We start from the raw sequence: 40,638 nt of genomic DNA, 5'->3' as shown, positions 1-40,638 counted from the left end.
CGATCGCATGCATGCGATCGATCCATTCACGGTCTTCGGCCAGTTGCGGGTCGAAGTTGAAGCCGATGCGGCGTTCGACGAACGGCATGATGGCGGCGCCGAAACTGTAGAACAGCTCGAAATCGAACTCGGCCAGCAGGCAGCTCACGATGTCCTGCGCGCGCACGCCCTCGTTGGAATACGCGGAGTGGTCGATCGGGCGGTAACGTGGCAGTGCCGCATTGAAATGGCGATCGTGGCGCTTGTTCGCCGGCAGGGTTGCCCATGCTTCCTGCACCACGGTTTCCACGTCGGGCCACAACTGGTGGCCGTTGCGGCCGATGATGTCGGAGCTGAGCAGCACGCCGTGCGGGGACAGCGAACGGCGCAGCGACCTGCAGAAGGTCTCCAGATCGGTGACGTGGTGGAAGAACTGGTTGACGATGACGACGTCCTGTCCGGGCAGTTCGAACGGCAGGTTGCAGTCGCGTGCCTCGAACGTCAGCAGTGCCTCGACACCACGTTCCTGTGCCGCGGCCGCAGCATGGCGCATCAGCGCGGGATTGAAGTCCATGCAGGTGATGCGTACCGCGTTGCCTTCCGCCTGCAGTCGTGCGGCAAGTTCGATCTCCATGCCGCATGATCCGGTGCCGACGCTGAGCACGCGTGCCGGTGTGTTGGCGCCGGTCGCGCTGCGCCGGATGTGGTCGAGGAAGAAGCTTTCCGGCGAGTCGATGCCCAGCCGCTGCGCGTTCGGTGCCAGGAAGCGCCCCGACCAGTACTCGAAGATCGGCGGCAAGGTTTCGCCCTGGTATTGCGGAGTGACGCTGAACGCGATGCGCTCGGCCACGGCCAGCAGTCGACGGCGGGCCGGTGCGGGCAACGAACGCGCCAGCAACGCAATGGCGCGTTTGGCCGGCAGCCGGTGACGGTAGGCGAAACTCTTCAACGACATGGGGGCGATATCGGGGCTGCAAGTAGTGGGGACGGGACGCTGAAGCCGGGGAGCCGTCGCCGCCAGCCCCCGGTTTCCCGTTTCGTGGCGTTACAGCGTCTCCGCCGCAAAATCCGCCAGCCGCGACCGCTCGCCCCGGCGCAGGGTGACGTGGGCCGAGTGCTCCCATTGCTTGAAGCGGTCGACCGCATAGGTGAGGCCGGAGGTGGTCTCGGTGAGGTAGGGCGTGTCGATCTGTTCGACGTTGCCGAGGCAGACGATCTTGGTGCCGGGGCCGGCGCGGGTGATCAGGGTCTTCATCTGCTTCGGGGTGAGGTTCTGTGCTTCGTCGATGATCAGGTAACGCGACAGGAAGGTCCGCCCGCGCATGAAGTTCAGCGAGCGGATCTTGATGCGCGAGGCGAGCAGATCGTTGGTGGCCTGGCGGCCCCAGCTGCCGCCGTCTTCCGGATTGGCCAGCACTTCGAGGTTGTCGGTGAGCGCGCCCATCCACGGCGTCATCTTTTCCTCTTCGGTACCGGGCAGGAAGCCGATGTCCTCGCCGACCGAGACGGTGGCGCGGGTCATGATGATCTCGCGGTAGCGCTGCTGGTCCATCACCTGGGCCAGGCCGGCGGCCAGCGCCAGCAGGGTCTTGCCGGTACCGGCGTTGCCGAGCAGGGTGACGAAGTCGATGTCCGGATCCATCAGCGCGTTGAGCGCGAAGTTCTGCTCGCGGTTGCGCGCGCCGATGCCCCACACATGGTGGTTGGCGTGCGAGTGGTCGTCCAGCAGCATGAGCGTCGCGTGCTCGTCGTCCAGTTTCTGCACGCGCAGTTCGATCTCGTTGTCGCCGGGCAGGTAGAGGCACTCGTTGGGGTGCCAGACCTCGTCCTCGCGGCGATCGAGCTGGTAATAGGTGCGGCCGTGATCGGTCCACGAGTGCACTTCCGGATGCAGCTCCCAGAAATTCGCCGGCAGCTCGGTCGAGCCGGTATAGAGCAGGGAGAAATCGTCCAGCGCGCGGTCGTTCTCGTAATCCTCCGCGACCAGGCCGTTGATGCTGGCCTTGATGCGCAGGTTGATGTCCTTGGTGACCAGGATCACCTCGCGGTCCTGATTCTGGTTGCGCAGTTCGATCACTGCCGCAAGGATCTGGTTGTCGGCCTTGGCGTGACCGTTGCTGCTGGTGCGGTTCTGGAAATAGAGCCGGCCGGCGGAACCGCCGCGCTTGAGCTTGACGCCCTGCGGATTGGCCAGTTCCAGCCCTTCCGCCAGGTCGTGCTGCTTGCCGGCCTCGATCAGTTCGTTGAGGAAGCGGCTGGCCTGGCGACCGTTGCGCGAGACTTCCGAGGCACCTTTCTTCTTCTCGTCCAGCTCCTCCAGGACGGTCATCGGGATGAAGACGTCGTGTTCCTCGAAGCGGAACAGCGAGGTCGGGTCATGCAGCAGGACGTTGGTGTCGAGAGCGTAGATGCGCTTGCTTCCGGTCATGCGGAAGTGTCCTCGCTGGTGGGTGGGCAAAGCGGATGGCGACAAGTCATCGGGGCGAACGGCTCAGGCGGCGGGGATCGCGTCGAGCACGGCCTGGGCGTGGCCGGGGACTTTCACCCCGCGCCATTCGGCGGCGAGCTTGCCGTCGGGGTCGATCAGGAAGGTGCTGCGCACGATGCCGAGGTGGCGCTTGCCGTAGAGCACTTTCTCGTGGATCACGTCGAAGGCCTGGCACCAGGTTTCGTCGGCGTCGGATACCAGCGGAAAAGGCAGTTCCTGCTTCGCGGCGAAGTTGGCGTGCGATTTCGGCGAATCGCGCGACACGCCGATGACCTGCGCGAGACGCTGGCGGAACTTCGCGTTCAGGTCGCGGAAGTCCCTGGCCTCGTTGGTGCAGCCGGGGGTCGAATCCTTCGGATAGAAGTACACCACCAGCCATTGGCCGCGGTAGTCGGAGAGCTTCAGTTCGTTGCCGTCGCCGGTGATGCCTTTCAGTGCGGGAAGTTTCTTGCCGATCACGGGCATGGGGAGTCCTGCACGGCATGCGCGGCCGTGCTTGCGGTGGGTTGGAAGGGAGGCGTGGCGTGGACGACGACAGTGCGGCGGCGAGGCGTCCGGGCAGGCCGGAACCGGCTGGCGTGAATCGACTCGCGGTTCTGCAATGCTGACATCCTCCGGCAGGGCCACGGCCACAGACTAGCGCGCCCGGGGTGGCGGATGACAGGTCTTGTCAGGGCAACGCGTTCGCGCGATGCTCGGCGGACGGCAACACTTCAGAACTTCACCGGATCCATGATCGCGTCGAGGTTCATGCCGTCGCACAGTTCCAGGAAATCGTCGCGCAAGGCGGCGATGTGGATGTCCGCCGGGATGCCGATGGTGAACTGGGCCTGGAACATTTCCGCACCGGTCTGCATGGCGCGATAGCGGGTGGAGTTGAGCTGCTCCACGCTGATCTCGTGCTGGGCGAAGAACTCCACGATGCGGGCCACGATGCCGGGGCGATCGGCCGCCACCACTTCCACAAGGTAAGGCAACTGCGCGCTGTTGCCGCGCTGGCCGGTGCGGTAGTGCACCAGGCGCAGGCTTTCGTCACGAGCCAGCTTGGTCAGCGCGGTTTCCAGCTTGGCCAGCGCGTCCCACGCGCCACTGGCCAGCAGCATCAGCGAAACCTCGGTGCCGATGGTGGAGACGCGCGACTCGGAAAGATTGCATCCGGCGTCGGCAATGCGGCGGGCCAGCGCCAGCAGCGGCGACTTGTCGGCCGGGGTGAGCGCCTGGATCAGCAACTGGCTGTCGCCAGTCGTGCGTCCGGCCGCATGCGAGGCAGTGGAGGAAGATTTCAAGGAGATCCACCTGTGGGCAGCATTCCGCCCGATGCGGAAGCATCAGGTTACTCCCACCGAGCTTACTTGCCCGTCTTGCGAAGCGGCAAGTAACATGCAGGGCTTGCCGTTGCAGCGGAATCGATACGTGGACATTCGTGGAAGCATCTGTGCGCTGGTCACGCCGTTCGCGGCCGATGACAGCCTCGACCTGGCGGCATTCGGCCGTCTGATCGAGCAGCAGATCGCCGGTGGCACCCAGGCGCTGGTGGTGGCCGGTTCGACCGGCGAGGCGCACATGCTGGAAGCGGATGAATTCGATCGCCTGCTGACGTTCGCGCTCGAGCGCGTCGCCGGTCGTGTGCCGGTGATTGCCGGTACCGGCGAAGCCGGCACCGCGAAGACCATCGCCACCACGCGTCGCGCGCAGGCGCTGGGCGTGGATGCGGCGCTGGTGGTGGTGCCGTACTACGTGCGTCCGACGCAGGAAGGCCTGCGGCAGCATTTCACGGCCGTCGCCGACGCCGGCGGCTTGCCCGTGCTGCTCTACAACGTGCCCGGGCGCACCGGTTGCGACCTGCTGCCGGAGACCGTGGCACGCCTGCGTGAACACCCGGCGATCATCGGCATCAAGGAAGCTCGGGGCGATGCGCAACGGATCGCGGCGCTGGCGGAACTTGCGCGCGCGGATTTCGTCTATCTGTCCGGCGATGACGCCAGCGCCGGTTCGGCGATGCTTGCCGGGGCTGTCGGCACCGTCTCGGTGGTGGCCAACCTGGCACCACGACCGTTCCGGGCATTGTGCGATGCCGCCACGGCGGGCGACGAGGCAGCCACGGCACGGTGCCGGGACGTGCTGGAGCCCCTGTTGCGCGCGCTGGACTGCGCACCCAACCCGATCGCGGTCAAGGCCGGACTGCCGCCGCTGGGGCTGGGCTCGGCCCGGCCGCGGTTGCCGCTGGTGGAACTGCCCGATGGTCCGGATCGCGCCCGCTTGCACCAGGCGCTGTCCAGTCTGTCATCCTAGACACCTGTGCCCGCTGATCCGGGCCTGGCTCACTCACGGAATCCGATTCGATGAAGAAAACCTCGCTCCTCGTGGCCTTGCCGGCCATTGCGCTCAGCGGCCTGCTGCTCTCCGGTTGCGGCATGTTCCGTTCGCACAGCGCCTGGCAGAAAGCCCGGCAGGAGGCGCCGCTGGAGATTCCGCCCAGCATGGATCGTCCCTCCACCAGCGACGCCCTGGTGATCCCGCCGCCGGGCGCGAACCTGCCGACCGCGGACGGCGCGACTGCCTCCGTGGCGGGTGTGCCGGGCCAGGCCGGGCAGATCTCCGACGGCTTCGTGCACGAAGGCACGGTCGACAGCGTGTACCAGCAGGTGGGCAAGGTGCTGGCCGACGGCAAGGCAGGCGAGCTGGTCAGCCACGACGACGCCACGCACTCCTACGTGGTCAGCGTGACCGCGGCGGCCGCCAGCAAGCGCGGTTTCTTCTCGCGGTTGTTCGGTCGGCACCGCGACGACTCCGCCAGCACTGCTGATGGCGGCACGCACCAGGTGCAGGTCAACGTGGAGAGCCGTGGCGACGCCGGCAGCGAGATCCGTGCGCAGAGCGATTCGCTGGGCGCAGTGGCCAAGGTGATCGACCGGCTGAAGTCGAAGCTGGATTGATCGCCCGCGACACGCATGCGAAAACGCCGCCCCGGGGCGGCGTTTTCGTTTCAGCGGAAGACCGGTTCAGCGCTCGAGCAGCGCCAGCTTGTCCGGCTTGCCTTCCCAGTCGCCGGCGTCGGCGGGGGCGTCCTTGCGTTCGGTGATCACAGGCCAGCTCTTGGCCAGCTCGGCGTTGAGCGCCACCAGCGCCTCCTGTCCCGCCGGCACGTCGTCCTCGGGGTAGATCGCGTTGATCGGGCACTCGGGCTCGCACAGGGTGCAGTCGATGCATTCGTCCGGATCGATCACCAGGAAGTTCGGGCCTTCGTGGAAGGCGTCCACCGGGCACACCTCGACGCAATCGGTGTACTTGCACTTGATGCAGTTGTCGATGACGACGAAAGTCATGAAGTCAACTCGGCTGTAGGAAGGGGCAGATGGAACGCTCTTCTGAAAAACGACGCAGATCCACGGCAAAGTACACCGAAGGGCTCTCGCGGGGTTCGGCGGAGGGCTCTTTTGAAAAGTGCGGCCATGGATGGCCGCGTTTGATCCGGCCGAAGGCTCGGAACTCCCTGCTGTCCGGATGTTCCCGGACAACCGCGATCGGGGATGATCGCACAGGTGACAGACAGTGCGGCCATGGATGGCCGCTTTTGATCTGGCCAATGCCCAGCAACCACAGGCTGCCGGGGCCTTTCCAGACAATGGCGATCATGGATGATCGCACAGGTAACTGGCGCTCCCTACGAGACTCGAACTCGTGTTCCCGCCTTGAGAGGGCGGTGTCCTGGGCCACTAGACGAAGGGAGCGTTGTGCGGCGAAGCGCGCTAGTATAGCGGAATTGCTTCAGACGGCAACGCCCGATCGACGCGCGTCGAAGCTCGCCGCGCAGGTGCGCAGATCGCCGTCCTGCCGCGACTATTGTTGATGCTCGGCATCGTGAACTTGGCAAGCACGGGGCGCCTGCGTCCCGCAAGGATTCCAACCGCTTGAACCCCACACCAGGCACCGATTCCACCCCCGCGCTGCGGATCATCCCGCGCGACCAGCACATCATTTCGCGGGCGAACATCAGCAAGGCCGCGTTGCGCGTGCTGTACCGGCTGCACGATGCCGGCTACGCCGCCTACCTCGTCGGCGGTGCGGTGCGCGACCTGCTGCTGGGTCTGCGACCGAAGGACTTCGACGTGGCCACCGACGCCACGCCCGATGAGGTCAAGAAACTGTTCCGCAACTGCCGCCTGATCGGCCGCCGCTTCCGGCTCGCCCATGTGGTGTTCGGTCCGGAGATCATCGAGGTGGCCACCTTCCGCGGCACCGGCGAGGAAGGCGGCGAGGGCGACCGCCACATCATCGACGGCCGCATCGTGCGCGACAATATCTGGGGCACCATCGAGGAGGACGCGCTGCGCCGCGATTTCCGCGTCAATGCCCTGTATTACGACATCAGCGATTTCTCCGTGCGCGACTACGTCGGCGGCATGCAGGACCTGCACGATCGCGTGCTGCGCCTGATCGGCGACCCCGAGGTGCGTTACCACGAAGACCCGGTGCGCATGCTGCGTGCCGCGCGGCTGGCGGGCAAGCTCGACATGCGCATCGACGCTGCCGCGGCGGCGCCTTTCGAATCGCTGGGGCCGCTGCTGGCCGACGCTGCGCCGGCGCGGCTGTTCGACGAATCGCTGAAGATGTTCCTGGCCGGCAACGGCTTGAAGAGCTTCCGCATGCTGGAGCAGTGCGGCCTGCTGAAGTTCCTGTTCCCGGCCACGGCGCGCGCGCTCAAGCGCGGCGATGCGGCGTTGCGCTCGCTGGTGGAGCAGGGCCTGGCCAACACCGACGCGCGCATCAGGGAGGGCAAGTCCGTCACTCCCGCGTTCCTGTTCGCCGTGCTGTTGTGGGGCGAAGTGCGCGACGAGGCGCGTCTCGGCATCGAGCGCGGCCTGGACGGCCCGGAAGCCTGGTCGCGCGCGGCCGCCAAGGTGGTCGGTGAACAATGCCAGCGGGTGGCGATCCCGCGGCGTTTCACCTTCACCATGGAAGAGATCTGGTCGCTGCAGCCGCGCTTCGAGCAGGTGCAGCGCAAGCGGGTGTTCCGCCTGATGGCGCATCCGCGCTTTCGCGCGGCATTCGACTTCCTGCTGCTGCGCGCCGACGAATCGCCGGCGATGCGCGAGCTGGGCCAGTGGTGGGCGCATGCACAGCGCCTGCCGCAGGACGTGCTGGCTGCGGCCTTGCCGGTGCTCAGCGGCGCGGCGGCGGCAGAGGCAGCTCCCGCGCCGGCGGTACGCAAGCCGCCGCGTCCGCGCCGGCGTCGGCGCAAGCGCAGCGACAGTCCGGCCCCCGAATGACCCTGGCCTACGTGGCGCTGGGCAGCAATCTGGGCGAACCGAGCCAGCAGGTGCTCGATGCGTTCGCCGCGCTGGCCGAGCTGCCCGGCACCCGCGTGCTGCAGCGTTCGCCGCTTTATCGCACGCCGCCCTGGGGCGTGCTCGACCAGCCGCCCTTCATCAATGCCGTGGCCGAGCTGGAGACGACGCTGTCGCCCGAGGCGCTGCTGCAGCACCTGCTGGCGATCGAGCAGCGCGCCGGTCGCGTCCGCGCCGAACGCAACGGGCCGCGCACGCTCGACCTGGATCTGCTGCATGTCGAAGGCATGCGTCGCGCCGATCCGTCATTGACCCTGCCGCACCCGCGGCTGGCTGAGCGCGCTTTCGTGCTGTTGCCGCTGAACGACGTCGCGCCGGATCTGCATCTGTCCGGCCAGGGGCGCGTGGCCGAGCTGCTGGCGCGGGTCGATCCGGCCGGTTGCGAACGGCTGCTTGCGCCATAATCGGCAGTCACCCTCGCCGACCAGGAAAGCCCGTGTACGTGCAGAACGCCAATCTCCCCGACCGCAAGCCGGTGACCGTGCCGGGCCTGCGCGCGATGAAGGCGCAAGGCCAGCGCATCACCATGCTGACGGCCTACGACGCCAGCTTCGCCTGGCAGCTGGAAGCGGCTGGCATCGACGTGGCGCTGGTCGGCGATTCGCTCGGCATGGTGGTGCAGGGACATGCCAGCACCTTGCCGGTGACGCTCGACCAGATGGTCTATCACACCGCCGCAGTGGCGCGCGGCCTGTCGGCCACCCTGCTGGTGGCCGACCTGCCGTTCATGGCCGATCGCGACGTTGCCCACGTGCTGGCCGCCGGTGCCCGGCTGGTCGGCGAGGCGGGTGCGGCGATGGTGAAGATCGAAGGCGCCGCCGCGCACGTGCTGGAGGGCATCGCGGCATTGACGGCGCGGGCCATGCCGGTATGTGCGCACCTGGGGCTGACCCCGCAGTCCGTGCACCGTTTCGGCGGTTTCCGCATCCAGGGGCGCGAGCAGGCCGCAGCGGATCAGCTGGTGACGGACGCGCTGGCGGTGCAGGCGGCGGGCGCGCAACTGCTGGTGATGGAAGGTGTGCCGGTCGAACTGGGTCGGCGCGTGACGGCGGCGGTGGAGATCCCGGTGATCGGTATCGGTGCCGGCCCGCATTGCGATGGCCAGGTGCTGGTGCTCCACGACATGCTCGGCGTCACGCCCGGCAAACGCCCCAAATTCAGCAAGGATTTCCTCGCCGGCCGCGATTCTGTGGCAGCGGCGATCCGCGCCTATGCGGACGACGTGCGCAGCGGCGCCTTTCCGGCACCGGAACATTGTTTCAACTGAGCTGACGAGTCTTCGCCATGCAAACGGTCCAGGATGCCCCGGCGCTGCGCGCCGCGATTCGCGGCTGGCGCAGCAAGGGCCAGACGGTCGGCTTCGTGCCGACCATGGGCAACCTCCACGCCGGCCATCAGTCGCTGGTGCGGCTGGCGCGCGCGCGCGCCGATCGCGTGGTCGCCAGCGTGTTCGTCAATCCCACCCAGTTTGGCCCCAACGAGGATTTCGAGCGCTACCCGCGCACGCTGGTGCACGACCAGGCGGCGCTGGCCGACGAGGGCTGCGACCTGCTGTTCGCGCCGGAGGTCGCCACGATCTATCCGTACGGCGCCGAGCTCAGCGTGAGCCTGCGGGTGCCGCAGATCACCGCCACGCTGGAAGGGGCGCACCGGCCCGGTCATTTTGATGGCGTGGCCACCGTGGTGTGCAAGCTGTTCAACCTGGTCAATCCGGACCTGGCCGTGTTCGGGCAGAAGGATTTCCAGCAGCTCAAGGTAATCGAGCGAATGGTGCGCGACCTGTCGTTGCCGGTGAAGGTGATCGCCGCGCCCATCCTGCGTGCCGACGACGGGCTGGCCCTGAGTTCGCGCAACCAGTACCTCTCGCCGCAGGAGCGCGCGCGGGCGCCGCTGATCCACGATACCTTGCTGAAAATGCGCGAATTGCTCGGCCAGGGTCACCCCTGGCGCGCCGTGGAGCAGGTGGCCGAGGCCCAGCTGACCCGCGCCGGATTCGCGCCCGATTACGCGGCGATCCGCCGGGCCGAGGATCTCGCCGAGCCGGAGGAGGGCCAGCGCGAAGGGCTGGTGGCGCTGATCGCGGCGCGTCTGGGCGATACCCGCCTGATCGACAACTTGTTGCTGGACTGACCCGCCTACATGTATCGCCCACGGACCGTTGATGTTGCAGCGCAGCGCCATCGGTTCGATAATCGATGACTTTGCGGATCGCTGCAGGAACTTCGTCATGCACCTGAACATGCTCAAGGCCAAGATCCACCGGGCCACGGTGACCCACGCCGAGCTGCACTATGAGGGTTCCATCGCGATCGACGGCTTGTTGCTGGATGCCTCCGGCATCCGCGAGTACGAGCAGATCCACGCGTGGAACGTCAACAACGGCAAGCGCTTCGTCACCTACGCGCTGCGCGCCGAGGAAGGCTCGGGCATCATCTCGGTGAACGGCAGCGCCGCGCATCGGGCCAAGCCCGGCGACATCGTGATCATCGCCGCCTTCGCCCAGTTGAACGAGGCGGAGCTGGAGAAGTTCCAACCCACCTGCGTGTACATCGCCGCCGGTGAAGGCAACCACATCAGCCACACCAATCGTTCGATCCCCAAGCAGATGGCTGCTGCCTGACGATTCCCCCGGGACCTCGCGGCACCTGTCGCCGCTTGCGCTGAGTTGACACCGCGCCGCCTCGTGGCGGCGCGGTCGCGCCCACGTCTCCTTTTCCAGGCCGAACTGCCCAGTCGGGCCGTTTTTCCGCGTTGACATACTGTGTGATGCTATGTAGAGTGCGCAAAACACTACGGTGCCATGCATGGCTGATCCCCTCGACAACCCGTTGCCCAAGCTGGAGCTGGAGCTGCGCCGTGGCGTGCTGGTCATTGCCGTGCTGTCGCAGTTGCGCGAGGTGCAATACGGCTATTCGTTGCGCCAGGCACTGGCCCGGCGCGGCATGCCGATCGAGGAGGGCACGCTTTATCCCCTGCTGCGGCGACTGGAGAAACAGGGCGTGCTGGCCTCGGAGTGGCGAATCGAGGATGGCCCGCCGCGGCGCTATTACCGTTTGAACGACGCGGGCGAGGCGTTGCTCGCCGAACTGACGGCCTCCTGGCGCGCCCTCGTCGGGACCATGGCCGGCCTGCTGGAAGGAAGCGCTCCATGAATCCGAACGACGTGATCCAGACCTATGTGGCTGAAGTGATGCGCCGCTTGCCCGGCCGGGAGCGCCGGGAGATCGGCCTGGAGCTGCATGGCCTGCTGGGCGAGATGCTGGCTGACCGGGCGGAATCGGCCGGCACGCCGGCCGACGACGCCATGGTGCTGGCGATGCTGCGGGAGTTCGGCACGCCTGCCCAAGTGGCCGAGCGCTACCACCCCGCGGGCACGGTCATCATCCCGGCGGTGCAGACGCGCTCGTTCGCCCTGTTCGCCTTCGGCGGAGTGGCCCTGCAGTGGGCGCTGACCCTGCCGCGGGTGTTCGGCGGCGGGCAGCCCCTGGTGGCGTGGTGGTTCAGTGCGGGCCTGGGAGCGTTGTGGTGGCCCGGCCTGATGGTGATGTCGGCGCTGGTCGCGGCGCTGGTGCGGACCCGCGGCTGGCAGCCGGCGTGGCGGCCGCGCATGGTCGATCCGGATCGGGTCAATCGGCCGGTCATGCTGTTCGGGCTGGTGTGGTTCGCGCTCGGCGTGGCCCTGATGGTCAGCCTGCCGTGGATCGCGCCGATGCTGCCCGGCCCGCTGCCGCAGGTGTTCGCCTTCGACGACGGCTTCCTGTCCCGGCGCGCCTGGCCAGTGCTGCTGCTGTGGAGCGGCACGTTTGCGCTGCAGTTGGCGGCGTATGTGCAAGGGCGCTGGTCAACCTTGACGCTGCGGCTGAGCATGCTCTTCAGCCTCGCCTGGGTGGCGTTGCTGGTCTGGTGGATTGCCGTCGGCGGGATGTTCCAGGCCCGGGCCACCGACGATGGCGCGCGCGGGGCATTGGGCCTGGTCGTGCTGATCATCGTGATCGACCTGGCGTATCGGATCTATCGTGCGCGACCGTCGATGCGCCGGTTTCCGGCCACCGGTTGAGCCGAGGGGCTCAACCGCCGCGCCGCTTCCTGGCGGCTTGCTGCGCCTGCGCCCAGGCGACGTGTTCGCGCACCAGCGGTGAGGCATCATCGGCGCGGCCGGCAAGGGCGGCGTCGATGGCGTCGCCGGGCGGCGCATTGCCCAGTGCCACGGCGATGTTGCGCAGCCAGCCTTCGTAGCCGGTGCGGCGGATCGCCATGCCTTCGGTGCGCTTGAGAAACTCCTCCTCGCTCCAGCCGAACAGCTCGACCAGCTTTGCGCCGTCCAGACTGTGCCGCGGCGCGAAGTCCGCTTCGGTGGCGACTTGCGCGAACTTGTTCCACGGGCAGACCAGCTGGCAGTCGTCGCAGCCGAAGATGCGGTTGCCCATCGGCGCACGCAGCTCTTCGGGAATGCTGCCCTTGAGCTCGATCGTGAGATACGAAATGCAGCGTTTGGCGTCGAGCTGGTACGGCCCGGTGATCGCCTGGGTCGGGCACACCTCGATGCAGCGCGTGCAGGTGCCGCAGTGCGCGCTGGCCGGCGGGTCTACCGGCAGCGGCAGATCGGTGTACAGCTCGCCGAGGAAAAAGTACGAGCCGGCGTGGCGGTTGATCAGCACGGTGTGCTTGCCGATCCAGCCCAGTCCGGAGTTGCGCGCCAGCGCCTTCTCCATCACCGGTGCGGAATCGACATAGGCGCGATGGCCGAACTCGCCCACCACGGCGCGGATGCGCTCGGCCAGTTTCTGCAGGCGGTTGCGCATCAGCTTGTGGTAGTCGCGGCCCAGCGCGTAACGCGAGACGTAGCCGGCTTCGCCGTCGCCGAGCACGTCCCAGGCGTTGGCGGTGCCGGGCGGGGTGTAATCCATGCGCACCGAGATGACGCGTTGCGTGCCCGGTTCCAGTTCGGCCGGGCGGGTGCGCTTGGTCCCGTGTCGCGCCATGTACTCCATCTCGCCGTGCCGGCCGGCATCGAGCCAGTGCTGCAGATGCTGCTCGTCCTCGGCGAGGTCGACGCCGCTGATGCCGGTGTCGGCAAAGCCCAGTTCGCGCGCCCAGCGCTTGATGTCGCGGGCGAGTGCAGCGTAGTCGGGAGGAGCGGAAAGGGATGGCACGGACATCCGCATAGTCTAGTCGCACCCCTATAATTCGCCGCATGTCCGCACCTTCGCCCCGCGACCTGTACACCGTCGACGACATGCGTCGGATCGATCGCGCTGCGCTGGATGCGCTGGGCATCTCCGGCAGCGAGTTGATGCGCCGCGCCGCCAGCGACGCGTTGCGCAGCCTGCACCGGCGCTGGCCGCAGGCGCGCAGGCTTCGCGTGCATTGCGGACCGGGCAACAACGGCGGCGACGGATTCCTGCTTGGCGTGCTGGCGCGCGAAGCCGGCTTGCAGGTCGACGTGGTGGCGTTGGCCGACACATCGAGTGGCGACGCCGCGTCGGCGCGCGCGGCATGGGTGGATGCCGGCGGCGCGGTGCATGCCGTCGATGCCCTGCACGAACTGCCGGAGCCTGACGTGCAGGTGGATGCGCTGTACGGCATCGGCTTGAACCGTGCGCCCGAGCCGACTGCCGCCGCGCTGATCGAACGCATCAACGGTGCCGGCGTCCCCGTGCTGGCGCTCGACGTGCCGTCCGGGCTGGATGCCGACAGCGGGCATTGCCCCGGTGCCGTGATCCGCGCGGATCTCACGGTTACCTTCATCGCCGACAAGCGCGGCCTGCACACCGGTCGCGCGGCCGACTGCACAGGCGTGCTGGAGCTGGCGACGCTGGGCGTGCCGGCCGATGCGTTCGCGCAGGTGGCACCGGACGCGCATCTGCTCGTTGCCGACAGCCTGCCGCCGCGCCGTCGTCATGCCAACAAGGGCAACTATGGCCATGTGCTGGTGATCGGTGGGGGCAAGGGCATGGCCGGCGCCGTGCACCTGGCCGGCGAGGCAGCACTGCGCGCCGGTGCCGGTCTGGTCAGCGTCGCCACGCGCGTCGAACACGTGGGCGCGCTCAACGCGGCGCGACCGGAGTTGATGGCGCACGGGGTGGATGGCCCGCAGACGCTGCAGCCCCTGCTGGAGCGTGCCGACACGCTGGCGCTCGGGCCCGGGCTCGGTCAGTCCGCGTGGTCGCATGCGCTGTGGCTGACCGCGCTGGACTCCCGCAAGCCGCTGGTGCTCGACGCCGACGGCCTCAACCTGCTGGCGAAGGAACCGCGGCGCTTCACCGCCCCGGCCGTGCTGACGCCGCATCCGGGCGAGGCGGCGCGATTGCTCGGCCGTTCCGTGGGGGCGGTCGAGCGCGACCGTTTTGCGGCCGCGCGCGAGCTGGCCGTGCGGTTCGATGCCGTCGTGGTGCTGAAGGGCGCCGGCAGCCTGGTGGCCGATCCGAATGGACGTCTGGACGTCTGTCCGTGGGGCAACCCCGGCATGGCATCCGGCGGCATGGGCGACCTGCTCACCGGCATCGTCGCGGCGCTGCTCGCGCAGGGTTGCGATGCCTGGCGGGCGGCGCGCCTCGGCGTCGGCCTGCACGCTCGGGCCGGCGACCTTGCCGCATGCGAGGGGGAGCGCGGCTTGCTGGCCAGTGACCTGCTGCTGCCGCTGCGGCGGCTCGGCAACGCCGTTCCCTGCGAAACCGACGAATGAACGAGACCATGCCCATCGAGTTTTCCCGCGACTTGCCCGACGAGGCCGCGACCGCGGCGCTGGCGCAGCGCGTGGCCGATGTGCTGGATCACGGCCTGGTGGTCTACCTGCATGGCCCGCTCGGTGCCGGCAAGACCAGTTTTGCGCGGGCCCTGCTGCTGGCGCTGGGTGTGGGCGAGCGGGTCAAGAGCCCGACCTACAGCCTGGTCGAGGGCTATGCGACCGCACAGCGGCCGGCCTGGCATCTCGACCTGTACCGCATCGCCGACCCCGCCGAGCTGGAGTGGCTGGGCCTGGACGCGCTGGCCGACCCGGCCGCGCTGGTGCTGGTGGAGTGGCCCGAACGCGGTGTCGGCGCCTTGCCGGCGGCGGATCTCCACGTCCACCTCGATTACGCCGGGCCCGGTCGTCGGGCCGTGCTGCGCGCCGGCACCGTGCGTGGCGACGAATTGCTCTCGCGCCTGTCCTGATGGCCTAAGTATTGATTCCCGCTTGTATTTTCCTCCTTGCTTGATGGGGCGAGGATCTGTTCGAAATGTGGCGCTTGCGGCCGATAACTTGATATCTCTTGATGAATACACCGCAGGTCACGGATATTAAAAGGAAAACACGCTTGCATTCGCCTGGCGACTGCGTTTCAATGCGGCCCATGCGGGGTTATCTGAACAAGCTGGCCGGTTGGGGCGTCGCGGCGATGCTGGCGGCGCTGCTGCCGTGCGCCGCCCAAGCGGCCCAGATCAAGGACGCCCGCGTCTGGGCGGGGCCGCAATACACCCGCGTGGTGCTCGATGCCGACGGTCCGCTGCACTACACGATCGCGCAGAAGGATGGCCGGATCGTGGTAGATCTGCGCGACAGCCAGGCCGTGGGCGGCTTCTCCGCCCCGACGGCGCAAGGCTTGTTTCGCGGCATCAGCCATGCGCGCCGCGGCGACGACCTGCAACTGATCGCCGCGGTCGATCCCGCCAGCACGCTCAAGAGTTTCGTGCTCAAGCCCACCGCGAACGACAATTACCGGCTGGTGCTGGATCTGTATCCGGCCAGCGCGCCGAGCGCCAAGGCGCCCACTGCCAGCGCGCCGATCCCGACCGTCACCTACAGCAACCCCACGCACAGCCGCCGGGTCGCCGCCGAGCAGGCTGCGGCGATGCTCAACGGACAGCGTGCCGTGGTGGTGGCGATCGACGCCGGCCATGGCGGCAAGGATCCAGGCTCGCACGGCCCGGCCGGTACCCAGGAGAAGAACGTCACCCTGGCGGTGGCGCGCGACCTGGCGAAGGAGATCAATCGCCAGCCCGGCATGAAGGCGGTGCTCACCCGCGACAGCGACATCTTCATTCCGCTCAAGCGCCGTTACGAAATCGCGCGCGAGCACAACGCCGACCTGTTCGTGTCGATCCACGCCGACGCCTTCACCAGCGACGACGCCCGCGGCTCGTCGGTGTGGGTGCTGTCGCCACGCGGCAAGACCAGCATGGCCGCGCGCTGGCTTGCCGACAAGGAAAACCGTGCCGACCTGATTGGCGGCATCAGCCTGGACGACAAGGACGATGGCCTGGCCAAGGTGCTGCTGGACCTGCAGCAGGGCTGGGCGATCCAGGCCAGCGACGAGGTGGCGGGCAACGTGCTGCGCGCGCTGGCCAAGCTCGGTCCGACCCATCGCGGCCATGTCGAACGCGCCAACTTCGTGGTGCTGCGTTCGCCCGATGTGCCCTCGATCCTGGTGGAGACGGCCTTCATCAGCAACCCGGCGGAAGAGCGCAAGCTGCGCGACCCGTCGCACCAGAAACTGCTGGCCAACGCGGTGATGTCCGGCGTCAGGAATTATTTTGAATCGACGCCGCCGCCGGGCACCTGGTTTGCCGCGCAGGCGGCCAAGCGCCGCGACGTGCGCGTGGCGGCCGTCGACACCCCCGCCGGCAGCGCCATCAAGTCGGCCGGTGACGCCGCGGACAAGCACAGGGTCACCCGCGGCGAGAGCCTCAGCGGCATCGCGCAGCAATACGGCATCAGCGTAGGCGCGCTCAAGACCGCCAACCAGATCCGCAGCAACATCGTGCAGGCCGGCGCGGTGCTGACGATTCCGTCCGGCTGATCCGTCTTCCGACGGCGGGCTGCTAAAGTCCGCGGATGGCCAACATCCGCGCGCTTCCTCCCGAACTCATCAACCAGATCGCCGCCGGCGAGGTCATCGAGCGGCCTTCCTCGGTGGTCAAGGAGCTGGTCGAGAACAGCCTCGACGCCGGCGCCACGCGCATCGAGGTGGACATCGAGGCCGGCGGCGCGCGGTTGATCCGCGTGCGTGACGACGGCGGCGGCATCGCGCTGGACGACCTGCCGCTGGCAGTGGCCTCGCATGCCACCAGCAAGATCGGCAGTTTCGACGACCTCGAACACGTCGCCAGCATGGGTTTTCGCGGCGAGGCGCTGGCCTCGGTGTCGTCCGTGTCGCGCTTCGCGCTGGTCTCGCGCACCGCCGGCCAGGAGGCTGCCTTCCGCATCGAGGTCGATGGCGGCCGGTTGCAGGCGGCACGCCCGGCGCAGCACCCGCCGGGCACCAGCGTGGAAGTGCGCGACCTGTTCTACAACGTGCCGGCGCGCAAGAAATTCATGCGCGCCGAACGCACCGAATTCGCGCACATCGACGACCTGCTGAAATCGCTGTCGCTGGCGCGCAGTTCGGTGGAGTTCCGGCTCAGCCACAACGGCAAGCCGGTGCGCGTGTGGAAGGCGGCGCGCGACGAACAGGCCGTGCTGCAGCGCGTGGCCGAAGTGCTCGGCGCGGAGTTCCCGCAACGCAGCCTGCGCGTCGAGCACGCCGCCGCTGGCTTGCAGTTGTCCGGCTGGGTCGGCTTGCCCACCGCGTCGCGGGCGCAGGCCGACGCGCAGTATTTCTACGTCAACGGGCGCCTGGTGCGCGATCGCATCGTCGCCCACGCCGTGCGCCAGGCGTATGCCGACGTGCTGTTCCACGGTCGTCACGCCGCCTTCGTGCTGTACCTCGAACTCGACCCGGCAGGCGTCGACGTGAACGTGCACCCGGCCAAGCACGAGGTGCGTTTCCGCGAGCAGCGGCTGGTGCACGATTTCCTGTTCCGCACCCTGCACGAGGCACTGGCGCAGACGCGTGCAGGGCAGGTCGCGTCGCCCGCGCACGAGGCCGAGGGCGGCCTGCGCATGGCCGCGGCCGCACCGATGCCGATGCCGGCGGCATGGCCGGCCAGCGCGAGCCAGAGCCGGCTGTCGCTGGGCGTGCGCGACGAGCCGCTGGCCGATTACGCCGCGTTGCTCGGCAGCGCCGCGAACGCGGCGCCGATGCGAGAACCCGAGCCCGGCGAGGCGCCGCCGCTGGGTTTCGCGATCGCCCAGCTGAAGAACATCTACATCCTCGCCGAGAACGCCGCCGGACTGGTGCTGGTGGACATGCATGCGGCGCACGAGCGGATCACCTACGAGAAGCTCAAGGCCGGGCGCGTGTGCAGCAACCTGCGTTCGCAGTTGCTGCTGGTGCCGCTCAACCTCGCGGTGAGCGCGAAGGAGGCCGCCGCCGCCGAGGAACATGCCGACGCGCTGGCCGAGTGGGGCCTGGAGCTTTCCCGCAGCGGCCCGTCGGGCGTGGTGGTGCGGCGCATCCCCGCGTTGCTCGATGGCGCCGATGTGGCCCAGCTGGCCCGCGACGTGCTGGGCGAGCTGGCCCAGCACGGCAGCTCGCGACGCCTGCAGGAACTGGAAAACGAACTGCTTTCCACCATGGCCTGCCACGGCTCGGTGCGCGCAGGGCGCCGCCTGACCCTGCCGGAAATGAACGCGCTGCTGCGCGAGATGGAAGAGACCGAGCGCTCCGGCCAGTGCAATCACGGGCGGCCGACGTGGGCGCAGCTGTCGCTGGGCGAGCTGGACAAGTTGTTCCTGCGGGGGCGGTGAGAGCCGGGATTCGGGATTCGCAAGAGCAAGGGCGCTGCGCGTCACGTGGAGGCTCGGGATCGTTTCGGGTGGCGGCTTGCCGGCGGCGCGCGCTGCTGCGCATACTCGACGCTTTCATCGAAGCGTGATCGTCCCCATGTTGCGTACCGCCGCCTTCGTTCTTGCCATGCTTTCCGGAGTTGCCACCGTGTCTGCCGCCGATGTTCCGTCACCCAGCGCCACCTATACGCAGCAGATCGAGCAATGGCGCGCCGCCCGCGTGGCACGGCTCACCGCGCCGACGGGATGGCTGAGCCTGATCGGGCTGGAATGGTTGAACGAAGGTGCCAACCGCGTGGGCAGCGCCGCCGACAACGACATCGTGCTGAAGGCCGGCCCCGCGCACCTGGGCACGGTGACGCTGGCGCACGATGGCAGCTTGCACCTGGCGCTCGACCCGGCCAGCGGCGCCACCATCGACGGCAAGGCCGTGACCGAAGCCGCGCTGGTGGACGACATGCACTCCGCCGATGCCGAGCCCACCACCGTGCGTTTCGGCAAGGCCAGCTTCTACGTGATCGAGCGCGATGGCCGCAAGGCGTTGCGGGTGAAGGACGAGGACGCCGAGGCGCGCCGGCATTTCCTCGGCATCGATTATTTTCCCATCGACGACTCCTGGCGTATCGAGGCCGACTGGGTGCCGTTCGTGCCCGCGCACGACCTCGCGATGGGCTCGGTGATCGGCACCATCGACACGGTGAAGGTGCCCGGCAAGGCGGTGTTCCAGCGCGATGGCCACACCTTCGAGCTGTTGCCCTATCAGGAGGAGCCGGGCGGCGAGCTGTTCTTCGTGCTGGCCGATCGCACTTCGGGCAAGCAGACCTACGGCGCCGCGCGATTCCTGTACGCCGCGCTGCCCGCCGGTGGTCTCGAGCATCCGGGCAAGGTCGTGCTGGATTTCAACAAGGCCTACAACCCGCCATGCGCGTTCACCTCATTCGCCACCTGCCCGCTGGCGCCGCCGGAGAACCGGCTGGACGTGGCGATCACCGCCGGAGAAAAGAAGTACCGCGGCGACCACTAGCCGCCTGAACCGGTTCCACGCGTTCCATTACCTGCCAGGTAATCGCCTCGCCGCGGCGGCGGCTGCAAGCTGTGCTCACACCCACCACGGAGCACCGCCATGAACGCCACCCGCGACCTCATCGCCAACTACATCCGCAGCTGGAACGAAACCGATCCGCTGCGCCGCCGCGCGCTGATCGAGGATGTCTACGCCGAGCACGCCAGCTACACCGATCCGCTGGCGCAGGCGCGCGGCTGGGAGGCGATCGACGCCACCATCGGCGCCGTGCAGGACATGTTCCCTGGCCATCGCTTCACCCTCGCCGGCGAGGTCGACGCGCACCACGACGTGGCGCGCTTCCACTGGCACCTCGTCGCGCCGGGCGCCGACGAGCCGCTGGTGATCGGCTTCGACGTGGCCGAGCTGGACGGGGGCCGCATCCGTCGCGTGCACGGTTTCCTCGACAAGGTGCCGATGGCTGCCTGAGTCCCTGGCCGCCGGGACGGCAGCCGCCCCATCCTGTCGTGGAGACGCGCCATGAGCCACCTCACCACCACCGATGGCACCACCTTGTTCTATCGCGACTGGGGCCACGGCCGGCCGCTCGTCTTCCTTGCCTCGTGGGCACTCGATTCGCGCGTGTGGGAGCGGCACATGCTGCACTTCAACGCGCTCGGGTTCCGCTGCATCGCGCTGGATCGTCGTGGCCACGGCCGCTCGGACGACACGGGCCGGGGCTACCGGCTCGACCGGCTGGCCGACGACGTGGCCGAACTGGTCGAGCAACTGGACCTGCGCGAGGCGACCCTGATCGCGCATTCCATGGCCAGCGGCGAAGCCACCCGCTACCTCGCCCGCCACGGCAGCGGCCGCGTGACGCGCGCGATCTTCCTGGCGCCGGTGGCGCCCAGCTATGCCGAAGGCAGCCGCGAAGCGTGGAGCATGGACGAGCCCGCCACCGAGGCCATGCTTGCCGCCATCCGCGGCGACCTGCCACGTTGGCTGGCCGACAACGCCGACGCCTTCTTCCTGCCCGCCGAAACCGGCACCACGCCGCAGTTCGTGCTGCACACCATCGACATCATCCTCGACGTCTCGCTGCAGGCACTGGTCGAAAGCTTCCGCGCCAAGCGCGTGGATCAGCGCGCGGAACTGGCCGCCATCGACGTGCCGCTGCTGGTGATCCACGGCGACCGCGACGCCAGCGAGCCGGTGCAGCAGGGCCGTGCCGTCGCCACGCTGGTGCCGCACAGCCAGTACCTCGAGTATGCCGGCGCGCCGCACGGGCTCTATCACACGCACTTCGACCGGCTGGTCGGGGACATGGGCGCCTTCCTGCGCGAGGCCCGGATTGCCTGATGCCGGCAGGGGCGCGCACGCGGCGCGCGCCTGCCGCATCATTCACACGATGAACGCCCACGTCCTCGACCCCCAGCGCCCCATCGGCGACCTGCTGCGCGAATGGCGCCGGCACCGGCGCCTGTCGCAGCTCGACCTCGCCACCGGTGCGGAGATCTCCACGCGCCATCTGAGTTTCGTCGAGTCCGGTCGCGCCAACCCGAGCCGCGAGATGATCCTGCATCTGGCCGAGTACCTCGACGTGCCGCTGCGCGAGCGCAATGCGCTGCTGGTCGCCGCGGGCTTCGCCCCGGCCTTCCGCGAACGCGCGCTGGACGACCCCGCGCTCGCCACCGCGCGTGCCACCATCGACTTGCTGCTGAAGGGCCTGGAACCTTGTCCGGCGCTGGCGGTGGATCGCTACTGGCAGCTGGTTGCGAGCAACCAGGCCACGCTGCGCCTGCTCGGCGGCGTCGCGCCGGAATTGCTCGAACCGCCGGTCAATGTGTTGCGCCTGAGCCTGCATCCGGGCGGCCTCGCCCCGCGCATCCGCAACCTCGGCCAGTGGCGCGCGCACCTGCTGCACCCCCTGCGCCAGCAGATCGACGCCAGCCACGACCCGCAGTTGATCGCTCTGCTGCGCGAACTGCAGGCCCTGCCCGCGCCAGCGGACATGGCGCCGGCCGACACCGGCTCGGTCATCGCCGTGCCGCTGCAACTGGAGGTGGACGGCCAGTTGCTCTCCATGCTCAGCACCACCACCGTGTTCGGCACGCCGGTGGATATCACTCTGGCGGAGCTGGCGCTGGAGGCCTTCGTGCCGGCCGATGCGGCCACGGCGCAGCGGCTGCGGGAGCTGGCGCAGTAGCTCCCGCCGCTCCCGCTGGACGATTCAAACGCCCTTGAACGCCGCCTTGCGCTTCTCCAGGAACGCGCGCGTTCCCTCGCGCATGTCCTCGGTGGAGAACATCAGCGCGAAGCCCTGCGTCTCGAATTCCAGTCCCTGGTCGAGCGAGGTCTCGCCGCCTTGCAGCACGGCGTCGAGGATGCCGGCGGCGGCCAATGGCGCGGCGGCGGCGAGCTGGTCGGCCAGCGCGTCGACGGTTTCGTCCAGTGCTTCGGGCGCCACCACGCGGTTGACGATGCCGAGCTCATGCGCGCGCTGTGCATTGATCGGCGCGCCGGTGAGGCACAGCTCCAGCGCGGCGCTGCGCCCGGCCAGGCGCAGCAGGCGCTGGGTGCCGCCGAAGCCGGGGATCAGGCCCAGGTTGATTTCCGGCTGGCCGAACTTCGCCTTCTCGCTGGCCACGCGCAGGTGGCAGGCCATCGCCAGCTCCATGCCGCCGCCCAGGGCGAAACCCTGGATACGTGCAATAACCGGCTTGCCCAGCCGCTCGATACTTGTCATCAGGCGCTGACCGGCGCGCGAGAATGCCTGCGCCTGCACGCTGGTGTAGCCGCTCATCTCGCTGATGTCGGCGCCGGCCACGAAGGCTTTCTCGCCTGCGCCGGCGAGCACCACCGCGCGCACGGCGTCGTCCTGCGCGGCCTGGGCAAAGGCCAGGGTCAGCTCGTTGAGGGTCTGGCGATCCAGCGCATTGAGCTTGTCCGGGCGGTTCACTACGATCGAGCGCACCGCACCGCGGTTGCCGAGTTCCAGATTGCGATAGGCCATGGCCGGTTCCTGTGAATGCAGGCCGACGATGGTAGCAGCGGGAACCTTTGCCGATGGCGGGGTTCTCAACTCGCGTATGCATCGCGGCAGGTGTGCGTGGCCGCGACACTTCACCACGGCGAGCATGGATTCGATGGCGAAAGGCGTGACACATCTGGCGGCGTGGCTGCTGATCGGCGTGTTGTCGGGCGGCGTGCTGCCGGCATATGCGGCGCAGGCAGGCGGGCCCGCGCAAGCCGCCAGCACGGCGAAACCGGACAAGGTCAAGCTGTCCTACGCGATCGGCTACCAGATCGGCAGCCGCTTCGCCGGGGGGGCGCCCGAGGTGGATCTGCCCACCCTGCAGCGTGCGATCGCCGATGCCTACGCCCGTCACCAACCGAGCGTGTCGATCGGCGAGATGCAGGCGCAGTTGCAACGCCTGCAGCTGCAGATGCACAGCGAGGCGATGGCCGAGTTCAAGCGCATCGCCGCGGCAAACGCGAGCAAGAGCGCGGCGTTCATGGCGGAAAACCGCAGGAAGCCGGGCGTGGTGCAGTTGCCGTCGGGCATCCAGTACGCGGTACTGCACAAGGGCAGCGGCACGGTGCACCCGACTGTGACCAGCACGGTGGTGGTGAACTTCCGCGGCATGCTGGTCGACGGCACCGAGTTCGACAGCACCTGGGCGCACGGCGCGCCGGCCACCATCACGGTGGACAATGTCATCCCCGGCTGGCGCGACGTGATCCCGCGCATGCGCGTGGGCGATCGCTGGAAGGTGGTGATCCCCTCGCGGCTGGCGTACGGCGAGGAGGGCGCACTGCCGCGCATCGGCCCGAACGAGGCGCTGCAGTTCGTGATCGAACTGATCGAGATCAAGCCGCCGCGGTCCTGAAACCGCCGGTGGTAACATGCTTCGACATGCCGAACGATCCCGCGCCGCAGCCAGTTCCGCCCCTGACTCCCTGTACCGGCGTGTGCCGACTGGACGGCCACGGTTACTGCATCGGCTGCCGCCGCAGCGGCGAGGAGATCGGTCGCTGGCGCGCGATGAGCGATCCCGAACGCCGCCACGTGATGGACGTGCTGCTGCCCGGTCGCCGACCATGATGGATACCCTGCTGCAGGCGCTGCGGCCGTTGTCCGCGCCGCCCGAAGGTCCGGCCTGGAATCACGCCGAGATGAACGAATGGCTCGGCGATCAGGCGCGCCTGCCGGCCGCCGTGTTGCTCGGCATCCGCGAAGGCGTGCAGCCACGGCTGGTATTCACCGTGCGCGACGCACGGCTGCCGGCGCATGCTGGTCAGGTGTCGTTTCCGGGCGGACGCAGCGAGCCGCAGGATGCCGATGCCGTGGATACCGCCTTGCGCGAGAGCGAGGAGGAGATCGGCCTCAATCGCGCGCTGGTGAAGCCGCTGGGTTTCCTCGATCGCTTCGAGACGATCAGCGGCTACTGCGTCACCCCGGTGGTGGCGAGCATCGCGACCGAGGCACGCCTTTATCCGTCGCCCGATGAAGTCGCCGAAGTGTTCGAGGTGCCGCTGACATTCCTTTTTGATCCGGCCAACCTGCGTCGTTACACGATGGAGTTCCGTGGGCAGCAACGGCCGATGGCCGAATTCGTCCACGCCGGGCACCGCATCTGGGGCGCCACCGCCGCGATGCTTTGCAACCTGCTGGAGAGGATGGACCGCGCATGAGCCTGAAAACCACCTTGATCGACGTCGATGCGCTCGCCGCGCTGGCACCCGGCGATGTGCTGATCGTGGATTGCCGCTTCGAGCTTTCCGACCCCGCCAGCGGCGCGCGCGATTACGCGCAAGGCCACGTGCCCGGGGCGATCTACGCCAGCCTCGATCGCGATCTGTCCGACCTGTCGCGTCAGGCCGAAGGCCTGGGCCGTCACCCATTGCCGCTGGAGACGGCGTTCAGCACGTTGCTGTCGCGCTGGGGCTGGCGCGACGGCATGCAGGTGGTGACCTATGACGCCGCTGGCGGCGCGCTGGCCGCCGCACGACTGTGGTGGCTGCTGCGCCTGGTGGGCATCCCTGCCGCGGTACTCGACGGCGGCTGGGCCGCCTGGACGGCGGCGGGGAAACCCGTCGAACGCGGCGAGCCTGCGCCACGGCCGCACAGCGACGTTTCGTTGCGCTATGACGTCACCCGGATGTTGCTCGACCACGACGCGGTCGCCGGAGGTGCTTCCGGGCAACTGCTGGATGCGCGTGGTGCGCCGCGCTACCGCGGCGACACCGAGCCACTGGATCGCGCCGCCGGCCACGTGCCCGGTGCGCTGAACCGTCCGTTTGCCGACAACCTCGACGCCAGCGGTCACTTCAAGCCGGCGGCGCAGTTGCGCGAGGAATTCACCGCCATACTCGGCGCCACCGCGCCGTCGCGCGTCGTGCACATGTGCGGCTCCGGCGTCACCGCCTGCCACAACCTGCTGGCGATGGAACACGCCGGCCTGCACGGCTCGCGGCTATACGCACCGTCGTGGAGCGGCTGGGTCAGCGACCCGTCGCGGCCGGTGGCGACGGGGAACGCATGACCGCGCCGGACACTGACACGCGGGATGCGCGCATCGCGGCATCCGGGCCACGACAGGACGTGCGCATCGTCGGCTTCGACCCATGCTGGCGCGCGGCGTTCGCCACGCTCAATATCGAGTGGCTGGAGCACTGGTTCACGGTCGAAGACTACGACCGCGAGGTACTCGGCAACCCCGAGAAATACATCCTGGCGAATGGCGGCCACATCCTGTTCGCCATCGACGGGGCAGGGCATGCGATCGGCACTGTCGCGCTGAAACACGAGGGCGACGGCGTCTACGAACTCACCAAGATGGCGGTGTCGCCCGCCGCGCGTGGCCGCGGCGTCGGCCGCCTGCTGATGGAGGCGGCGCTGGAGCTTTACCGCACGCTCGGCGCGCGCGAACTGTTCCTGGAATCCAGCAGCAAGCTCGGACCGGCGCTGACGCTGTACGAAAGCGTCGGCTTCCGCCACCACCCCGCGCCGCGCGCGGGATCGCACTATGCGCGCGCGGACGTGCACATGATCTGGGAACCCTGAGCGGAGTCAGCTCTTGCTCTTCAGCCGTGCCACCAGTGCCTGCAAGGTGGCCTGCGTCTCCGGATGGAAGAAGGCTTCGACGAAGTCGTCCAGTGGCAGGGAGTCCATGTCGGCATAGGCGTTGGCGAGATCGGCGCGGGCCAGGCGGCGGGTGGTGAGCATGGCGTGCGCGGGCAGCGCCAGCAGTTCGTCCAGCCAGCGCAGGGCGCGGGTGGTGACCTGCTCGACGGCGGTGGTTTCGTCGACGAAGCCACAGGCCAGCGCGTCGGCCGATTCGATCATGGCGCCGGCCACCAGCAGGCGCTCGGCACGGTAGGTGCCGACTACGCGGCGCAGCGCGAGCTGGATCGCCTCGGGCACGATCAGGCCGACCTGGACTTCATTCAGGCCGATCCGGTACGGGCCGTCGGCCATCACCCGGTAGTCGCAGAACAGCGCCAGCACCGCGCCGCCGGCCGGGCTGTGGCCGGTGATTGCCGCGACCAGCGGGATCGGCGCGCGCGCCAGCGTGCCGCACAGGGCGAAGAACTCGCGCCAGTACTCGCGCACGCCGGCGCGGTCGCGTTGCAGCAGGGCGGGCACGTCGACGCCGGCGGAGAACAGGCCGGGCGCGCCGGACAACACTATGCCGCGCACATCGTCGCGCACGCTGTCGTCGATGGCCTTGCGTAGCGCCTGCAGCAGTTCCAGGTTCAGCGCGTTGACCGGCGGGCGGGCGAGCCGGAGCTCGCGGATGGCGTGGTCATGGGTGATCAGGTTGAGCATGGCGGACTCCGGTTCCTTACTGCTGCGGCTGCTCGTCGGCGCTCCAGCTGTAACGTACCGCGTAGCTCAGCGTGGCCTTGCCGTTGGCGGGGACCTGCACGTGGAACTCCAGCGTGTCGGTGGTCTGGTTGACGGGCTTGCTGCTGGAGGAGACCAGCGTCCACTCGCGCCAGCGGTTGGGGTGTTCGCGCACGGTCACCGTGCGTGCGCTGTCGCCGGCGTTGCTCAGTTCGATGCGGAAGGCTTCGTCCAGCGTGCGGCCGTCCTTGTCCACGTGGAAGCTGGTGCGCGTGCGCTCGGCGCGCAGGTCGAACGGCGTGCCCAAGGTGATCGTGGCATCGCTGCCTTTGGGCGTGTCGTTGATGCGCCCCTCGCCGATGAATTGCGGCACGCCGTGGCGGTCGAGCGTGAGCACGCGCAGGTAGCCGGCCGGCAGGCTGTCGAAGGCCTTCAGTTGCAGGGTGCTGACGATGCTGCCGCTGCCCTGGACGAAGTCGCGCGTGAGCACCGGCTGCTGCGGCTGGTAGGTGTTGCCGTTGTCGAGCAAGGTGGTGCGCGCGCACTCCATGTTTCGCGTGGCATACAGCGGTACCTGGCTGACGCTGCCATCGGGCAGGCTCACCTTGCCGGGCAGGGTGAAGCTGCGGTAGTCGCCCAGGCTGTCCTGCTGCGGCATCGCCTCGGCCTTGGCGCTGTAGCCGCGCGCCATCGCCATCATCGGGCGCGGTGCCGAACCCTTGGCCATGTTCGGCTCGCCGGCGATCAGGGTGACCTGCGCGTCCTGCCAGTCGCGTCCGCTGCGGTTGGCGATGCTGGCGCGCGATTCGAACTGCATGCGACAGGCGTTGCCCGGTTGCAGCGTCGCCACATAGGCAGCGCGCCACCCCAGGCCGCCCGTGGGGTAGCTGAGCACGGCGTGGGTCTGACCGGCGCGGGCGGCATCCACGTGCAGGCTGAGGGTGGAGCCGAGCGGGAAGCTGCCGCCACTGCTGCGCACCGCTGCATAGTCGTGCACCAGCGTGGTGCCGGTCACGCCGTGGACCAGCAGGCCGTTGCCGGCACGCAGCAAGATACCGTTGGCCAGCGATTCGCCGTTGCTGCCCAGCACGTCGACCTCCTGTCCAACCAGGCCGGACAACGCGCCGTCGTTGCCCTGCGCCAGCAACAATCGCTGCGAGATCACCGTGGCATCGTTGCCGGGGAAGGCCAGCGACAGCGCTTCGGCATCCAGCGCATTGGGCAAGTTGCCGATGGCCACGTCGTGGGTACCCGCGGCGAGCGTGAGCGAGCGCTGCTCGCGCACCACCGCGTAGCCAGCGTCGACATCGCCGCCCTGGCTGGCGTACAGCGTGGGGCTGTCGGAGCGGTACAAGGTCAGCGTCGTGTTGTCGGCTGCCTGGGCGCTGGCGGTGCCGGCCAGGGCGGTGAGGCAGGCAAACGCGAGGAGAGAGCGGGCTGGGGTCATGGTGCATTCCATGGTGGGGACCGAACGGCCATCATAACGACCACGCGTGCAGGGCGCGTCGGCGGCGTGTGCGTCTGGTCAGAACCATTCAAGTATTCGCGGTGCGGGTTCGCTATCGTGCGGGGAACCTCGCGCGAGTGACCGAGCATGCCTGCCGCCCCGACCGTCGCCATCGCACCCGCCAGTCTGCCGGACGATATCGATACCGTGCGCCAACTGTTCACGGAATATGTCGACAGCCTCGGCATCGATCTTTCCTTTCAGAACGTGGCCACGGAACTGGCCCAACTGCCCGGCAAGTACGCGCCACCGAACGGCGTGATCCTGCTCGCGCGCGACAGTGCGGGAGCCACGCCGGGTTGCGTGGCCTTGCGGCCGTGGCTGCAGCCGGGCGTGTGCGAGATCAAGCGCCTCTACGTGCGTCCGGCGGCACGCGGGCAGGCGCTGGGGCGGCAACTGGCCGAAGCGGCGATCGCGTGGGCGGCGCGAGCCGGCTATGCGCGCGTGCTGCTGGATACGCTGGCGTCGATGGCGGCGGCGCGGCAGCTTTATGTCGCGCTGGGCTTTCGTCCGGTGGCGCCGTATTACGACAACCCGCTGCCCGGAACCTTGTACATGGCGCTGGACCTCGATCCGGACGCGGCCCAGGCGGCCGTCGCCCAAGCCTGACGGAAGGCGGCGGGCGTCATGCCGAACGTGCGGGCGAATTCGCGGTTGAGATGGGCCTGGTCGCAGAAGCCCGTGTCGAGCGCCGCGTCGATGATCGACGCCTGGTTGCGCAAGAGTGCCTTGGCCTTGTGCAGGGCCAGCAGGACGTGGAAGTTGTGCAGGCTGGTGCCGGTCTCCCGGCGGAACGTACGCGACAGGTGACCGGCGGATACGGCGCAGGCCTGTGCGATGGCCTCCACGTCGGTGTGCAGTGACGATCGCCCGGCGAGCAGGGCCATGGCTTGTGCGCCGAGCGCATGGCGCGAGCCCGGCATGGCGGCGTCGTTCGCGGCAGTCGACACGAAGCGCGAATCGAAGGCCCAGCCGTTGTCGTCCACTGGTTCGAAACGGTGAACCACGCCCGCCGGCACCACGACGGTATCGCCGGCCACGACGTCTCGGCAGCTATCGGGGAGACGCAGCCGCGCTCGCCCGGCCAACATCCGCACGACTTCGTCGCCGGCGTGGAAATGCGGCCGGAAGCGCCAGGCGTGGCGCGCGCCGGCGATCGTTTCGACCCGATGGGCGCCGGTTGCGCTGACCATGAAGCAGGTGCGGGCGGCGGCATGCATGGGTCGTTTACTCGACCGCGCGGCGGATCGCTTCGGGCAGCGGCACCGGCTTGCCGGTGGTCGGGTCCATCCAGACCATCACCACGTTGCCATCGCAGTACAGGGTGTCGGTTCGTTCGGCGTCGATCACCCGGTGCGCGAGGGTCATGGAGGTATTGCCCATGCGCTCGCAGAACAGCTGCACCTGCAGTTGCGCGGGCCAGGCGATGGGGCGGCGGTAGTTGACCTGGCTGGCGGCCATCACCGGCATCGCGTGCTCGTCGAACCACGGGCCCGGCACGTGGCTCAGCCATTGCAGCCGCGCCTCTTCCAGGTAGGTGAGGTAGTTGGAATTGTTGACGTGGTTGAACGCGTCGAGGTCGCGCCAGCGTACGCCGAGCGAGGCGACGAACAGCGGTGCGTCCGGGCTGCCGGTCGGAGTTTCGGCGGTGCCGAAGGAATGAGTGCTCATGAGGACTTCTTCTTCCTGCCGCTGCCGCGTATCGGCTTGTACTTGTCGGCTGAGGCGATGTGTTTGGTGGCGGCCTTGACGCGCTTGGGGGCGCCGGGCTGCTTCGGCTTGGCCGGTTTCAGGTGTGGTGCGAGGAAGTGGCCGGTATGCGATGCGGGTGTGGCGGCCACGGTTTCCGGCGTGCCGGCGACCAGGATGCGGCCACCGCCAGCACCGCCTTCGGGACCAAGGTCGACGACCCAGTCGGCGGTCTTGATCACGTCCAGGTTGTGTTCGATCACCACCACGGTATTGCCCTGGTCGACCAGCTGATGCAGCACGTCGAGCAGCTGCTCGATGTCGTGGAAGTGCAGGCCGGTGGTGGGTTCGTCGAGGATGTACAAGGTGTTGCCGGTGTCGCGCTTGGACAGCTCCTTGGACAGCTTCACGCGCTGCGCCTCGCCGCCGGACAGCGTGGTCGCGCTCTGGCCGAGCTTGATGTAGTCGAGACCGACGGCGCGCAGCGTGTCGAGCTTGCGCGCGATGGTCGGCACGTTTTCGAACAGCTTCAGCGCATCCTCCACCGTCATGTCGAGCACATCGGCGATGGTGTGTCCCTTGTACAGGATCTCCAGCGTCTCGCGGTTGTAGCGCTTGCCGTGGCAGACGTCGCACGGCACGTACACGTCGGGCAGGAAGTGCATCTCCACCTTGAGCATGCCGTCGCCTTCGCAGGCTTCGCAGCGGCCGCCGCGCACGTTGAAGCTGAAGCGGCCCGGCGTGTAGCCGCGCGAACGCGCCTCCGGCACTTGCGAGAACATGTCGCGCAGCGGGGTGAACAGGCCGGTGTAGGTGGCCGGGTTGGAGCGCGGCGTGCGGCCGATCGGCGACTGGTCGATGTCGACCACCTTGTCGAACAGTTCCAGCCCGGTCACCGACTTGAACGGCGCCGGCTGCGCGCTGGCGCCGTTGAGTTCGGCGGCGGCGAGGCGGAACAGGGTGTCGTTGACCAGGGTCGACTTGCCCGAACCGGACACGCCGGTGATGCAGGTGAACAGGCCGGCGGGTATCGCCAGGTCGACGTTTTTCAGGTTGTTGCCGCTGGCACCGTTCAGGTGCAGCCAGGAATCGCCGTCGATCGGCTGGCGGCGTTCCTTCGGCACCTCGATCGCACGCACGCCGGAGAGGAACTGGCCGGTAACCGAGCGCGGCGAGTCGAGCATGTCCTGCACGCTGCCTTGCGCCACGATCTCGCCGCCGTGCACGCCGGCGCCGGGGCCGATGTCGAGCACGTGGTCGGCCATGCGGATCGCGTCCTCGTCGTGCTCGACCACGATCACCGTGTTGCCGAGGTCGCGCAGGCGGGTCAGCGTGCCGAGCAGGCGTTCGTTGTCGCGCTGGTGCAGGCCGATCGAGGGCTCGTCCAGCACGTACATCACGCCGACCAGGCCGGCGCCGATCTGCGAGGCGAGGCGGATGCGCTGTGCCTCGCCGCCGGAGAGCGAGTCGGCCTGGCGATCGAGCGTGAGGTAGTTCAGGCCGACGTCGTTGAGGAAGGTGAGCCGCTCGCGGATCTCCTTGACGATCTTCACCGCGATCTCGCCGCGCCAGCCGCTGAGCTTCAGCTCCTGGAAGAACGCCAGCGCGTCGTCGATCGAGCGTGCGGTAAGTGAGGGAAGCGCGTGGTCGGCAACGAACACGTTGCGCGCCGAGCGGTTCAGCCGCTGGCCTTCGCAGGCCGGGCAGGGCTGGTCGCTGATGTACTTGGCCAGTTCCTCGCGCACGGCGGCGGATTCGGTTTCCTTGTAGCGCCGCTCCAGGTTCGGCAGGATGCCTTCGAACGCGTGCTCGCGGGTGACCTTGCCGCCGCGCTCGGTGATGTAGCGGAACGCGATCTTGTCCTTGCCGCTGCCGTACAGGATGGCCTTCTGGACGTCCGCCGGAAGCCTCTTCCACGGCACGTCAACGTCGAAACCGTAGTGCGCGGCGAGCGACAGGATCAGCTGGAAATAGTGCGCGTTGCGCCGGTCCCAGCCGCGCACGGCGCCATTGGCCAGCGACAGCTCCGGGTGGCCGACCACGCGCGCGGCGTCGAACACCTGGGTTACGCCCAGGCCGTCGCAGGCCGGGCAGGCGCCGATCGGCGAGTTGAACGAGAACAGCCGCGGCTCCAGTTCCGGCAGCGAGTAGTCGCACACCGGGCAGGAATAGCGCGAGGACAGCAACTGCTCGGGCGCGTCGGTTGCATCCATGTTGGCCAGGATTACCAGCCCGTCGCCGAGCCGCAGCGCGGTCTCGAACGATTCGGCCAGGCGCTGCTTGATGTCCTCGCGCGGGCGGAAGCGATCCACCACCACCTCGATCGTATGCTTGATGCGCAGCCCCAGCGGCGGCACCGCATCGAGGTCGTACACCGCGCCGTCGACGCGTGCGCGCACGAAACCCTGCGCGCGCAACTGCTCGAACACCTGCACGTGCTCGCCCTTGCGCTCGCGCACCACCGGCGCCAGCAGCATGTAACGCTTCTCGGGGTCGAGCGCGAGCGTGGCATCGACCATCTGGCTGACCGTCTGCGCCTCCAGCGGGATACCGTGGTCGGGGCAGCGCGGCGTGCCGACGCGGGCGTACAGCAGGCGCAGGTAGTCGTACACCTCGGTGATCGTGCCGACGGTGGAGCGCGGGTTGTGCGAGGTGGATTTCTGCTCGATCGAGATCGCCGGCGACAGGCCTTCGATGTGGTCGACGTCGGGCTTTTCCATCATCGACAGGAACTGCCGCGCATACGCGGAAAGCGACTCCACGTAGCGGCGCTGGCCTTCGGCGTAGATGGTGTCGAACGCCAGCGAGGATTTGCCCGAGCCGGACAGGCCGGTAATCACGATCAGCTGGTCGCGCGGCAGGTCGAGGTCGATGTTCTTGAGGTTGTGCGTGCGTGCGCCGCGGATGCGAATGGTGTCCATGGACGCCGTATATGGGGGGGACTCATTACTATACCAAGTAGTTTGGATAGTTCACTCGAAACGAGCCGTGCCGTGCTTTCGCCGGATGCGGCAGCTGTGGCTAAATGACGGTTTCCTCGACCGGAGACCGGCATGCACCGATGGGCAGGAATGTTCGCTGCGGCCGTGTTGGCATGGGGCGCGAGTGGCGCGGCAGTGGCGGCGCAACCCAGCGCCAGGCAGGTACGCCAGCTGTTCGAGGTGATGCACCTGAGCCAGATGTTCGGTCAGATGAACACGCAGATGGCCGGCGTGATGAGCCAGGCCGTGCCTTGCGTGCCGGCGTCCTACTGGCAGGGATTCATCGACGCGGCTGGCACCGAGCAGCTGCTGGACAGGATGGTGCCGGTCTACCAGCAGCATTTCACCGCTGCCGATGTGGCCGGCCTGCTGAAGTTCTACAAGTCCGCGCTGGGCCAGAAGGTGATCACCCAGATGCCGCAGACGATGGCCGAGGGCATGCAGGTCGGCCAGCAATGGGGGCGCGAGCGTGGCGAGCAGATGATCCGGGAGTTGCAACAGAAGGGCACGCTGGACGCCACCGGCCGCTGTCCGGCCAGCCCCGCCGCCAGCGGCAGCGCGCCGCCGCCGGCCGTGGCCCACTGAGCGCCGGACGGGCATTTCGAGGGTCTGCTTAGTATTTGACCAGGCCGGGTTGCCGTCGCTATAATCCGCGGTTCGCCAGACCCGTCGGGCCTTGGCGATACCCAAGAGAATAACGACAGAAGGGCATTCCCATGAGTTATGCAGTCATCAAGACCGGTGGCAAGCAGTACCGTGTGCAGCAGGGTGACGTGCTGCGCGTGGAACTGCTGACCGCCGATGAAGGCGCCACGGTCAGCTTTGACCAGGTGTTGCTGGTCGGCACCGGCGAGTCGGTCACCATCGGTGCGCCGGTCGTCGCGGGCGCCACCGTCAGCGCCACCGTGCGCAAGCACGGCCGCGCCGACAAGATCCGCATCATCAAGTTCCGCCGCCGCAAGCACTACAAGCGTCAGCAGGGCCATCGGCAGCATTTCACCGAAATCGAGATCACGGGCATCAACGCCTGAGCACCTGGAGCATTGAGTCATGGCACATAAAAAGGGCGTAGGTTCCAGCCGCAACGGTCGCGATTCGAACCCGAAATACCTCGGCGTCAAGGTTTACGGTGGCCAGGCCATCGAAGCCGGCAACATCATCGTGCGTCAGCGCGGCACCCAGTTCCATCCGGGCAACGGCGTCGGCCTGGGTCGCGACCACACGCTGTTCGCGCTGGTCGACGGCAAGGTCCAGTTCGCCATCCGCGGCGACAAGAACCGCCGTTTCGTCGACGTCGTGCAGGCGTAAGCTCTCCGCGACGCGGCAACGAAGGCCCCGCTTCGGCGGGGCTTTTCGTTTCAGCGGGCCTGCTGCAACTCCCGTACCATTCGTCTGGTTTCCCGCTGTTCCTGTTTCCGGTTCTCCCTTCCCCTTTCCCGGCTCCCCCATGAAATTCGTCGACGAAGCCCAAATCAAGGTCCTGGCCGGCGACGGTGGCAATGGCTGCATCAGTTTCCGCCGGGAGAAGTTCATTCCGTTCGGCGGTCCCGACGGCGGCGACGGCGGCGCGGGCGGATCGGTGTGGCTGGTGGCCGACGAGGGCCTGAACACGCTGATCGACTTCCGCCACCAGCGCAGCTTCAAGGCGCAGCGTGGCGAGAACGGCATGGGCAGCCAGATGTACGGCAAGGGCGGCGAGGACACCACGATCCGCGTGCCGGTCGGCACCATGGTCACCAATGTCGACACCGACGAGGTGATCGGCGATCTCACTGCCCACGGCCAGCGCATGCTGGTGGCGCAGGGCGGCAAGGGCGGGCTGGGCAACATCCATTTCAAGAGCTCGGTGAACCGGGCGCCGCGCAAGGCCACGCCGGGCACGCCGGGCGAGGTGCGCGAGCTGAAGCTGGAACTGCGCCTGCTGGCCGACGTCGGCCTGCTCGGTTTTCCGAATGCGGGCAAGTCCACCTTCATCCGCGCGGTGTCGGCGGCGACGCCGCGGGTGGCCGATTACCCGTTCACCACGCTGCACCCGAACCTGGGCGTGGTCAGCCTCGGCACCGACCAGAGCTTCGTGATCGCCGACATCCCCGGCCTGATCGAGGGCGCCTCCGAGGGTGCCGGGCTGGGTATCCAGTTCCTGCGCCACGTGGCGCGCACCAGTCTGCTGCTGCACATCGTCGACATCGCGCCGATCGACGGCGCCGATGTGGCCGACCAGGTACGCGCGATCGAGCAGGAGCTGCAGAAGTTCAACCCGGAGCTGCTCGAACGCCCGCGCTGGCTCGTGCTGAACAAGGCCGACATGCTGCCGGAGGACGAACGCCAGGCCGTGGCGCAGGCCATCATCGACAAACTGGGCTGGACCCAGCCCTGGTTTCTGGTCTCGGCGATCGCGCGCGAAAACACCATGGCGGTATGCCAGCAGGTGCAGCGTTTCTTCGAGTCGCAGCGCGAGGCCGAAGTCGAGCGTACCGACATGCTGCCGGACGACGTGCGCCTGCGCGGGGAGCTGCCGCAAGGCTGAAGGCCGGGCGTGCCGCTTCACGCTGCTCGGTCGGAGGGAAGTCGGGCGTATTGCAGATGCAAATAGGAATGATTATCATGCAAACCTTCTCTGCGACCGAGGGGTTTGCCACATGCTGCGGTTTTTCGTCGTTCTCGGCCTGACGCTGGCCAGCGGGGCGGCATCAGCGGCGGATATCCCGGAATACCGGCTGGTCATCCAGAACCACGTCTATCAGCCGACCGAGCTGAAGGTGCCGGCCGACACCAAGTTCAAGCTGGTGATCGAGAACCGCGACGCGACCCCGGAAGAATTCGAGAGCAACGAGTTCAACCGCGAGAAGATCGTGTTGCCGAACAGCTCCGCCAGCGTATTCATCGGCCCGCTCAAGCACGGCAGCTACAGGTTCTTCGGCGACTTCCACCAGGACACGGCCCAGGGCCGGCTGATCGTGGATTGATGCCATGCCAGGCGTAGCCCTGCTCGTGTTTCGCGAGGTGCTGGAAGCGGCACTGATCATTTCCATCGTATGCGCTGCCACGCGTGGCGTGAGTCGTCGCGGGCTGTACGTCGTCGGTGGTATCGGGCTGGGGTTGGCCGGTGCATCGCTGGTGGCGCTGGGTGCCGGCGTCATTGCAGGACTGGCCAGTGGCTCGGGGCAGGAACTGCTCAATGCCGGCGTGCTGCTGGCGGCGGTGGCGATGATCGGCTGGCACGTGGTGTGGATGTCGCGCCACGCCCGCGAACTGGCCCGACACATGAATGCGGTGGGGCAGGCGGTGAAGGCCGGTTCAAGTTCGCTGACTCTGCTGCTGGCGGTGGTCGCGCTGGCGGTGCTGCGCGAAGGCTCCGAGGTGGTGCTGTTCCTGTACTCGATGGCGATGGGCGGCATTGGTGCGGGTGGCCTGGCCGGCGGCATCGCGCTCGGTGTGAGCGGCGGCGCCTTGCTGGGTTCTGCGCTGTATTACGGCCTGCTGCGCATTCCGATGAAGCATTTCTTTGGCGTCACCAACGTGATGCTGGTGCTGCTGGCGGCCGGACTGGCGTCCACCGCCGCGCGTTTCCTGTTGCAGGCCAACCGGTTGCCGGCGCTGGGCGAGCAGCTCTGGGATACGTCATGGCTGTTCTCCAACGGTTCGCTCGCCGGCAAGACGCTGGGCATCCTGGTCGGTTACGACGCCTCGCCGTCCGGCATCCAGCTGGTGTCCTACGCCATCACCCTGCTGGTCCTGCTCGGTGGCATGCGCTGGGTCGGTCGACCGGCACCGGTGCGCGATGAGCGTGTCGTCGCCGCGGCGCCACTGCAAGCCCCCTCCTGATTCCATGCATCGGCCCCGCCGTTGCAGCCCCTAGCCGCGAGCCGGCGCGGCGCCCCCGATCGATCCGATACCGGTTCCAAGGAAGCTCCCGCATGACCACCCATTCCCGATGTGCCCGCCGAGCAGGCTTGGCGCTCATCCTTGCCTGCGCCGCCCTGGGATGCACCGAGCGCGCCCACGCCGACGATTTCATCGTGTATTCGCCGCACGTCATCGCCACCCAGACCGAGGTCGAGCTGCGCGGCTACGACGTCAGCGACGGTCGGGACGACTACAATGGTGATCGCGCCGCCGAGCTGTCCGTGGCGCATGCTTTCACCAGCTGGTGGAAGCCCGAGTTGTATCTGGCCGAGTACGCAAGGGAGCCCGGCGAGGGTGGCAAGCTGGTCGGCTACGAGTTCGAGAACACCTTCCAGCTGACCGAGCCGGGCCGCTACTGGGCGGATTTCGGCCTGCTCGCTTCCTACGAGCATCCGAAAGGCGGCGGCCCCGGCGAAATCGAGTTCGGGCCGCTGATCGAGAAGACCGTGGGCCGTTTCGACCACCGGGTCAACCTGATCTGGGAGAAACAGATCGGTGCGGGCGCGGCATCCAGGACCGAGTTCCGCTACAGCTACGCGGGAACCTGCGCGGTGTCGAACGCATTCCGTCCGGGCATCGAGGCCTACGGTCGCCCCGACGACGATGCCTATCAGGCTGGTCCGATCGTGGCTGGCGAGTGGCACGTGCCGCACAGCGCCGGCAACGTGGAATACCGTTTCGGCATGCTGTTGGGCATCAACGCGGAGGCGCCGCGCCGCACCTGGTTGGCCCAACTGGAATACGAGTTCTTCTGAGCGACCTGCCGCAGCGTTACATGCGGAACACGCCATAGCGCTCCGGCTCGATCGGCGCATTCATCGAGGCGGAGATCGCCAGGCCCAGCACGCGGCGGGTATCGGCCGGATCGATGACGCCGTCATCCCACAGCCGTGCGCTGGCGTAGTAGGGATGCCCCTGGCGTTCGTACTGCTCGCGCAATGGTGCCTTGAACGCTTCTTCCTCCGCGGTCGACCACTCGCCGCCCTTCGCCTCGATGCCGTCGCGCTTGACCGTGGCCAGCACGCTGGCCGCCTGTTCGCCGCCCATCACCGAGATGCGTGCGTTCGGCCACATCCACAGGAAGCGCGCGCCGTAGGCGCGACCGCACATGGCGTAGTTGCCGGCGCCGAAGCTGCCGCCGATCACCACGGTGAACTTCGGCACGTGCGAGCAGGCCACGGCGGTGACCATCTTGGCGCCGTCCTTGGCGATGCCGGCCTGCTCGTACTTCTTGCCGACCATGAAGCCGGTGATGTTCTGCAAAAACACCAGCGGCACGTTGCGCTGGTTGCACAGCTCGATGAAGTGCGTGCCCTTGAGCGCGCTCTCGGCGAACAGGATGCCGTTGTTGGCGACGATGCCCACCGGGTAGCCGTGGATGTGCGCGAAGCCGCAGACCAGGGTCTTGCCGTAGCGCGCCTTGAATTCGTGGAACTCCGAGCCGTCGACGATGCGCGCGATCACCTCGCGGATATCGAACGGGCGACGGGTGTCCTCGGGAATCACGCCATAGAGCTCCTCGGCCGGATACTTCGGCTCGACCGGCGCGCGCAGTGCCAGCGGCATCTCCTTCTTCCGGTTGAGATGGGCCACGATGTCGCGGGCGATCGACAGCGCGTGCGCGTCGTTCTCGGCGAAGTGGTCGGCCACGCCGGAAATGGACGTATGGACGTCCGCGCCGCCCAGCGTCTCGGCATCCACCACCTCGCCGGTGGCCGCCTTCACCAGCGGCGGACCGCCGAGGAAGATGGTGCCCTGCTCGCGCACGATGATGGTCTCGTCGCTCATCGCCGGCACGTAGGCGCCGCCGGCGGTGCACGAGCCCATCACCACGGCGATCTGCGGGATGTTCAGCGCACTCATCCGCGCCTGGTTGTAGAAGATCCGCCCGAAATGTTCCTTGTCCGGAAACACCTCGTCCTGCAGCGGCAGGAAGGCGCCGCCGGAGTCGACCAGGTAGACGCAGGGCAGGCGGTTTTCCAGCGCCACTTCCTGTGCGCGCAGGTGCTTCTTCACCGTCATCGGGAAGTAGGTGCCGCCCTTGACGGTGGCGTCGTTGGCGATCACTACCACCTCGATCCCGTGTACGCGGCCGATGCCGGTGACGATGCCGGCGCCGGGCGCCGCATCGTCGTACATGCCGTGCGCGGCCAGCGGCGAGAGTTCCAGGAACGGCGAACCGGGGTCGAGCAGGGCGCGAATGCGCTCGCGTGGCAGCAGCTTGCCACGGGCGACGTGCTTCTCGCGTGCCTTGGCGCCGCCGCCTTCGGCGTTGCGCGCCAGTTCGCGGTGCAGGTCGTCGACCATGGCGCGCAACTGGGTCGTGCTGCCCTGGAACTCGGGCGAACGGGGGTCGATCTGGGTCGCGAAGACATTCATGGAGGGATTCACGGGAGGCGGGAAATGGCGGGTTGCCAAACTCTGAATCATAACCGGCGGCGGCATGCCGCCCAAAATGACAGTTGGACGGCGCAAGACAAGGCGGCTGGTTATCAAGGGCAAAAAAAAACGGCCGCGCGAGGCGGCCGTTTTTCTGTTGCCGAAAACCGGCGAGGGATCAGTGACCCTTCGCGGCGTCCTTGGCCTTCTCGGCAGCGTCCTTCGCTTTGTCGGCAGCGCTCTTGGCGGCGTCGGCAGCCTTGCTGGCCGCGTCAGCCGCGTTGCCGGCGGCGTCCTTCGCCATCGACATTGCATCCTGCGCGGTGCCGGCAGCGGCCGGAGCCATCGCGGAAGCAGCGCTGGCCGCCTGGTCGGCCGCCGCGCCCGCAGCGGAAGCGGCGGTGGCAGCCTGGTCAGCAGCCTGCTCGGTGGCCGTGTTCGGAGCCTCCGACGCCGCCTGCTGTGCCTGGTCCGCTGCCTGCTGCGCCGTGTCCGCCGACTTCTGGGCGTCCTGCGCGGAATCCTGCGCGCCGTTGCTGCATGCCGCCAACAGCGCGACGAGCGCGGCGGCGAGTAGGGTACGCGTAAACTTCATGGGAAATCTCCTTTGCCGTGGAATGCCGTTTGGCCGTGTATTAATAGCGCTTTCGCCGGCATAGCGCCACATCTTTCATGGCGCCGCGGGCCTTGCCGACAAAACGATTTACGCAGGCGTCAGGTGAAGCCGGCAGCACGGCCGGCGCATGGTCGTGTCAGTCGATGCATTCCACCGCAATTGCCGTTGCCTCGCCGCCGCCGATGCATAGCGATGCCACGCCGCGACGCAAGCCTCGCGTTTTCAACGCGTTGATCAGGGTGACCACCAGCCGCGCGCCGCTGGCGCCGATCGGGTGGCCGAGCGCGCAGGCGCCGCCGTTGACGTTGAGCTTGTCGTGCGCAATGCCCAGCTCCTTCATCGGCGTCATCGCCACCACCGCGAACGCCTCGTTGATCTCCCACAGGTCGACGTCCTCGACCTTCCAACCGGCCTTTTCCAGCACCTTGCGGATCGCGCCGACCGGCGCAGTGGTGAACCATTCCGGCTCCTGCGAATGGGTGGCGTGTGCCGCGATGCGGGCCAGCGGTTTCAAGCCGCGGCTGGCCGCGTCGTCGGCGGACATCAGCACCACCGCGGCAGCGCCGTCGGAGATGCTGGACGAACTGGCGGCGGTGACGGTGCCATTCTCCTTGCGGAACGCGGGCTTGAGCGTGGGAACCTTGGCGATGTCGGAGCGGCCGGGCTGCTCGTCGGTGTCGACCTGGATGTCGCCCTTGCGACCGCTCACGGTGACCGGGACGATCTCGCCGGCGAAGGCGCCGCTTTCCTGGGCCGCCTTGGCGCGCTTGACCGATTCGATCGCGTAGGCGTCCTGCGCCTCGCGGGTGAAGTGGTACTTGTCGGCGCAGGATTCGGCGAACACGCCCATCGACTTGCCGTCGTAGGGGTTGGTCAGGCCGTCCCAGGCCATGTGGTCGACCAGCTGGCCATCGCCGTAGCGGATGCCGGTACGCGCCTGCACCATGTGCGGCGCGTTGGTCATCGACTCCATGCCGCCGGCCACCACCACGCTGGCCGAGCCGGCCTTGATCAGGTCATGGCCCAGCATGATCGCCTTCATGCCCGAGCCGCACACCTTGTTGATCGTGGTGCAGCCGGTGCCGGTCGGCAGGTCGGCGGCCAGCGCCGCCTGGCGGGCGGGGGCCTGGCCGAGGTTTGCCGGCAGCACGCAGCCCATGATCACCTCGCTGACCTCGGCCGGCGCCACCCCGGACTGCTCCAGCGCCGCACGGATCGCCGTGGCGCCGGCCGAGGTCAGC

The 40,638-nt window shown here is 68.0% G+C and carries 44 protein-coding genes, 1 tRNA gene and 1 pseudogene; 29 read left to right on the top strand and 17 right to left on the bottom strand.

Going from position 1 to position 40,638, the window contains the following annotated elements; genetic code table 11:
• The 4 genes from B1991_RS07945 to B1991_RS07930 all read right to left on the bottom strand — a co-directional run.
• Window positions 1–934: class I SAM-dependent methyltransferase (locus tag B1991_RS07945; protein ID WP_136258188.1), on the bottom strand; the 934-nt coding region annotated here is incomplete at its 3' end.
• A gap of 90 nt (window positions 935–1,024) precedes the next feature.
• Window positions 1,025–2,407 carry a PhoH family protein gene (locus B1991_RS07940; RefSeq protein ID WP_136258187.1) on the bottom strand — a complete coding sequence of 461 codons (1,383 nt, stop codon included), beginning with the start codon at window positions 2,405–2,407 and terminating at the stop codon, window positions 1,025–1,027.
• A gap of 63 nt (window positions 2,408–2,470) precedes the next feature.
• Window positions 2,471–2,932: a peroxiredoxin gene (locus B1991_RS07935; RefSeq protein WP_136258186.1), complete on the bottom strand. Its 462-nt coding sequence runs from the start codon at window positions 2,930–2,932 to the stop codon at window positions 2,471–2,473.
• A gap of 248 nt (window positions 2,933–3,180) precedes the next feature.
• Window positions 3,181–3,696 (bottom strand): glycine cleavage system transcriptional repressor, encoded by a 516-nt coding sequence (locus tag B1991_RS07930; RefSeq protein WP_136258190.1) that lies wholly within the window; start codon window positions 3,694–3,696, stop codon window positions 3,181–3,183.
• A 184-nt stretch (window positions 3,697–3,880) separates the two neighbouring features.
• On the opposite strand from B1991_RS07930, the gene dapA reads away from it, so the two are divergent.
• On the top strand, window positions 3,881–4,759 hold the full coding sequence (gene dapA / locus B1991_RS07925; protein ID WP_136258185.1) for a 4-hydroxy-tetrahydrodipicolinate synthase: 879 nt from the start codon (window positions 3,881–3,883) through the stop codon (window positions 4,757–4,759).
• Between the two features lie 50 nt (window positions 4,760–4,809).
• A complete protein-coding gene (locus B1991_RS07920) occupies window positions 4,810–5,403 on the top strand; it encodes a hypothetical protein (RefSeq protein WP_136258184.1) in 594 nt (197 codons plus the stop codon).
• A gap of 66 nt (window positions 5,404–5,469) precedes the next feature.
• On the opposite strand, the gene fdxA is transcribed toward B1991_RS07920, so the two are convergent.
• The 3 genes from fdxA to B1991_RS07905 form a co-directional block, all read right to left on the bottom strand.
• Window positions 5,470–5,793: a ferredoxin FdxA gene (gene fdxA, locus B1991_RS07915; protein WP_136258183.1), complete on the bottom strand. Its 324-nt coding sequence runs from the start codon at window positions 5,791–5,793 to the stop codon at window positions 5,470–5,472.
• 4 nt (window positions 5,794–5,797) lie between these two features.
• On the bottom strand, window positions 5,798–6,103 hold the full coding sequence (locus tag B1991_RS07910) for a hypothetical protein (protein WP_136258182.1): 306 nt from the start codon (window positions 6,101–6,103) through the stop codon (window positions 5,798–5,800).
• 19 nt (window positions 6,104–6,122) lie between these two features.
• Window positions 6,123–6,198: transfer RNA gene (locus B1991_RS07905), tRNA-Glu, on the bottom strand.
• Window positions 6,199–6,378: 180 nt separating this feature from the next.
• Between B1991_RS07905 and pcnB the strand changes: the two genes are divergently transcribed.
• The 7 genes from pcnB (at window position 6,379) to B1991_RS07870 (ending at window position 11,872) form a co-directional block, all read left to right on the top strand.
• Window positions 6,379–7,737 carry a polynucleotide adenylyltransferase PcnB gene (pcnB, locus tag B1991_RS07900; RefSeq protein ID WP_136258181.1) on the top strand — a complete coding sequence of 453 codons (1,359 nt, stop codon included), beginning with the start codon at window positions 6,379–6,381 and terminating at the stop codon, window positions 7,735–7,737.
• Window positions 7,734–8,219, top strand: a complete 486-nt coding sequence (gene folK, locus B1991_RS07895) for a 2-amino-4-hydroxy-6-hydroxymethyldihydropteridine diphosphokinase (RefSeq protein ID WP_136258180.1) — start codon at window positions 7,734–7,736, stop codon at window positions 8,217–8,219. Before pcnB ends, folK begins: the two co-directional genes overlap by 4 nt.
• Before the next feature lie 32 nt (window positions 8,220–8,251).
• On the top strand, window positions 8,252–9,082 hold the full coding sequence (gene panB, locus B1991_RS07890) for a 3-methyl-2-oxobutanoate hydroxymethyltransferase (protein ID WP_136258179.1): 831 nt from the start codon (window positions 8,252–8,254) through the stop codon (window positions 9,080–9,082).
• A gap of 17 nt (window positions 9,083–9,099) precedes the next feature.
• Window positions 9,100–9,945 carry a pantoate--beta-alanine ligase gene (gene panC / locus B1991_RS07885; RefSeq protein ID WP_136258178.1) on the top strand — a complete coding sequence of 282 codons (846 nt, stop codon included), beginning with the start codon at window positions 9,100–9,102 and terminating at the stop codon, window positions 9,943–9,945.
• Between the two features lie 97 nt (window positions 9,946–10,042).
• A complete protein-coding gene (panD, locus tag B1991_RS07880) occupies window positions 10,043–10,435 on the top strand; it encodes an aspartate 1-decarboxylase (RefSeq protein ID WP_136258177.1) in 393 nt (130 codons plus the stop codon).
• Window positions 10,436–10,619: 184 nt separating this feature from the next.
• Entirely contained in the window at window positions 10,620–10,967 is a 348-nt protein-coding gene (locus tag B1991_RS07875) for a PadR family transcriptional regulator (RefSeq protein WP_136258176.1), read from the top strand.
• Window positions 10,964–11,872: an HAAS signaling domain-containing protein gene (locus B1991_RS07870; RefSeq protein ID WP_136258175.1), complete on the top strand. Its 909-nt coding sequence runs from the start codon at window positions 10,964–10,966 to the stop codon at window positions 11,870–11,872. Before B1991_RS07875 ends, B1991_RS07870 begins: the two co-directional genes overlap by 4 nt.
• Before the next feature lie 10 nt (window positions 11,873–11,882).
• On the opposite strand, the gene queG is transcribed toward B1991_RS07870, so the two are convergent.
• Window positions 11,883–12,974, bottom strand: coding sequence for a tRNA epoxyqueuosine(34) reductase QueG (gene queG / locus B1991_RS07865; protein WP_136258174.1), 1,092 nt, complete (start codon window positions 12,972–12,974; stop codon window positions 11,883–11,885).
• Window positions 12,975–13,009: 35 nt separating this feature from the next.
• Between queG and B1991_RS07860 the strand changes: the two genes are divergently transcribed.
• The 8 genes from B1991_RS07860 to B1991_RS07825 all read left to right on the top strand — a co-directional run bounded on the left by B1991_RS07860 (window position 13,010) and on the right by B1991_RS07825 (window position 21,675).
• Entirely contained in the window at window positions 13,010–14,500 is a 1,491-nt protein-coding gene (locus tag B1991_RS07860) for an NAD(P)H-hydrate dehydratase (protein ID WP_136258173.1), read from the top strand.
• Window positions 14,497–14,970, top strand: a complete 474-nt coding sequence (gene tsaE, locus B1991_RS07855; protein ID WP_136258172.1) for a tRNA (adenosine(37)-N6)-threonylcarbamoyltransferase complex ATPase subunit type 1 TsaE — start codon at window positions 14,497–14,499, stop codon at window positions 14,968–14,970. Before B1991_RS07860 ends, tsaE begins: the two co-directional genes overlap by 4 nt.
• Window positions 14,971–15,149: 179 nt before the next feature.
• On the top strand, window positions 15,150–16,595 hold the full coding sequence (locus B1991_RS07850) for an N-acetylmuramoyl-L-alanine amidase (protein WP_136258171.1): 1,446 nt from the start codon (window positions 15,150–15,152) through the stop codon (window positions 16,593–16,595).
• A 35-nt stretch (window positions 16,596–16,630) separates the two neighbouring features.
• Window positions 16,631–18,424: a DNA mismatch repair endonuclease MutL gene (mutL, locus tag B1991_RS07845; RefSeq protein ID WP_136258170.1), complete on the top strand. Its 1,794-nt coding sequence runs from the start codon at window positions 16,631–16,633 to the stop codon at window positions 18,422–18,424.
• A gap of 136 nt (window positions 18,425–18,560) precedes the next feature.
• Window positions 18,561–19,487 (top strand): DUF1684 domain-containing protein, encoded by a 927-nt coding sequence (locus tag B1991_RS07840; protein ID WP_136258169.1) that lies wholly within the window; start codon window positions 18,561–18,563, stop codon window positions 19,485–19,487.
• Between the two features lie 99 nt (window positions 19,488–19,586).
• The gene (locus tag B1991_RS07835; protein ID WP_136258168.1) at window positions 19,587–19,955 is read left to right on the top strand and encodes a nuclear transport factor 2 family protein; all 369 of its coding nucleotides are present in this window, start codon (window positions 19,587–19,589) and stop codon (window positions 19,953–19,955) included.
• Between the two features lie 51 nt (window positions 19,956–20,006).
• Window positions 20,007–20,828: an alpha/beta fold hydrolase gene (locus B1991_RS07830; protein WP_136258167.1), complete on the top strand. Its 822-nt coding sequence runs from the start codon at window positions 20,007–20,009 to the stop codon at window positions 20,826–20,828.
• 49 nt (window positions 20,829–20,877) lie between these two features.
• A complete protein-coding gene (locus tag B1991_RS07825; RefSeq protein ID WP_136258166.1) occupies window positions 20,878–21,675 on the top strand; it encodes a helix-turn-helix domain-containing protein in 798 nt (265 codons plus the stop codon).
• A gap of 24 nt (window positions 21,676–21,699) precedes the next feature.
• On the opposite strand, the gene B1991_RS07820 is transcribed toward B1991_RS07825, so the two are convergent.
• Window positions 21,700–22,482 carry an enoyl-CoA hydratase/isomerase family protein gene (locus B1991_RS07820; RefSeq protein ID WP_136258165.1) on the bottom strand — a complete coding sequence of 261 codons (783 nt, stop codon included), beginning with the start codon at window positions 22,480–22,482 and terminating at the stop codon, window positions 21,700–21,702.
• A gap of 133 nt (window positions 22,483–22,615) precedes the next feature.
• Between B1991_RS07820 and B1991_RS07815 the strand changes: the two genes are divergently transcribed.
• The 4 genes and pseudogenes from B1991_RS07815 to B1991_RS07795 all read left to right on the top strand — a co-directional run bounded on the left by B1991_RS07815 (window position 22,616) and on the right by B1991_RS07795 (window position 25,536).
• On the top strand, window positions 22,616–23,359 hold the full coding sequence (locus B1991_RS07815) for an FKBP-type peptidyl-prolyl cis-trans isomerase (RefSeq protein ID WP_136258164.1): 744 nt from the start codon (window positions 22,616–22,618) through the stop codon (window positions 23,357–23,359).
• A 26-nt stretch (window positions 23,360–23,385) separates the two neighbouring features.
• Window positions 23,386–24,164: pseudogene (locus B1991_RS07805) on the top strand (NUDIX hydrolase).
• A complete protein-coding gene (locus B1991_RS07800) occupies window positions 24,161–25,015 on the top strand; it encodes a sulfurtransferase (protein ID WP_136258161.1) in 855 nt (284 codons plus the stop codon). The pseudogene B1991_RS07805 and the gene B1991_RS07800 overlap by 4 nt, the downstream one beginning before the upstream one ends.
• Window positions 25,012–25,536 (top strand): GNAT family N-acetyltransferase, encoded by a 525-nt coding sequence (locus B1991_RS07795; protein WP_136258160.1) that lies wholly within the window; start codon window positions 25,012–25,014, stop codon window positions 25,534–25,536. Before B1991_RS07800 ends, B1991_RS07795 begins: the two co-directional genes overlap by 4 nt.
• 6 nt (window positions 25,537–25,542) lie before the next feature.
• On the opposite strand, the gene B1991_RS07790 is transcribed toward B1991_RS07795, so the two are convergent.
• Both B1991_RS07790 and B1991_RS07785 read right to left on the bottom strand, forming a co-directional pair.
• Window positions 25,543–26,301 carry an enoyl-CoA hydratase/isomerase family protein gene (locus B1991_RS07790; RefSeq protein WP_136258159.1) on the bottom strand — a complete coding sequence of 253 codons (759 nt, stop codon included), beginning with the start codon at window positions 26,299–26,301 and terminating at the stop codon, window positions 25,543–25,545.
• 16 nt (window positions 26,302–26,317) lie between these two features.
• Window positions 26,318–27,766: a DUF4139 domain-containing protein gene (locus B1991_RS07785; protein ID WP_136258158.1), complete on the bottom strand. Its 1,449-nt coding sequence runs from the start codon at window positions 27,764–27,766 to the stop codon at window positions 26,318–26,320.
• 147 nt (window positions 27,767–27,913) lie between these two features.
• Between B1991_RS07785 and B1991_RS07780 the strand changes: the two genes are divergently transcribed.
• Window positions 27,914–28,435: a GNAT family N-acetyltransferase gene (locus tag B1991_RS07780; protein WP_136258157.1), complete on the top strand. Its 522-nt coding sequence runs from the start codon at window positions 27,914–27,916 to the stop codon at window positions 28,433–28,435.
• Here the strand turns inward: B1991_RS07780 and B1991_RS07775 are convergent.
• From B1991_RS07775 to uvrA, 3 genes are read right to left on the bottom strand one after another with little or no spacing between them, the layout of a single operon-like run.
• Complete coding sequence (locus B1991_RS07775) at window positions 28,351–29,046, bottom strand: helix-turn-helix domain-containing protein (RefSeq protein ID WP_136258156.1); 696 nt, start codon at window positions 29,044–29,046, stop codon at window positions 28,351–28,353. The genes B1991_RS07780 and B1991_RS07775 overlap by 85 nt on opposite strands.
• Window positions 29,047–29,053: 7 nt before the next feature.
• Window positions 29,054–29,497, bottom strand: a complete 444-nt coding sequence (locus B1991_RS07770) for an acyl-CoA thioesterase (RefSeq protein WP_136258155.1) — start codon at window positions 29,495–29,497, stop codon at window positions 29,054–29,056.
• Complete coding sequence (gene uvrA, locus B1991_RS07765; protein ID WP_136258154.1) at window positions 29,494–32,436, bottom strand: excinuclease ABC subunit UvrA; 2,943 nt, start codon at window positions 32,434–32,436, stop codon at window positions 29,494–29,496. The genes B1991_RS07770 and uvrA overlap by 4 nt, the downstream gene beginning before the upstream one ends.
• Before the next feature lie 132 nt (window positions 32,437–32,568).
• On the opposite strand from uvrA, the gene B1991_RS07760 reads away from it, so the two are divergent.
• The 7 genes from B1991_RS07760 (at window position 32,569) to B1991_RS07730 (ending at window position 37,157) form a co-directional block, all read left to right on the top strand.
• A complete protein-coding gene (locus B1991_RS07760; RefSeq protein WP_136258153.1) occupies window positions 32,569–33,081 on the top strand; it encodes a DUF2059 domain-containing protein in 513 nt (170 codons plus the stop codon).
• Window positions 33,082–33,212: 131 nt separating this feature from the next.
• Entirely contained in the window at window positions 33,213–33,527 is a 315-nt protein-coding gene (rplU, locus tag B1991_RS07755; protein WP_136258152.1) for a 50S ribosomal protein L21, read from the top strand.
• Window positions 33,528–33,546: 19 nt separating this feature from the next.
• Entirely contained in the window at window positions 33,547–33,804 is a 258-nt protein-coding gene (gene rpmA / locus B1991_RS07750) for a 50S ribosomal protein L27 (RefSeq protein ID WP_136258151.1), read from the top strand.
• A 139-nt stretch (window positions 33,805–33,943) separates the two neighbouring features.
• On the top strand, window positions 33,944–35,023 hold the full coding sequence (cgtA, locus tag B1991_RS07745) for an Obg family GTPase CgtA (RefSeq protein ID WP_136258150.1): 1,080 nt from the start codon (window positions 33,944–33,946) through the stop codon (window positions 35,021–35,023).
• 112 nt (window positions 35,024–35,135) lie between these two features.
• Window positions 35,136–35,462: a cupredoxin domain-containing protein gene (locus B1991_RS07740; protein ID WP_136258149.1), complete on the top strand. Its 327-nt coding sequence runs from the start codon at window positions 35,136–35,138 to the stop codon at window positions 35,460–35,462.
• Window positions 35,463–35,466: 4 nt separating this feature from the next.
• Window positions 35,467–36,321: an FTR1 family iron permease gene (locus B1991_RS07735; protein WP_136258148.1), complete on the top strand. Its 855-nt coding sequence runs from the start codon at window positions 35,467–35,469 to the stop codon at window positions 36,319–36,321.
• 128 nt (window positions 36,322–36,449) lie between these two features.
• On the top strand, window positions 36,450–37,157 hold the full coding sequence (locus B1991_RS07730) for a hypothetical protein (protein WP_246031097.1): 708 nt from the start codon (window positions 36,450–36,452) through the stop codon (window positions 37,155–37,157).
• A 16-nt stretch (window positions 37,158–37,173) separates the two neighbouring features.
• Here B1991_RS07730 and B1991_RS07725 read toward each other — a convergent pair whose 3' ends face one another.
• The 3 genes from B1991_RS07725 to B1991_RS07715 all read right to left on the bottom strand — a co-directional run.
• Window positions 37,174–38,781, bottom strand: a complete 1,608-nt coding sequence (locus tag B1991_RS07725) for a carboxyl transferase domain-containing protein (protein ID WP_136258147.1) — start codon at window positions 38,779–38,781, stop codon at window positions 37,174–37,176.
• Between the two features lie 178 nt (window positions 38,782–38,959).
• Complete coding sequence (locus B1991_RS07720) at window positions 38,960–39,376, bottom strand: hypothetical protein (protein WP_136258146.1); 417 nt, start codon at window positions 39,374–39,376, stop codon at window positions 38,960–38,962.
• Window positions 39,377–39,533: 157 nt separating this feature from the next.
• Window positions 39,534–40,638, bottom strand: a 1,105-nt coding sequence (locus tag B1991_RS07715; protein ID WP_136258145.1) for a thiolase family protein, incomplete at its 5' end; no start/stop codon positions are given.

The organism is Rhodanobacter lindaniclasticus (assembly GCF_004799035.1).
In the GTDB taxonomy this organism is placed as follows: Bacteria; Pseudomonadota; Gammaproteobacteria; order Xanthomonadales; family Rhodanobacteraceae; genus Rhodanobacter; species Rhodanobacter lindaniclasticus.
This window is presented reverse-complemented; position numbering and strand designations above follow the sequence as displayed.

Bases quoted from the DNA above. Each gene is read 5' to 3' on its own strand.
- B1991_RS07940 (WP_136258187.1), bottom strand. From the start codon at position 2,407: ATGACCGGAAGCAAGCGCATCTACGCTCTCGACACCAACGTCCTGCTG.
- B1991_RS07935 (WP_136258186.1), bottom strand. From the start codon at position 2,932: ATGCCCGTGATCGGCAAGAAACTTCCCGCACTGAAAGGCATCACCGGC.
- B1991_RS07920 (WP_136258184.1), top strand. From the start codon at position 4,810: ATGAAGAAAACCTCGCTCCTCGTGGCCTTGCCGGCCATTGCGCTCAGC.
- fdxA (WP_136258183.1), bottom strand. From the start codon at position 5,793: ATGACTTTCGTCGTCATCGACAACTGCATCAAGTGCAAGTACACCGAT.
- B1991_RS07910 (WP_136258182.1), bottom strand. From the start codon at position 6,103: ATGATCGCCATTGTCTGGAAAGGCCCCGGCAGCCTGTGGTTGCTGGGC.
- folK (WP_136258180.1), top strand. From the start codon at position 7,734: ATGACCCTGGCCTACGTGGCGCTGGGCAGCAATCTGGGCGAACCGAGC.
- panC (WP_136258178.1), top strand. From the start codon at position 9,100: ATGCAAACGGTCCAGGATGCCCCGGCGCTGCGCGCCGCGATTCGCGGC.
- panD (WP_136258177.1), top strand. From the start codon at position 10,043: ATGCACCTGAACATGCTCAAGGCCAAGATCCACCGGGCCACGGTGACC.
- B1991_RS07875 (WP_136258176.1), top strand. From the start codon at position 10,620: ATGGCTGATCCCCTCGACAACCCGTTGCCCAAGCTGGAGCTGGAGCTG.
- B1991_RS07870 (WP_136258175.1), top strand. From the start codon at position 10,964: ATGAATCCGAACGACGTGATCCAGACCTATGTGGCTGAAGTGATGCGC.
- queG (WP_136258174.1), bottom strand. From the start codon at position 12,974: ATGTCCGTGCCATCCCTTTCCGCTCCTCCCGACTACGCTGCACTCGCC.
- B1991_RS07860 (WP_136258173.1), top strand. From the start codon at position 13,010: ATGTCCGCACCTTCGCCCCGCGACCTGTACACCGTCGACGACATGCGT.
- tsaE (WP_136258172.1), top strand. From the start codon at position 14,497: ATGAACGAGACCATGCCCATCGAGTTTTCCCGCGACTTGCCCGACGAG.
- B1991_RS07850 (WP_136258171.1), top strand. From the start codon at position 15,150: ATGCGGGGTTATCTGAACAAGCTGGCCGGTTGGGGCGTCGCGGCGATG.
- mutL (WP_136258170.1), top strand. From the start codon at position 16,631: ATGGCCAACATCCGCGCGCTTCCTCCCGAACTCATCAACCAGATCGCC.
- B1991_RS07840 (WP_136258169.1), top strand. From the start codon at position 18,561: ATGTTGCGTACCGCCGCCTTCGTTCTTGCCATGCTTTCCGGAGTTGCC.
- B1991_RS07835 (WP_136258168.1), top strand. From the start codon at position 19,587: ATGAACGCCACCCGCGACCTCATCGCCAACTACATCCGCAGCTGGAAC.
- B1991_RS07830 (WP_136258167.1), top strand. From the start codon at position 20,007: ATGAGCCACCTCACCACCACCGATGGCACCACCTTGTTCTATCGCGAC.
- B1991_RS07825 (WP_136258166.1), top strand. From the start codon at position 20,878: ATGAACGCCCACGTCCTCGACCCCCAGCGCCCCATCGGCGACCTGCTG.
- B1991_RS07820 (WP_136258165.1), bottom strand. From the start codon at position 22,482: ATGGCCTATCGCAATCTGGAACTCGGCAACCGCGGTGCGGTGCGCTCG.
- B1991_RS07815 (WP_136258164.1), top strand. From the start codon at position 22,616: ATGGCGAAAGGCGTGACACATCTGGCGGCGTGGCTGCTGATCGGCGTG.
- B1991_RS07800 (WP_136258161.1), top strand. From the start codon at position 24,161: ATGAGCCTGAAAACCACCTTGATCGACGTCGATGCGCTCGCCGCGCTG.
- B1991_RS07795 (WP_136258160.1), top strand. From the start codon at position 25,012: ATGACCGCGCCGGACACTGACACGCGGGATGCGCGCATCGCGGCATCC.
- B1991_RS07790 (WP_136258159.1), bottom strand. From the start codon at position 26,301: ATGCTCAACCTGATCACCCATGACCACGCCATCCGCGAGCTCCGGCTC.
- B1991_RS07785 (WP_136258158.1), bottom strand. From the start codon at position 27,766: ATGACCCCAGCCCGCTCTCTCCTCGCGTTTGCCTGCCTCACCGCCCTG.
- B1991_RS07780 (WP_136258157.1), top strand. From the start codon at position 27,914: ATGCCTGCCGCCCCGACCGTCGCCATCGCACCCGCCAGTCTGCCGGAC.
- B1991_RS07775 (WP_136258156.1), bottom strand. From the start codon at position 29,046: ATGCATGCCGCCGCCCGCACCTGCTTCATGGTCAGCGCAACCGGCGCC.
- B1991_RS07770 (WP_136258155.1), bottom strand. From the start codon at position 29,497: ATGAGCACTCATTCCTTCGGCACCGCCGAAACTCCGACCGGCAGCCCG.
- uvrA (WP_136258154.1), bottom strand. From the start codon at position 32,436: ATGGACACCATTCGCATCCGCGGCGCACGCACGCACAACCTCAAGAAC.
- B1991_RS07760 (WP_136258153.1), top strand. From the start codon at position 32,569: ATGCACCGATGGGCAGGAATGTTCGCTGCGGCCGTGTTGGCATGGGGC.
- rplU (WP_136258152.1), top strand. From the start codon at position 33,213: ATGAGTTATGCAGTCATCAAGACCGGTGGCAAGCAGTACCGTGTGCAG.
- rpmA (WP_136258151.1), top strand. From the start codon at position 33,547: ATGGCACATAAAAAGGGCGTAGGTTCCAGCCGCAACGGTCGCGATTCG.
- cgtA (WP_136258150.1), top strand. From the start codon at position 33,944: ATGAAATTCGTCGACGAAGCCCAAATCAAGGTCCTGGCCGGCGACGGT.
- B1991_RS07740 (WP_136258149.1), top strand. From the start codon at position 35,136: ATGCTGCGGTTTTTCGTCGTTCTCGGCCTGACGCTGGCCAGCGGGGCG.
- B1991_RS07735 (WP_136258148.1), top strand. From the start codon at position 35,467: ATGCCAGGCGTAGCCCTGCTCGTGTTTCGCGAGGTGCTGGAAGCGGCA.
- B1991_RS07725 (WP_136258147.1), bottom strand. From the start codon at position 38,781: ATGAATGTCTTCGCGACCCAGATCGACCCCCGTTCGCCCGAGTTCCAG.
- B1991_RS07720 (WP_136258146.1), bottom strand. From the start codon at position 39,376: ATGAAGTTTACGCGTACCCTACTCGCCGCCGCGCTCGTCGCGCTGTTG.